The organism is Betaproteobacteria bacterium (assembly GCA_016720925.1).
In the GTDB taxonomy this organism is placed as follows: Bacteria; Pseudomonadota; Gammaproteobacteria; order Burkholderiales; family Usitatibacteraceae; genus UKL13-2.
In genome coordinates, this window is record JADKJR010000024.1 from 1 (window position 1) to 56,763 (window position 56,763).

At 58.9% G+C, this 56,763-nt stretch carries 59 protein-coding genes and 1 pseudogene; 32 read left to right on the forward strand and 28 right to left on the reverse strand.

Going from position 1 to position 56,763, the window contains the following annotated elements; translation table 11 throughout:
• Nucleotides 1-487: 487 nt before the first annotated feature.
• The 12 genes and pseudogenes from IPP88_21045 to IPP88_21100 form a co-directional block, all read right to left on the reverse strand.
• A pseudogene (locus IPP88_21045) lies at nt 488-1,203 on the reverse strand (RNA polymerase sigma factor FliA).
• A gap of 19 nt (nt 1,204-1,222) precedes the next feature.
• Nucleotides 1,223-2,041 carry a hypothetical protein gene (locus IPP88_21050; protein ID MBL0125079.1) on the reverse strand — a complete coding sequence of 273 codons (819 nt, stop codon included), beginning with the start codon at nt 2,039-2,041 and terminating at the stop codon, nt 1,223-1,225.
• The gene (flhF, locus tag IPP88_21055) at nt 2,034-3,512 is read right to left on the reverse strand and encodes a flagellar biosynthesis protein FlhF (GenBank protein MBL0125080.1); all 1,479 of its coding nucleotides are present in this window, start codon (nt 3,510-3,512) and stop codon (nt 2,034-2,036) included. The genes IPP88_21050 and flhF overlap by 8 nt, the downstream gene beginning before the upstream one ends.
• Nucleotides 3,509-5,587 (reverse strand): flagellar biosynthesis protein FlhA, encoded by a 2,079-nt coding sequence (gene flhA, locus IPP88_21060; GenBank protein ID MBL0125081.1) that lies wholly within the window; start codon nt 5,585-5,587, stop codon nt 3,509-3,511. Before flhA ends, flhF begins: the two co-directional genes overlap by 4 nt.
• A complete protein-coding gene (flhB, locus tag IPP88_21065) occupies nt 5,584-6,726 on the reverse strand; it encodes a flagellar biosynthesis protein FlhB (GenBank protein ID MBL0125082.1) in 1,143 nt (380 codons plus the stop codon). Before flhB ends, flhA begins: the two co-directional genes overlap by 4 nt.
• A 298-nt stretch (nt 6,727-7,024) precedes the next feature.
• Complete coding sequence (locus IPP88_21070; protein ID MBL0125083.1) at nt 7,025-7,720, reverse strand: protein phosphatase CheZ; 696 nt, start codon at nt 7,718-7,720, stop codon at nt 7,025-7,027.
• 7 nt (nt 7,721-7,727) lie between these two features.
• Nucleotides 7,728-8,120, reverse strand: coding sequence for a chemotaxis response regulator CheY (cheY, locus tag IPP88_21075; GenBank protein MBL0125084.1), 393 nt, complete (start codon nt 8,118-8,120; stop codon nt 7,728-7,730).
• A 72-nt stretch (nt 8,121-8,192) separates the two neighbouring features.
• Nucleotides 8,193-9,212 carry a flagellar motor protein MotB gene (gene motB, locus IPP88_21080; protein ID MBL0125085.1) on the reverse strand — a complete coding sequence of 340 codons (1,020 nt, stop codon included), beginning with the start codon at nt 9,210-9,212 and terminating at the stop codon, nt 8,193-8,195.
• Between the two features lie 41 nt (nt 9,213-9,253).
• On the reverse strand, nt 9,254-10,114 hold the full coding sequence (motA, locus tag IPP88_21085; GenBank protein MBL0125086.1) for a flagellar motor stator protein MotA: 861 nt from the start codon (nt 10,112-10,114) through the stop codon (nt 9,254-9,256).
• A 237-nt stretch (nt 10,115-10,351) separates the two neighbouring features.
• Entirely contained in the window at nt 10,352-10,882 is a 531-nt protein-coding gene (gene flhC / locus IPP88_21090) for a flagellar transcriptional regulator FlhC (protein ID MBL0125087.1), read from the reverse strand.
• 1 nt (nt 10,883) lies between these two features.
• Nucleotides 10,884-11,204, reverse strand: a complete 321-nt coding sequence (flhD, locus tag IPP88_21095) for a flagellar transcriptional regulator FlhD (GenBank protein ID MBL0125088.1) — start codon at nt 11,202-11,204, stop codon at nt 10,884-10,886.
• A gap of 10 nt (nt 11,205-11,214) precedes the next feature.
• Nucleotides 11,215-11,526 carry a hypothetical protein gene (locus IPP88_21100; GenBank protein ID MBL0125089.1) on the reverse strand — a complete coding sequence of 104 codons (312 nt, stop codon included), beginning with the start codon at nt 11,524-11,526 and terminating at the stop codon, nt 11,215-11,217.
• 471 nt (nt 11,527-11,997) lie between these two features.
• On the opposite strand from IPP88_21100, the gene IPP88_21105 reads away from it, so the two are divergent.
• The 6 genes from IPP88_21105 to IPP88_21130 all read left to right on the forward strand — a co-directional run bounded on the left by IPP88_21105 (nt 11,998) and on the right by IPP88_21130 (nt 15,483).
• Nucleotides 11,998-12,441 (forward strand): hypothetical protein, encoded by a 444-nt coding sequence (locus IPP88_21105; GenBank protein MBL0125090.1) that lies wholly within the window; start codon nt 11,998-12,000, stop codon nt 12,439-12,441.
• 29 nt (nt 12,442-12,470) lie between these two features.
• Nucleotides 12,471-13,457 carry a flagellar filament capping protein FliD gene (fliD, locus tag IPP88_21110; GenBank protein ID MBL0125091.1) on the forward strand — a complete coding sequence of 329 codons (987 nt, stop codon included), beginning with the start codon at nt 12,471-12,473 and terminating at the stop codon, nt 13,455-13,457.
• A gap of 213 nt (nt 13,458-13,670) precedes the next feature.
• Complete coding sequence (fliS, locus tag IPP88_21115; GenBank protein MBL0125092.1) at nt 13,671-14,024, forward strand: flagellar export chaperone FliS; 354 nt, start codon at nt 13,671-13,673, stop codon at nt 14,022-14,024.
• A 10-nt stretch (nt 14,025-14,034) separates the two neighbouring features.
• Nucleotides 14,035-14,358: a flagellar protein FliT gene (locus tag IPP88_21120; GenBank protein MBL0125093.1), complete on the forward strand. Its 324-nt coding sequence runs from the start codon at nt 14,035-14,037 to the stop codon at nt 14,356-14,358.
• On the forward strand, nt 14,355-14,672 hold the full coding sequence (locus tag IPP88_21125) for a hypothetical protein (GenBank protein MBL0125094.1): 318 nt from the start codon (nt 14,355-14,357) through the stop codon (nt 14,670-14,672). Before IPP88_21120 ends, IPP88_21125 begins: the two co-directional genes overlap by 4 nt.
• Nucleotides 14,673-14,682: 10 nt before the next feature.
• Nucleotides 14,683-15,483, forward strand: a complete 801-nt coding sequence (locus tag IPP88_21130; protein ID MBL0125095.1) for a flagellar brake protein — start codon at nt 14,683-14,685, stop codon at nt 15,481-15,483.
• A 128-nt stretch (nt 15,484-15,611) separates the two neighbouring features.
• On the opposite strand, the gene IPP88_21135 is transcribed toward IPP88_21130, so the two are convergent.
• From IPP88_21135 to fliE, 8 genes are all read right to left on the reverse strand, one after another.
• On the reverse strand, nt 15,612-15,674 hold the full coding sequence (locus IPP88_21135) for a flagellar hook-basal body complex protein FliE (protein MBL0125096.1): 63 nt from the start codon (nt 15,672-15,674) through the stop codon (nt 15,612-15,614).
• A 41-nt stretch (nt 15,675-15,715) separates the two neighbouring features.
• Complete coding sequence (locus IPP88_21140; protein ID MBL0125097.1) at nt 15,716-16,102, reverse strand: ankyrin repeat domain-containing protein; 387 nt, start codon at nt 16,100-16,102, stop codon at nt 15,716-15,718.
• Between the two features lie 280 nt (nt 16,103-16,382).
• Complete coding sequence (locus tag IPP88_21145; protein ID MBL0125098.1) at nt 16,383-16,658, reverse strand: hypothetical protein; 276 nt, start codon at nt 16,656-16,658, stop codon at nt 16,383-16,385.
• An 18-nt stretch (nt 16,659-16,676) separates the two neighbouring features.
• On the reverse strand, nt 16,677-18,611 hold the full coding sequence (locus IPP88_21150) for a DNRLRE domain-containing protein (protein ID MBL0125099.1): 1,935 nt from the start codon (nt 18,609-18,611) through the stop codon (nt 16,677-16,679).
• 8 nt (nt 18,612-18,619) lie between these two features.
• Nucleotides 18,620-20,170: an RHS repeat protein gene (locus tag IPP88_21155; protein MBL0125100.1), complete on the reverse strand. Its 1,551-nt coding sequence runs from the start codon at nt 20,168-20,170 to the stop codon at nt 18,620-18,622.
• A gap of 70 nt (nt 20,171-20,240) precedes the next feature.
• Nucleotides 20,241-21,452: an RHS repeat protein gene (locus IPP88_21160; protein MBL0125101.1), complete on the reverse strand. Its 1,212-nt coding sequence runs from the start codon at nt 21,450-21,452 to the stop codon at nt 20,241-20,243.
• Between the two features lie 16 nt (nt 21,453-21,468).
• Entirely contained in the window at nt 21,469-22,482 is a 1,014-nt protein-coding gene (locus tag IPP88_21165) for a hypothetical protein (GenBank protein ID MBL0125102.1), read from the reverse strand.
• Nucleotides 22,483-22,921: 439 nt separating this feature from the next.
• Nucleotides 22,922-23,395, reverse strand: a complete 474-nt coding sequence (fliE, locus tag IPP88_21170) for a flagellar hook-basal body complex protein FliE (protein MBL0125103.1) — start codon at nt 23,393-23,395, stop codon at nt 22,922-22,924.
• 47 nt (nt 23,396-23,442) lie between these two features.
• On the opposite strand from fliE, the gene fliF reads away from it, so the two are divergent.
• The 16 genes from fliF (at nt 23,443) to IPP88_21250 (ending at nt 37,098) form a co-directional block, all read left to right on the forward strand.
• Nucleotides 23,443-25,110 carry a flagellar M-ring protein FliF gene (fliF, locus tag IPP88_21175; protein ID MBL0125104.1) on the forward strand — a complete coding sequence of 556 codons (1,668 nt, stop codon included), beginning with the start codon at nt 23,443-23,445 and terminating at the stop codon, nt 25,108-25,110.
• The gene (gene fliG / locus IPP88_21180; GenBank protein ID MBL0125105.1) at nt 25,103-26,098 is read left to right on the forward strand and encodes a flagellar motor switch protein FliG; all 996 of its coding nucleotides are present in this window, start codon (nt 25,103-25,105) and stop codon (nt 26,096-26,098) included. The genes fliF and fliG overlap by 8 nt, the downstream gene beginning before the upstream one ends.
• On the forward strand, nt 26,091-26,723 hold the full coding sequence (locus IPP88_21185) for a hypothetical protein (protein ID MBL0125106.1): 633 nt from the start codon (nt 26,091-26,093) through the stop codon (nt 26,721-26,723). The genes fliG and IPP88_21185 overlap by 8 nt, the downstream gene beginning before the upstream one ends.
• A complete protein-coding gene (gene fliI, locus IPP88_21190) occupies nt 26,707-28,146 on the forward strand; it encodes a flagellar protein export ATPase FliI (GenBank protein ID MBL0125107.1) in 1,440 nt (479 codons plus the stop codon). The genes IPP88_21185 and fliI overlap by 17 nt, the downstream gene beginning before the upstream one ends.
• Nucleotides 28,147-28,150: 4 nt before the next feature.
• On the forward strand, nt 28,151-28,618 hold the full coding sequence (gene fliJ / locus IPP88_21195; GenBank protein MBL0125108.1) for a flagellar export protein FliJ: 468 nt from the start codon (nt 28,151-28,153) through the stop codon (nt 28,616-28,618).
• Nucleotides 28,619-28,641: 23 nt separating this feature from the next.
• Nucleotides 28,642-29,346: a hypothetical protein gene (locus IPP88_21200; GenBank protein ID MBL0125109.1), complete on the forward strand. Its 705-nt coding sequence runs from the start codon at nt 28,642-28,644 to the stop codon at nt 29,344-29,346.
• Complete coding sequence (locus IPP88_21205) at nt 29,279-30,010, forward strand: flagellar hook-length control protein FliK (protein ID MBL0125110.1); 732 nt, start codon at nt 29,279-29,281, stop codon at nt 30,008-30,010. The genes IPP88_21200 and IPP88_21205 overlap by 68 nt, the downstream gene beginning before the upstream one ends.
• A 225-nt stretch (nt 30,011-30,235) precedes the next feature.
• Nucleotides 30,236-30,820: a flagellar basal body-associated FliL family protein gene (locus tag IPP88_21210; protein ID MBL0125111.1), complete on the forward strand. Its 585-nt coding sequence runs from the start codon at nt 30,236-30,238 to the stop codon at nt 30,818-30,820.
• A gap of 7 nt (nt 30,821-30,827) precedes the next feature.
• On the forward strand, nt 30,828-31,832 hold the full coding sequence (fliM, locus tag IPP88_21215; GenBank protein MBL0125112.1) for a flagellar motor switch protein FliM: 1,005 nt from the start codon (nt 30,828-30,830) through the stop codon (nt 31,830-31,832).
• On the forward strand, nt 31,825-32,244 hold the full coding sequence (fliN, locus tag IPP88_21220) for a flagellar motor switch protein FliN (protein MBL0125113.1): 420 nt from the start codon (nt 31,825-31,827) through the stop codon (nt 32,242-32,244). Before fliM ends, fliN begins: the two co-directional genes overlap by 8 nt.
• Before the next feature lie 66 nt (nt 32,245-32,310).
• Nucleotides 32,311-32,652 (forward strand): flagellar biosynthetic protein FliO, encoded by a 342-nt coding sequence (fliO, locus tag IPP88_21225; protein ID MBL0125114.1) that lies wholly within the window; start codon nt 32,311-32,313, stop codon nt 32,650-32,652.
• Nucleotides 32,639-33,400 carry a flagellar type III secretion system pore protein FliP gene (gene fliP, locus IPP88_21230; protein MBL0125115.1) on the forward strand — a complete coding sequence of 254 codons (762 nt, stop codon included), beginning with the start codon at nt 32,639-32,641 and terminating at the stop codon, nt 33,398-33,400. The genes fliO and fliP overlap by 14 nt, the downstream gene beginning before the upstream one ends.
• A 21-nt stretch (nt 33,401-33,421) precedes the next feature.
• Complete coding sequence (gene fliQ / locus IPP88_21235; protein MBL0125116.1) at nt 33,422-33,691, forward strand: flagellar biosynthesis protein FliQ; 270 nt, start codon at nt 33,422-33,424, stop codon at nt 33,689-33,691.
• Nucleotides 33,692-33,725: 34 nt separating this feature from the next.
• Nucleotides 33,726-34,490, forward strand: coding sequence for a flagellar biosynthetic protein FliR (fliR, locus tag IPP88_21240; GenBank protein ID MBL0125117.1), 765 nt, complete (start codon nt 33,726-33,728; stop codon nt 34,488-34,490).
• Between the two features lie 297 nt (nt 34,491-34,787).
• Nucleotides 34,788-36,245, forward strand: a complete 1,458-nt coding sequence (locus IPP88_21245; protein ID MBL0125118.1) for a caspase family protein — start codon at nt 34,788-34,790, stop codon at nt 36,243-36,245.
• A gap of 40 nt (nt 36,246-36,285) precedes the next feature.
• Nucleotides 36,286-37,098 carry a hypothetical protein gene (locus tag IPP88_21250; protein ID MBL0125119.1) on the forward strand — a complete coding sequence of 271 codons (813 nt, stop codon included), beginning with the start codon at nt 36,286-36,288 and terminating at the stop codon, nt 37,096-37,098.
• A gap of 85 nt (nt 37,099-37,183) precedes the next feature.
• On the opposite strand, the gene IPP88_21255 is transcribed toward IPP88_21250, so the two are convergent.
• Nucleotides 37,184-37,651 (reverse strand): hypothetical protein, encoded by a 468-nt coding sequence (locus IPP88_21255; GenBank protein MBL0125120.1) that lies wholly within the window; start codon nt 37,649-37,651, stop codon nt 37,184-37,186.
• Nucleotides 37,652-37,851: 200 nt separating this feature from the next.
• Nucleotides 37,852-39,018 carry an HDOD domain-containing protein gene (locus IPP88_21260; GenBank protein ID MBL0125121.1) on the reverse strand — a complete coding sequence of 389 codons (1,167 nt, stop codon included), beginning with the start codon at nt 39,016-39,018 and terminating at the stop codon, nt 37,852-37,854.
• 219 nt (nt 39,019-39,237) lie between these two features.
• On the opposite strand from IPP88_21260, the gene IPP88_21265 reads away from it, so the two are divergent.
• The 5 genes from IPP88_21265 to IPP88_21285 all read left to right on the forward strand — a co-directional run bounded on the left by IPP88_21265 (nt 39,238) and on the right by IPP88_21285 (nt 43,429).
• Nucleotides 39,238-39,435, forward strand: a complete 198-nt coding sequence (locus IPP88_21265) for a hypothetical protein (protein MBL0125122.1) — start codon at nt 39,238-39,240, stop codon at nt 39,433-39,435.
• Between the two features lie 122 nt (nt 39,436-39,557).
• Nucleotides 39,558-41,009 carry a flagellin gene (locus IPP88_21270; protein MBL0125123.1) on the forward strand — a complete coding sequence of 484 codons (1,452 nt, stop codon included), beginning with the start codon at nt 39,558-39,560 and terminating at the stop codon, nt 41,007-41,009.
• Between the two features lie 69 nt (nt 41,010-41,078).
• Nucleotides 41,079-41,456 carry a flagellar protein FlaG gene (locus IPP88_21275; GenBank protein MBL0125124.1) on the forward strand — a complete coding sequence of 126 codons (378 nt, stop codon included), beginning with the start codon at nt 41,079-41,081 and terminating at the stop codon, nt 41,454-41,456.
• A 91-nt stretch (nt 41,457-41,547) separates the two neighbouring features.
• Nucleotides 41,548-43,017, forward strand: a complete 1,470-nt coding sequence (gene fliD / locus IPP88_21280; protein MBL0125125.1) for a flagellar filament capping protein FliD — start codon at nt 41,548-41,550, stop codon at nt 43,015-43,017.
• 52 nt (nt 43,018-43,069) lie between these two features.
• On the forward strand, nt 43,070-43,429 hold the full coding sequence (locus tag IPP88_21285) for a flagellar protein FliT (protein MBL0125126.1): 360 nt from the start codon (nt 43,070-43,072) through the stop codon (nt 43,427-43,429).
• A 40-nt stretch (nt 43,430-43,469) separates the two neighbouring features.
• Here IPP88_21285 and IPP88_21290 read toward each other — a convergent pair whose 3' ends face one another.
• The 4 genes from IPP88_21290 to IPP88_21305 form a co-directional block, all read right to left on the reverse strand.
• Entirely contained in the window at nt 43,470-44,783 is a 1,314-nt protein-coding gene (locus IPP88_21290; GenBank protein ID MBL0125127.1) for a tetratricopeptide repeat protein, read from the reverse strand.
• A gap of 68 nt (nt 44,784-44,851) precedes the next feature.
• Nucleotides 44,852-46,012, reverse strand: a complete 1,161-nt coding sequence (locus tag IPP88_21295; GenBank protein MBL0125128.1) for an HDOD domain-containing protein — start codon at nt 46,010-46,012, stop codon at nt 44,852-44,854.
• Nucleotides 46,013-46,248: 236 nt separating this feature from the next.
• Nucleotides 46,249-46,914, reverse strand: a complete 666-nt coding sequence (locus IPP88_21300; GenBank protein ID MBL0125129.1) for a response regulator transcription factor — start codon at nt 46,912-46,914, stop codon at nt 46,249-46,251.
• 24 nt (nt 46,915-46,938) lie between these two features.
• Entirely contained in the window at nt 46,939-48,471 is a 1,533-nt protein-coding gene (locus IPP88_21305; GenBank protein MBL0125130.1) for a response regulator, read from the reverse strand.
• Nucleotides 48,472-48,981: 510 nt separating this feature from the next.
• Between IPP88_21305 and IPP88_21310 the strand changes: the two genes are divergently transcribed.
• Entirely contained in the window at nt 48,982-50,502 is a 1,521-nt protein-coding gene (locus IPP88_21310; GenBank protein MBL0125131.1) for a PAS domain S-box protein, read from the forward strand.
• Between the two features lie 181 nt (nt 50,503-50,683).
• Nucleotides 50,684-52,138, forward strand: coding sequence for a diguanylate cyclase (locus tag IPP88_21315; GenBank protein MBL0125132.1), 1,455 nt, complete (start codon nt 50,684-50,686; stop codon nt 52,136-52,138).
• A 72-nt stretch (nt 52,139-52,210) separates the two neighbouring features.
• Here the strand turns inward: IPP88_21315 and IPP88_21320 are convergent, their stop codons facing one another.
• Nucleotides 52,211-52,882, reverse strand: coding sequence for a YceH family protein (locus IPP88_21320; protein MBL0125133.1), 672 nt, complete (start codon nt 52,880-52,882; stop codon nt 52,211-52,213).
• Nucleotides 52,883-53,119: 237 nt separating this feature from the next.
• On the opposite strand from IPP88_21320, the gene IPP88_21325 reads away from it, so the two are divergent.
• On the forward strand, nt 53,120-54,058 hold the full coding sequence (locus IPP88_21325; GenBank protein MBL0125134.1) for a glyoxylate/hydroxypyruvate reductase A: 939 nt from the start codon (nt 53,120-53,122) through the stop codon (nt 54,056-54,058).
• Nucleotides 54,059-54,100: 42 nt separating this feature from the next.
• Here the strand turns inward: IPP88_21325 and IPP88_21330 are convergent, their stop codons facing one another.
• Complete coding sequence (locus IPP88_21330; GenBank protein ID MBL0125135.1) at nt 54,101-55,204, reverse strand: saccharopine dehydrogenase NADP-binding domain-containing protein; 1,104 nt, start codon at nt 55,202-55,204, stop codon at nt 54,101-54,103.
• 232 nt (nt 55,205-55,436) lie between these two features.
• Between IPP88_21330 and solA the strand changes: the two genes are divergently transcribed.
• Entirely contained in the window at nt 55,437-56,546 is a 1,110-nt protein-coding gene (gene solA, locus IPP88_21335; protein ID MBL0125136.1) for an N-methyl-L-tryptophan oxidase, read from the forward strand.
• 2 nt (nt 56,547-56,548) lie between these two features.
• Complete coding sequence (locus IPP88_21340; protein MBL0125137.1) at nt 56,549-56,761, forward strand: hypothetical protein; 213 nt, start codon at nt 56,549-56,551, stop codon at nt 56,759-56,761.
• The last annotated feature ends 2 nt before the right edge of the window (nt 56,762-56,763 follow it).

Genomic DNA, 56,763 nt, shown 5'->3' on the forward strand with positions numbered 1-56,763 from the left:
AGGATGGCGTCCGGCAGCCCGCTCGCCCAGCGCGGCGCGCAACGGAGGCTCGTCCGTCACCTGGCGCGCGCCTGCCGCCACGCCGCCTTGTTTAAATCGCCGATCTCCAGATCTATGTCGGTGATGCAGTCATCGACGATGACCAGATCGAGAAACGTCGGTTGACTGGCGCTGATGGTGGTCATGCCGGTTCGCCTGCCTGATGGTTTGAATGCGAAGCGATGCGCGCGCCCGCGTGAAAGTACGCGGATATCAGGGGATTCGCGATTCTGCGAAGGTAAGAAACGCAAGCACTGGCGGGTCGCCGGAGGATATTGCCCGGAAGAGCGCGCCAGTGCTTGAGTTTGTCAGGCGCGTGCGATTGACCGTGCGCCAAACTGTCTATCGCGGAACAGCGACAATCTGATCCGGGCAAGAGGAGGTTCCTGCATGGTGGCCGGCTGATCCGCCGCCTCGGGAAGGGGAGTTGCGTGCGACATGCACGCACTCACCAGCCTTTCAGTTTGGAACGCAGCCGTGTCACCGCCTGCGTGTGCAACTGGCAAATACGCGATTCGGTCACACCCATGATCGCGGCGATTTCGCGGAAATTCAGTTCCTGCTCGTAGTACAGACCCATCAATTGCTTTTCGCGTGGGGCAGCTCGTCGATGTGTTTCACCAGTTCCAGGCGGAAGCGTTTGTCGTTGAGCACTTCGACGGATCGCTGGCGGCATCGTTCCCGGCTGGTGGCGGTCGAGGTAATCACCACCATCCGCGCTGGCGTTGTAATCGTCGAAATAAAACAACTGGGACCCTTGGCGTCCTGCAGCAGCTCCTGATAGCGCTCTCAGGAAATATTCATTTCGCGGGCGATTTCACCTTCCGTCGCGGCGTGCCCCAGCCGGTGTTCGAGCTTGGACATGGCGGTCTCGATGGCGCGCTGGCTCTTGCGAACGCTGCGTGGCAGCCAGTCGTTGTTGCGCAATTCATCGAGCATGGAACCGCGAATGCGCTGGTTGGCGTAGGTCTCGAACTGGGTGCCCTGGCCTTCTTCGTAACGGCCGATGGCGTCCATCAGTCCGATCATTCCGGCCTGGAACATGTCGTCGAACTCGACGTTGGCAGGCAGCTTGCCGAGCAGATGGTGGGCAAGACGTTTCACCATGGGCAGGTAATGCTTCAGCTGCGCATCCTTGGAAAGCGTTCCCTGTGCGGTGTACATATCGTCTACCTCCTTCATGTCAAGACTCACTTAAAGCGTATCGGCCCAGACGCCAGGCCTGCATGGACTGGACCAGTTGCGAAATCTGTGTGGCGGCATCACTCGTCGACGCCACGCGAAATACCGAGCTTTGCGCGCGTTCGGCGGCGACAAACGCGGCATCGCGCGGAACGGCGCCGCCGTACTCGATGCTGACGCCGAGAAATTTCCGCGCCGTGTCGGCCAGACGCTTGAACGCGACGATGCCCTCGTGCGGATTGTCAACACGATTGATCAGTACGCGAAATGCGTGCTGATCGTGTTCGACATGCGCGCGCTTGATGCCGGCGTAGGTCGCGGTCAGCGCCTCGCTTTCCGGATTGGTGACGAAAACGAGGTCATCCTCGCTTCGCGTCATGGCGGCGACGTCGGCAACATGACCGGCAAGAATGGCGATGTCGAATGGTTCCTCAAGGCGGCGAAAACCCAGGTAGAGCTCCGCAGGGTCGTCGGCCAACCTGGCAAGTTCAGGTATGCCTTTCTGCGCTTTCAGCACATGGAAGCCCTCGGCGGCGCGTACGGCGACATCGTGAAATTCGCGCGTGCCGGACAGCAGGTCGGCCAGATCGTGCGGGATCCGCAATCCCAGCGCATGCGCGACTCCTTTGGCGCCGGTATCGATGACAATCACGCGTTGACCGAGTCTCGCGTAGCACGCGGCAATATTGTTTACCAGCGAATGAAAACCCGTGCCAAGGCGTGCGGCGGCCATTGGCAACACCATCAGGCCGGGTGGCGGTTCAAACATTTCCCGGAGCCCGGTGGCCTGGTCTCTGGTGGCAACGGCAGTATCAAGCATGGCGAAGTACCGTGCCTGGCTTCAGTGCCGCTTTGGAAAGAACCAGCGGAATTTCCGCATCGTCCAGGGCGAACGCCGGCGCGGCGCGGTGTTTCAGCGCGCAATGCACCAGATACTTCGCGTTGGCGGGATGCAGGTCTTCCGGCACGCGCTGGCCGTTGGTCACATACTGGATTTGCAGCTTGTGACGAATCACGCAATCGAGCGCGAAACCGAACTTCACCGCTTCATCGATCTTGCTCAGGATCACTTTGGTGGTACGCCGATGTCCCTGGCCACCGTAGAGGCGCACCACATCTTCCAGAGTCTCGCCCTGGGCGCTGGCATTCAGGAACAGCACCGGCTCGATGCTGGGTGAATTCAGCATCTGAATTTGCGCGGCCAAGCGGCTGTCGCGCTGTCCCATGCCGACGGTATCGATGAGCACCAGATGTTTGTCGCGCATCAGCGCGATCAGGTCAGCAAGGGTCTGCGCGTCGTGCGCGGTATGCACGGTGACGCCAAGAATTTTTCCGTACGCGCGGAGCTGGTCTTCGGCGCCGATCCGGTAGTTGTCGACGGTGATCAGGCCCAGGCTGCGCGCGCCGTTTTTCAGCACACAGCGCGCGGCGAGCTTGGCGGCGGTGGTGGTCTTGCCCACGCCGGTCGGGCCGACCAGTGCATAGACGCCGCCACGATCGACCAGATCGCTTTCAGCGGGTGAGACCTGGAGATTTCGCAACAGGCTGTCGTGCAGCCAGGTCGCTGCCTGTGGCTCGTTGTAGTCAGCAGGCAATTTGTCGGCGAGGGCGCGTGCCAGCGCCGGAGAAAAACCGGCGGAAAGCATTTGCGAGATCTGTTTGGCCTGCAGCGGGCGCCGCGATGCGGTTTCATTCCAGGACATCACGCCCATCTGCTCCTGCAGGATGGACTTCATCTGCTGGATTTCCGCGACGAGTTGCGAGTGTGATGAATTCGATTCGCTTCCTGATGCCGCTTCCTGGGTGGTGGCAGCCGATTTGCGGGGTGACGTTGCGGCGGGTGCGGTGCGGGTTTCCACGGCGCGCTGCACTTCATTGCGCTGCCCCACGCCGCGCTGCACTTCATTGCGCTGTACGAAATGCGCAAACGATTCCGCGGCAGGAACTTCGCCGGGCTTGAATACGCGTGCATCGGCTGGTGCGCGGCGCGCGGAGCCGAGTGCGGCGACTTTGGCGAGCTTGGCCTGCGTTGCCTGCGCGATGCGGGCCATGGTCGTCAGCGTTGCCGGATCCACCGGCGCGTCGGGGGCGGGAGATGCTGGCGTGGCCGGTGCTTCCAGTCGCGGCGATCGATCGATCAGCGCCGCGATATCGTTGTGGGCCGACGCGATCACTTCGACGCCGCCATCGACTTTCTGATTGGACAGGATGACCGCCTCGTCGCCCATTTCGGCGCGAACCTGCTTGATGGCTTCGCGGGATGTGGCACTGAAAAATCGTTTCACGCTCATGCTTGTGCTCCTACAACGGTGCTAACGCGGATTGCGGAAAAATCGGGAATCTCGCCGTGGCCCAGGACCTTCAGGCGGGGTGCGGCACGTTTCATCAGGCGCGCGACCGAGGTACGCAACCGGTCGGGCACCAGCAGGACGGCAGGAAGGCCGAGGCCTTCCTGGCGCTCCGCGGCTTCCGCGGTACGGGAGACGATCATCTCGCCCAGACCGGGTTCGACCGCGAGCGCTTCACCGCTGTTGGCGCCTAGCGCCTGGCCCAGCATGCGTTCAATCTCGGGATCGAGCGCGATGATGTCGAGTTCACGAGTCTGGCCGTATATTTTGTGGACGATGAAGCGGCCGAGCCGGGTGCGCACGGCATTGGTGATGTCGGCGGGATTCTGGGTCTGCGCGCCGGCTTCGGCGATCGCATCGAGAATGCTGCGCAGGTCGCGGACAGGAACGCCTTCTTCGAGAAGGTTTTGCAGTACCTTCTGGAACGTGGCGATCGAAATCAATTTCGGCACGATGTCGTCGAGCAGTTTGGGCGCGTATTTGTTGACATGCTCCATCAGCGCCTGGGTTTCCTGACGTCCCAGCAACTGCGCGGCCTGGCCGTGCATCAGGTGCGAAAGATGGGTCGCGACAACGGTCGCGGCGTCGACCACCGTGTAGCCGTGGGTCTGCGCGAAGTCGCGCTGGCTTGCTTCGATCCACGTTGCGGGCAAACCGAATGCCGGATCGCGGGTCGCGCTGCCGATCAGTGGTGTGCTGGCTTCGCCCGGATTGATTGCCAGCAGCATGCCGGAAATCGCTTCGCCCTCGCCGACCGAGACTCCCCTGAGCGTGATGCGATAGGCGTTGGGCTTGAGTTCGAGGTTGTCGCGGATATGCACGGCCGACGGCAGGAAGCCCACGTCCTGTGCAAATTTCTTGCGGATGGCCTTGATGCGTTTCAGCAACTCGCCGTCCTGCGCCTGATCGACCAGCGGAATCAGCCGGTATCCGACTTCGAGCCCGACCATGTCGACCGGCTCCAGATCGTCCCACGAGGCTTCATCGTTCTTTACCGGTGCGGCGGGGGCTTCGACAGGAACCAGGGCCGCCTGTTTGCGGCGCTCGGTGAGCCACCATGCGCCGTATCCCAAGGCGCCGGCCATCATCAGGAAAGCGACATGCGGCATGCCCGGGATCACGCCGATGAGCAGCAGCACGGCGGCAGTCAGGCCGATCGAGCGCGGCATCGTGAACAATTGCGTGGAAATCTGCGTGCCGATATCCTGGTCGGTGCCGACGCGGGCAACGATCATGGCGGCGGCGACAGAAATCACCAGCGCGGGAATCTGTGCGACCAGGCCGTCGCCGATGGCCAGCAGGATGTAGTTGTTGGCGGCCTGCGCGACCGACAGATTATGCTGGGCGATGCCGATGATGAGGCCGCCGATGATATTGATGAACAGGATGAGGATGCCGGCGATTGCGTCGCCACGGACGAATTTCGATGCACCGTCCATCGAGCCGAAGAATTCCGCTTCCTGTGTGATTTCCGAGCGGCGGCGCTTGGCCTCGGCCTGATCGATGATGCCGGCATTCATGTCGGCGTCGATGGCCATTTGCTTGCCCGGCATGGCATCCAGGGTGAAGCGGGCGGAAACCTCGGCGATGCGGCCCGCGCCCTTGGTGACCACCACAAAATTGATGACCACGATAATCGCGAAGACGATGATGCCAACGGCAAAATTGCCGCCGATCAGGAAGTGGGCAAAGGCTTCGATCAGCTTGCCGGCGGCGTCACCGCCGGTGTGACCATTGAGCAGCACGACGCGGGTGGACGCCACATTCAGCGACAGCCGCAGCAACGTGGTCACCAGCAGGACCGTCGGGAATGCGGCAAATTCGAGTGGTTTGCGCGTGTACACCGCCACCAGCAGGACCACCAGCGACAAGGCAATATTGAATGTGAACAGAAAATCCAGTGCGAACGCCGGCAGCGGCAGCACCATCATCACCAGGATCATCAGAATGAGGATCGGCGCGGCCAGGGTTTTCCACTGTATGTCGCCAAGATTCAGGCGGTTGAGGACGGCGTTCATTGATGGCTCCCCAGCGGATCAAGGCCGGTTGGAATTTCGATCAGGCCGGGTTCGCGCAGGGTCATGCCCGGTGCCAGGCGCTTCAGTTGATAAACGTAGGCCAGCACCTGCGCGACGGCGTTGTACAACGTCACCGGTACTTCCTCGCCGATCTCGGCGTGGCGATGCAACGCGCGGGCCAGCGCCGGCTGTTCCATCACCGGGACATTGTGTTCGGCCGCGATTTCGCGAATGCGCAAGGCGATCAGGTCGGCGCCCTTTGCGACGACGGTCGGCGCCCGCATCTTGCCGTCGTGGTAGGCCAGTGCGACCGCAAAGTGCGTTGGATTGGTGACGATCACGTCGGCCGTCGGGATTGCATCCATCATCCGCCGGCGGGCCGCATCGCGTTGCAGCGCGCGGATCCTCGCCTTGACGTGCGGGTCGCCATCGTTTTCCTTGGATTCACGCTTGACTTCCTCGAAGGTCATCTTGAGGGCGGAGTGATGGCGCCACAATTGCGCGGGCACGTCGATTATCGCGGCCAGCGCAATCACGCCTATCATCGCGCCGAGGCTCATCAACAGCATCCCGCCGGTGTTGGAGAGGGCGGCATTGAGTGGAATGCTGGCAAGCTGCGCGAACTGTTCGCGGCCATTCATCAGCGTCGTCACGGCAACGATGGCGAGACAGATGGCGATCAGGATCGATTTGCCCATTTCGATCAAACCATGCTTGTCGAACATGCGGCTGATACCGGTAATCGGATTGAGTTTGGCGAAATTGGGCATTACCGGCTTCAAGGTGAAGTTCCAGCCGCTCAGCGCCAGCGGCGCGGCGATTGCTGCCAGCAGCAGCAGCGCGAGAATGGGAATGGCAGCAATAACCCCGGCGCCCGTCAACGCCATGAGACGCAGGCCCATGCTGCCTTCGCCGGCAATGGCGGCATGGTCAAAACGCAGACCCTGTGTCATGAGTTCGAGCGAATCCTGAAACAACTTTGGACCCAATCCCATCAATCCGAACAGCGCGGCACCGAGCAGCAGGAAGCTGGCGAGTTCTTTCGAACGCGCGACGCGGCCTTCCTCGCGTGCATCCTTGAGCCGCTTTTCCGAGGCGGGCAGGTTGCGGTCTTCAGCGCTGTTTTCTTGTTCAGACATGGCGTGACATAAGCCTTTCTATGTCAGCCATTATTCCGGTGCGGGCCGGATTGTAAGGAGCGAATATGGGGGGAATTCGCCCTTATTTGCGGGCTTGGAGGCTACGGGGCAAAGTCAAGCACTGGCGCGGCTTCTGGCGGCATTGTGGCCTGAAAGTGCCGCCAGTGCTGGTGTTTGGCCTGTGCGCCGCGATGGGATGAATCGCAATCGCGGAATAGCGATTGCGACTTTTCGCCAACCCGCATTTCGTGCGGCTTCATCAGGGCTGCGGATCGCGGCAACAACTGGGACGCGACGTTTAGAAACCCAGGCTTGCCAGCATGTCATCCACCTGAGATTGGTTGGTCACGATATCGGTACGGTCTTCGGTCTGAACCACCGGCCCCGCCAGGAACTCGGTGTCGTTGGAGGGCGCGGGCGCCTTGGCGCGGCGTTCCAATGGCGTGGTTTCCATCAGCAGCGCCACCAGTTGCTCTTCCAGAGTTTGCGCGAGGTCGACAACCTTGCGAATGACCTGGCCCGTCAAGTCGTGGAAATCCTGCGCCATCATGATATCGGTGAGGTAGCTGTTGGCGAGGTCCGATGACATCGACAGACTCCCCAAAAACTCATGCGTATCGCTGACCAGCGCCTTGCCCTGCGGACCGTCCAGGGACTTTCCAATATGGCTATTCCAGCGCTCCTTGAGGGCGTTGGCGCCTTCTTTCATTTCATCCTGGGTGACGCGCGCGAACTCGACGGTATTCAGAACTTTTTCCGCCGATTCGCCGGTCAGCTTGGCGATATACGAAAGTCGCGCACGCGCATCCGGCAGGGCATCGACCGCGGTCTCGAGTGTCTTGTTCTTGTCATAGCCAAGCTCGCACAGGGCATCATGCAGGTGGCGGGTAATGACACCGATTCGCTGCAGGACATCTTTTGCCTCCAGGTCCGGTTCGAAGTCGGCGGGCGGTGCATTTTTCTTGGCGCGGGAAGAGGCGGTGTTTGCTTTCATGGCTGTCTCACTTCGCGAATTTCTGCACAATTTTGAGGACCTTTTCCTCCAGCGTGGCCTTGGTGAACGGTTTGACAATGTAGCCACTGGCGCCACCCTGGGCGGCGGCAAGGATGTTTTCCTTTTTTGCCTCCGCGGTCACCATCAGCACCGGCAGACCCTTGAGGTTGTCATCGGCTCGGATCTGGGTCAGCAATTCAAAACCGTTCATGTTCGGCATGTTGATATCGGATACCACGAAGTCGAAATTGCCGCCACGCAGTTTGGCGAGCGCGACCACGCCGTCTTCCGCTTCGTCGGCATTGTTGTAGCCGATTTCCTTCAACAGGTTGCGCACGATTCGGCGCATGGTCGAGAAATCGTCAACGATCAGAAATTTCAGGTCAGCAACGGGACTCATTTTGGCTCCTTTGGCGGACTCCGCACCTGCTGGTGCCGGAGTGTCTGTCTGGTTATCGGCCCGGTCGGGGCATTACTTAGGGGCGACGGCTGCATCAGGCGTGGTGGCCGGTGGTGTGAGCGGTGGCGGCACAGCAGCGGCTGCCGGCGATTTCACCGCGTCCACCGCGTCCACCGCGGCCGCGACATCATCCGCATCCTGCACCTCGATCTGGCCGCCTCCGCGCGTCAGGCGCTCCTCGGCATCCTTGTTCATGACAATGATGGTGATGCGGCGGTTGGCCGGATCCTTGGGGTCGTCCGCATTGAACGGCGCAGACGACGCGAGCCCGACGACGCGGTAAATTTTTTCTTCGCTCATGCCGCCGGCGATCAGTTCGCGGCGCGAGGCATTGGCGCGATCCACCGAGAGTTCCCAGTTCGAATAGCCGCGCTGGCCATTCTGGAAGGCGTAGGCGTCGGTGTGGCCGGAAAGCGTAACCTTGTTTTCAACATCGTTCAGCACGCCGCCGATCGCGCGCAGCAATTCGCGCATATAGTCCTTGACGGACGCGCGGCCGATATCGAACATGGGCCGATTCTGTTCATCGACGATCTGGATGCGCAGTCCGTCCTTGGTGATGTCGAGGCGAATCTGATTGCGGAACGCTTTCAGGCGCGGGCTGTTGTCGAGCACGGCTTCGACATCGGCCATCAGTTTCTTCATTCGTTCGCCTTCGATCCTTTGGCGATCCGCTTTCAACGCCTGCAGGTTGATCGTGCGCTTTTTCGCTTCGATGTCCCCCTTCTTCACCTGCCCGACCGCGCGGGTCAGATCGGTGCCTCCACCCTTCAGCACGCTTGAGCTGTCGCCGGAACCGGAACCGCCGCCCATCGCGACTTTCATGGGATTGTTGAAGTATTCGGCGATGCCGCTCAGTTCGCCTTTCGACGTCGAGCCGAGCAACCACATCAGCAGGAAGAACGCCATCATCGCCGTCACAAAATCGGCGTAGGCAATTTTCCACGCCCCGCCGTGGTGAGGGTGGCCGCCTTTCTTGATGCGGCGAATGACTACCGTTGGCTGGGCTTTTGGTTTTTTTGAAGTGGTCATGGCGGCATTTCAAGGTTCGGCACGGCGCAAGCTGGTACGCGTCAACCGGTGCGCTTTTGCTTGACGTGAGTTTCCAGTTCGGCGAACGTGGGCCGCTCGGTCGAGTACAGCACCTTGCGGCCAAATTCCACCGCCACCTGCGGCGCGTAACCCTGCAGGCACGCCAGCAGGGTAACCTTCACACACTGCAGTTCCTTGGTGGCTTCTTCAAGCTTTTGCTGGATCAGTCCGCTCAGTGGGCCGACAAATCCGTAGGCGAACAGGATGCCGATGAAGGTACCCACGAGAGCCGCGCCGATCTTTCCGCCGAGTATCGCCGGTGGCTCACCTACCGATCCCATTACATTCACCACGCCCATCACCGCCGCCACGATACCGAATGCGGGCAGGCCGTCCGCCACTTTCTGGATAGCCTGGGCGGGAACGTCGCCCTCATGGTGATGGGTATCGATTTCCTGATCCATCAGCGTTTCGATCTCCAGCGGATTCAGGTTTCCGGACACCATCAGGCGCAGGTAGTCGGTAATGAATTCGATCAGATGGTGATCGGCACTGACTTCAGGATGCTTGCTGAATACGGGGCTCTGGTCCGGCGCTTCCAGATCGCGCTCGATGGCCATCATGCCTTCCTTGCGAATCTTGGTGAGAATGTCGTAGAGCAGCGCCATTAACGCCATGTAGCGTTCACGGGTGTACTTGGAGCCCTTCAACAGCGGCGCCAGCGAACGCAGGGATGCCTTCAGGGTCTTCATGTTGTTGCCAACCACGAAAGCGCCGATCGCACCGCCGCAGATGATCACCAGTTCAGCTGGCTGGACCAGCACGCCGAGTTTGCCGCCGTGCCATACAAAGCCGCCAAGCACCGAACCGATCACCACGATGTAGCCAATAATGACGAGCATTTATTGTGTCTCCAAGAAAACGCAACGCGTGGTCGCAAGAATGCGCAATGCGTTTTTGACTATTGGAGTTATTGTCGGCTGCCTCGTGAAATCTTAAGCCGCGAACCGCGATCATCGCGGATTTTCATCGCCTGGCCGGAAACACTGCGCGCGTCAGCAGGTTTCCGGGACGAAAGGATCAAGAGGCCCCTCAAAGGCCGCTTGACTCAGTCCAGGGCGCAAGTCGCCGTGGCGTTGTCAGTGTAGAAGCGCGTTTGCGTGGGTCTTGCCCGCGCGGGAGGGCACGTTGCACAGGCCGCAGACGTAGTCGTCGGTCAGTTCGTTGGTATGGGTCACGAATTTGCCGCCGCAACAGGAGCAGGGCGTCAATTGCACCATGCCGGCATCGACAAACTTGACCAGGCGCCATGCGCGAGTAATGGTCAGCACTGTTTCAATGCCCAATGCCTGGGTTTTCTCGACGTAAAGTTCATAGGCCTTGATGACCGCGTCGATTTCGTCGATGGCCGTGGTCTTGTTGAGATATTCGTAGACATTCAGGAACAGCGATGAATGAATGTTCGGCTGCCAGGCCATGAACCAGTCGGTCGAAAACGGCAGCATGCCCTTTGACGGCGATTTTCCCTGCACCTCTTTATATAGCTTGAGCAGGCGCTCATAGGAAAGGCTGGTTTCGCTCTCAAGTACCTGCAGGCGGGCGCCGAGCCTAATCAGGTGGACGGCGAGGTTGATGTCGCGGCTTTCGCCGACAATGCTTTTTGCGCGCATGTTAGATAGCCTCCGCCATTTTGCCGGCCATCAGGATATTGGCGTGCAGGCCGTTGGTGTAGCCGACTTTCCCGTTGGTGGTGAGCAGATTCCACACCATTTCGTCATCAAAGCGAAAACGGCACATCAGCATGTTGCCGGCGGCGATCTTCATGAGTTGACCAGGCGTGAGGTTGCCGATCAGATTGGCGATTTCCTCACTGAGTCCCAGGCGATATAGCGCCTGCGGAAGATCGGCGCGAATCATGTGCTGCGCGAGCATCAGGTAGGACAGGTTTGCTTCGCGAATTTCTTCCAGCAATTGCTCGGGTTGGACGGTCATTTTTGGTGCCTCATTTTGTATTCAAGATTGCGCGATTGCTGCCGAAATACGTTTGTTGTTTTTGTGTTTGTTGCTTTTCTTCTTTATCGCCACCTTTGTTGAAACGGTTTGGCGATGAATGCATTGTGGGTTTTCGCTCGTCCGTGCTGAATCCGAATTCGCCCAAGAATTCCGTCAGGCTGGCGCCGCCACCTCTGTAGGGAATTGCCTTACATGACGCTTCCGCATCGTGACCATTGAGATAGACGCGACAAAAAAACAATGAGTTACGTGCGTGTTTCAGCCAGTGGGCAATCGCGGGCGCCGGGCACTTTTTCTGCATGGGTCAAATATGCGGGCCGTGTCCACAAGAAATTGATTCCGCACCCCTAAAGTTTCACCAGCATTCGCCCGATAAGGGACGTGCAGGGGATTCGGTGTGGTCTGGCGAAGTTCCGGCTAACCCAGTGTCATCGGGTCAGTTGCTCACGCAGTATGTCGCGGGCACAAACGTCACGTCGTTGAAGGATCGGGGATGAGTTTTTGAGAAGGATGCAAATGAATATTCCCACCGCCAGAACACAATTGCCGACTGCCAGGGTATTTCGCCTGGTGACACGCACGCAGCGGCCGGCCGGGCAGACCACGATACTGTTCGCTTAGTCACCGTTCGCCCTGAGGTATCGAAGGGCTTCCGGCGCAAATGCCCTTCGATACCTCAGGGCGAACGGTACAAATTTGACAAAGCGAACAGCATTGGGTCAGGCCATCGACCTGCCGGTGTGCGGGCCTGACGCCAAAACGGGAGACGATCATGCCCTTAGCCGCCCTCGGAATTGGCAGCAACCTCGAAGTCAACGGCCTCGTTTCGCAATTGATGGCCATTGAGCGCCAGCCCCTGGCCGTGTCGCAACAGCGCGAGGCAAAGGTGCAAGCGCAGCTGTCAGCATACGGCCGGCTGCAGAGCCAGATCGCGTTGTTTGGCGATGCGGCGGCATCCCTTGGCAAACCGGGAAAGCTGACTGTATACAGTGCCGCCATTGCTGATGCCGAGGTTGCCAGCGCAAGTACCGGACATGTCGCCGCCGCCGGCAATTTCTCGCTTGAAGTGAAACGGTTGGCGACAGCCGAAAGACTTGCTTCCAGCACGTTTGCCAGTTCGAGCAGCCCGGTAGGCACCGGCCTGCTGACTATTTCGCTTGGCACCTATAGCGGCGCGACAAAAAATTCACGCCGCGCGCCGACAAGAGAGCGCTGACCGTCAACATCGAAGCCGGCAAGAATACTTTGGCAGGTGTACGTGACGCCATCAATGCCGCGCAAAACGATGCAAATGGTGCAAGTAGTGCAAGTGGTGCAAGCGGTGTTAGCGCGACCATCGACACCGACGGCGGTGGAGTACGCCTGATCATATCGAGCAACGGTACCGGTGCAGGGAACGCCATCAAGATCGATGCACCGGCAATCTCCGCGTTCAACTTTGATCCCGCCGCGGCGGGTACCCAGGCAGTCAGCCAATTGCAGGCCGCGCAGGACGCCCTCGTCAGCATCAACAACCGGACCTTCGTCAGCGCTTCCAATCAAATTGCCGGGGCGATCGATGGCCTGACGCTGACGCTGACCACGGCCAAACCCGGGCAGCAAACGACTGTGACGGTGACGCAGGACAAGGAAGCCGCGATACAAGCGTTGCGTGAATTTGTCGCCAGCTACAACACCCTGAGCACATTGGCGCGCAGTTACACCAAGTATGACGTTGCCACCAAGGTCAAAGGGGCGTTGCAGGGCGAGGCCACGGCAGTGTCGGTTATCAATGAACTGCACACGACCATCGCCAGCGCCATTCCCTCCGCCGCCACCGCTGGCGGTTTTACGAACCTCGGTGATGTCGGCATCACGCTGCAGGCAGATGGCTCGCTCCAGCTCGACGAGACCGATCTGGCCGCTGCCATTGCCAATGAATCAGGCATTGCCAAACTGGCCCGGTTGTTTGCCGCGTCGGCGTCCAATCCGGATACCTTCGTTTCGCGGATCAAGGCATTTGTCGACAAGACTCAGGGTACGAGCGGTCTGATTTCCACCACGACCGAAGGGTTGTCGACGACCATCAAGCGGCTCGACAAGGAGCAGCAAAGCATCAGCACGCGCCTGATCGGCGTGGAAGCGTACCTGCGGGAGCAGTTCAACGCAGTCGACGCCACACGCAGTGCGCAGAACGCCGCGCCGGCATATCCGGCGAACGCGCAGTCGATCTGGAGCGGCGCGGGCAAATAGGTGGTTCACCGCAAGATTCTGTGAGGGAGAGGCCTTCAAGAACCGGCGCATTGGCCGATAAAGAGAATATCTTCCCGCCAATCCCAGTTGCCCACTTCACGATCGAGAATATGAACGCCTTCGCCAGATTTGTCGCAAACACTTACGCCACCGTGGATGTAACGACGGGTGTGGCGTCGGCTTCACCGCATCAGCTCACGCTCATGCTCTATGATGCGGCGCTCAAGCATTACGGGCAAGGCGCAAATGCACATGGCGGCGGGACGCATTGCCGAAAAGGGCGCCGCCATCACCCGCGCAATCCGTATTGTCGAAGAAGGGCTCACGGGCCCGCTCGATCTTTCGCAGGGCGAGCTCGCGCAAAACCTGAAATCCCTCTATGACTACATCAATAGCTGCCTGCTGAAAGCCAACCTGCGCAATGATGCCGCGCTGTTGGCCGAGGCGCACACCTTGCTTGCCGGCATGCGCGAAACGTGGGCCGCGATCGCGCCAAGCGTGGGCGAGAAACCGGTGGCGATGCCACCGCCCGGCGCCATGTCCCAATATGGCAGCATCCCCGCGTAAGCGCACAACCATGAATTCCATGTACCTGCTGGAGCGTTGCGAACACATTGCGAACTGCAGTGCATTGATGCTCACTGCGGCACGCGACAGCAACTGGCAGGAGGTTGCGCGGCTGAAAGAGCGCGCCAATGCCGCCATCAACGAAGTCCGCGTGCTCTCGGCAACCGTTGCGCTGACTGCCGAGGAACGCCGGATCAAGCTGGCATCCATGCAGCGGATTCTTGTCAACGATGGCCAGATCCAGGAACTCTCGCAGCCGTGGTTGAGGCGCGTGGCCCGCTGGCTGCCTTCGGGCGGTTCGGCAAACGGTCTCTACGAAAGAATGCTGCGGTGAGCGCATCGATCAAAATGGGCACGCTTCTGCCGGTCGATCGTGTTGGCGGCATCGTGCCGGTTTCTCGCCGTGATCATCCGCAAATACCCGTTGCCAATGATGGCCCGCATCAACGTCATCCGCCCACAGGCAAGGGGCCGCGCGACGAAAGGCGCGAGGCGCCCCTCGAGCCAGAGTCGCGCGACGCGCCCGCCGCTGAGTCTGACATTGCCTCTGACACTACGCCTGACATTGCGCCAACGTCCCCCTTTGGCCGCGTGGTCAATACATTCGCGGGACCGCGCTATCCATCATCTTCCGCCTTAATGCTGTAGTGAGCACACCATGACGACTACTCCCGCCCCGATCAAAAGTGATGACCTGCCGGCTGCGAATTGCACGCTCCCGGAGTTGTACGTCGACGAGCTTGAGCCCTACCAGGAGTACTCACGCATCGAGATACTGGCCAATTTGCGCGTACTGATTGACCGGCACGTGCTGACCACCGTGTATTTCGATCAGGGGGCGAGTTTCATCATCACCCGAATCCTCGGATTTACGGCGGATTTCGAGGAGCTTATTTTCGACCTCTCGCCGGACGCCAAAACAAACGAAAAACTGCAGGAGTCCAGCGACCTGACAATGGTCGCGTTTTTCAACCATATCAAGGTGCAGTTCACCGTCAATCGCGCGGTCCTCACGCAATTTGAGAATGCGCCGGCATTGCGTGTCGGCCTGCCGCGATCACTATTGCGGCTGCAGCGGCGCACGGCGTTCCGCGCGCGCACGCTGGCGGCCAACAGCCCCGATGTGTTGCTGCCGCCGATTACCGATGCGCTCGGCACGCACGAAACAGGACGTCTCAGGGTTGCCGATATCAGCGCCACCGGATTCGCCTTTGTCGCGCCTGCCGAGAAGCCGGTCCTGACGGTAGGCATGCAACTCGCGGGGTGTGAACTGCAGTTGTATGACAACGAATCCTATGGAGTGGATATCGAGATTCGGCGCGTGTCGGTTTTCAAGGATGGATTTGGACGGGAAATGAGCCGGGTCGGCTGCCGCCTGCTACGAATTTCCGGCTCCGCCGAGATGGCGGTACAGCGTTATGTGAATCAGCTTGATGTGGCGGGGCGGAGTAATCACTGATCAAGGTAGCTGGAGTTGGCACGGCATCGGGTGTCAGGCACCAATAGCAAGCCTGCCCCGCGGATTGTACGAAACTCCAGTACTGGCGCGCCTTCCTGGCGAAAATACCGCCGAAAGCCGCGCCGGTGCTAGACCTGCATGTTCATCGTCTCGTTGTAAGCAGTCACCAGTTTGTTGCGCACCTGCACCACGGCCTCGAATGCCCTTTAATTCGGTCTGGAACCTTGCGATGCTACATCGCTACGCCTGACCCCGATGCGCATGAACGCAAAAAATCGACGACTACATAATGCCCGCCCAATTGCGCGACATCTTGTGGTGTTTGCAAGAATTCGTTCCGAACATCACATCTCGCACCAGACTCAACTAGCAGCCGTACCGTGTCGATTTTTCCGCAAGCGGAAGCCCAGTGTAGAGGCGTATTTCCAAGATCTCCAGCTTGATTGATGTCTGCGTTATTACGAATGAAGGCAAACATGTGTTCGGCGTTGCCAGCCCTAGCCGCAACGTGGATGGGCGCATCCTCGTCAGTTCCCACTTGATTTGGGCTGACGAGTGCAGTGTCAGCAAACTGCAGCAACCCTTGATATTCAAGTAGCAGGTGTTTCAGGTCGCTCATTTGAGCAATCCAGTACAGTCCTTGCAACAAGGGCGAGGGTCGCGATGAAACCGCATAGTCCGCGCACGGCGGTCATTACGATCAGGTATTCGGGCATTGGAAAAAAGTTTGTCTGCCGACATGCTCAATATCAGATGCGTTCCGAAGACGAGCTACTTGTATTCGTCCTACTATCATTGAGTTCCATTTCATAAGATAAACGGGTCAAAAGCCGCGATATGACTAACTGTGCTGGGAGATTTTGTTATCGCACTCTAATTGGTGATTGCCGTATTTTTCATCACCTTTTTCTTCCTCCAAAGTGAAGTGCCAGCACAACAAAGGTCGCTAGTAATGTTGCCCAAAGAATGCTGTTCCCGATCATGAGAACCAGCAGGAAATCAGAATCACTACTGGGCTCAAGATAGACAAAAGGTATCGCTAGAATCTCCGCAGCCTGACGCCATGCATGTGTGTTCGGCTGCGGCTTGATCACGACTGATTTTGTGAAGCAAATCCAAGTCGCCAGAAAATGAATGAACAAAAACAGGCCAAACAATCGAACAAATCGTTTCATAGATGACAACCCCTTAGGCTATGGTTTTCTCTTCGATTCACCGCGGTATCTTTTGGTCAAATCTTCAAATACTCGCCCTGAGAAATTTCGACAACTATTGCCAATGAGCCAATAGGATCCTGGGGTACCTTCCAATTTGTCAAACTCGGCAGATATCTTCGCATCGGTATTCGCACTGGAATATCGATACCAGTAACTGTAGTTTCCAGATATCAGTGGGCCAGCCGCCGAGGTATCGTAGTAAACCTTTCCTTTGCAGCCGAAATGGCAATCCTCTTCATCTACACCAAAGCTAATGCAATTTCTAATTCCGTTGTATTGACCAACGCAGACGCTACGGTGAAAAGGATACCCTCCTTCACCCTTAACTGAACCCTCGACCCAGTAATCGAGTCCGTCTCGATCAGTATTGAAGAGTGGGTTATTTCCGGCATATGCAAATGTGTTAATGCCGCCGCCCAGCCCAATCGGATCACTCTCTATATAACGTCCTGTGCTCGGATCGTAATCCCTGAAGTAGTTGTAGCTGGTGCCGGTCTCCACGTCCGCGAATTGTCCCGGGAACCGCAGGTTGTATTTGAAGGTTGTCCCGGTCGCGTTTGGGTCTTCATTCGGCGCGTTATCGCCAAACGACTCTGCATTGCTCCACTCCCAGACCTTGGTGTTATCACTTGATTTGGTGATCGCTCTCGGCGTGCCGATCTGGTCGGCATGAATATAGTAAAGCGCCTGCGGCGGAGTCACCGTCACATTGATAGGCGCCGAGGTCGTGATCCCGCCATCATTGTCATAGGCCTTCGCCGTATAGCTGTACGCCGCCGCAGGCACATTGGCATCCGCCACCGTGAACGGCGCCGCATTCGCCGTCCCTGCCAGCGTGGTTCCCCGATAGAACTCAACCTTCACAATCGTGCCGTCGCTGTCGGCCGCACTCGCCGTCAGCGTGATGCTCGCCGGCGCCGGATAGCTCGCCCCGCCAACCGGGGCGGTGAGGCTCACCGCCGGCAGTGCGTCCACGCGCACGCTTGCCGCGGCCGTGGTCGTCGTCGCACCACCGTTGTCATACGCCTTGGCCGTATAGGCGTAAGTGCCCGGCGCGACCGCGGCGTCGCTGGCCGTGTACGGGGCGGCGGTGGCGGTCGCCACCAGCGTCGCGCCGCGATAGAACTCGACCTTGGTAATCGTGCCGTCGCTGTCGGCCGCGGTGGCGGCGAGCGCGATGGTGGCCGGCGGCAGCAGCACCGTCCCATTCGCCGGCGCCGTCAGGCTCACCGTCGGCGCCGCGTTGGTCAGCGTGTAGGTGATGGCCAGTTTCGGACGCAAGGTGGTATTGGTGGTGTACTCGCGGCTGTTGAATGACTTGGCGGCGGTGGCGCCACTGGTCGGTACCAGCCGCCATCCGTAGTTGGCGGCGCCGGCGCTCATCGCGGCAACACCGCCGGTGACGGTGAAGGCGAGCCATCCGGCCGCGGTCGTGGTCGAGGCACTGCCGTCGGCGGTGGCGACGAGGTCGGTGCCCGATCCGGTCGCCCCGGCCACGCTCCAGTTGAGGGTACTCGTGGCTTTGTTCCACGTCGCCTGGGTCTCCACCCAGTTCTTGAGCACGCGCCGGGCGCCATAGGTGGTGGCACCGCCCGAGGACTTGTACAGGCTCAGGGTCGCCGACTGGATGGTCGCGCCATTGGGCACCGGTCCGCCATCGGCGGCGAAGATCTTGAAGCGCACCAGCACCCCGCGCGAGCCGGTCTGGTCCTGTACCGACGTGGCGGTGCCGAAGTTGCTGGTGGCCGAGCCGCTGTTGATATAGGTGTCGGTGGCGCCGGTGTAGGCGTTGAGGCCTTGTTGCAGGGTGACGGTTGTCTGCGCCTGACTCGATGCGGCGAACAGCAGGGCGAGGGTCGCGATGAATCCGGATACTCCGCGCACGGCGGTCTTCCGATGCCGGGCGTTCACGGCAGGCCTCACTTGAACACCGCCACCGGCAGGTCGTTGAACCAGAGCGTTTCCTGCCGGGCGGTGCCGGCGAGATCGTATTCGCCGATCAGGCGCCCGCCTTCGTCGTAAATGAAGCGCGTCACCGTGCCGTTCACGGTCTTGGTCACGCGCTGGCCGAGCGCATTGATGCCGGCCTGAACGACGACGGGCGTGGTGCCGGGGATCGTGATGCTGGTCGGCCGGTTGTTGCCGCCGTAGCTCCAGGTCGAGGATCCATCGGTGGTGCGGTTGCCGTCACTGTCGTAGCTGTAGCTCTTGGCGATGGAGCCGGTGAGATTGTTGAGGCGATGGCTGCTGGTGCCGTAGCCGTAGTTGGTGAGGCTGCCGGCGACGGTGGACGTCAGGCGGTTGCCGACGCCGTCGTAGCTGAAGCCGCGCGCGGGATTGGTGTTGCCGGCGTTGGGGGTCACCACCGTCAGCCGGTCGAGGCTGTCGTAGCCGTAGGTGGTGCTCTTGGCCGGATCCACCACATTGGCGGTGAGCTTCTGCAAGTCAGTGATGCGGCTGGCGGCATCGTAGACGATGAGGGTTGGATCGATCGCGCCATTGGCCGGGCCGGATTCGATCTTGGTGGTGCGGCCATCGAGATCGAAGTAGCGAATGTACTTGTTCGGCGCGGCAATGCTGTCGTTGCCCCAGGTCCATTCGCCGATCGGGCCGAACGGTTCGTAGTCGGCGTTCTTGACGACGGGCACCCCATCGAGCGTGATGCCGGTGACGCGGTTGTTGAGGTAGGTGTAGGCGACGACCTTGCCCGACGGCAGCGTCATGGTGGCCAGTTGTCCGGCGCTGTTGTAGCTGTAGCTCAGCGTCTGGGTGAAGGCGAGCGTGGTCTGTGCCTTGGACAGCACCCGGCCCTTGTTGTCATAGCTGTAGGTGGTGGTGCCGGTCTTGTCGGTGATCGAACAGAGGCGGCCTTTGCCGTTGGTGCAGCTTATTGGCGTGCCATCGTAGGTGTAGGTGACGGTTTCGGCGGGGTCGGTCTGATAGGCGGGATAGCTGATGCTGGACACCCGGTTCAGCACGTCGTAGCCGTAGGTCGCGGTCACACCGCGGGCATCGGTCTTGGTGAGGAGGTTGCCGGCATTGTCGTAGGTGAAGCCGGTAATGCCGGTATCGGGACTGGTCTGGCTGGTCAGTTCGTTGAAGCCGTTGTAGACGTAGACGGTGGCCAGATTCTTTGGGTCGGTGACCTTGGTGAGGTTGTCCTGGGCGTCGTATTCGTACTTGGTCGGGGCGGCGGCGCCGTTGAAGGGATCAACCACTTGCATCAGCCGGTTCAGGGCGTCGTAGCTTTGTGTGGTCACGCGCGCCAGCGGGTCGGTGGTGCTCACGAGCAGGTCGTTGGCGTCGTAGCCGTATTGGGTGATCTGGCTGGCCGGGGTGGCGCCGCCGATGTCCTGTTGCAGCCGGTTCAGGGCGTCGTAGACGCGGGTGCGGGTGCGCGCCAGGGTGCCGGCCGGGTCCTTGTAGGCCTCCTTCGTGCGGTTGCCCATGTTGTCGAGCGTGTAGGTCACCTTGTTGTTGAGGCTGTCGGTGATGTCCGTGAGGCGATGGGCGCCGTCGTAGGTGTAGCTGAGATAGGAACTATCGGGGAGCGTGACCTTGATGAGCTGGCCGACGCCGTCGTAGTCGTAGAGCGTGACTTCGCCGCCGACGGTGCGAAGTCAGGCGCTGGCGGGCGTCGTAGACCATGTCGGTGACGAGGCCGTTGGCATCCGTAATGGATAGCGGCTGGCCGTGGGCGTTGTAGCTGGTGATGGTGGTGGTGTGGGCGGCGGCGTTGCTGACGGTCGCGAGCATGCCGCGGTTCAGGCCTTGTGCGGCATCGTTGGGATAGTAGGTGTTGGTCGTGGTGTGATTGAGCGGATCGGTGGCGGTGAGGACGCGGCCGAAGGGATCGTACGTGTACGTCCACGTGCGGGTGAGGCCACCGACCGTGACCGACTTCGAGAGGACGTTGCCGTTGGCGTCGTGACCAAAGGTGGTGACTTTGTTGCCGGCGGTGGTGGGTTCGGTAATTGTTGCGGGGATGCGGAACGTTGGGTGCCAGGTGGTGGCAATCGTCCGGCTCTGCGGGGTGGTGGTGCCGGCGGCGGTGAGACCTTCGGTGCGCGATGTCTCCAGATTGCGGGTGAGATCGTAGGTGTAGTTGGTGCGGTTGCCTTTGAAGTCCGTCCGCGAGGCGACGTTGCCGTTGGTATCGTAGGTGGTCGAGTTGGCTTCAAGCCCGCTACAGCCGGGTGTCGAACAGGGCCGCACTTCAGAGGAGGGACTGGGGACACCCGCGACCTTTAGGAAGTTATATGTCCGGGAGATCCCCAAGGGATCGATCACGGTGGTTCGGTTCGGCGAGTAATAGAAATTGAACGAGTACTTATTCACGCCGCCTGCGTGTTCGGACGAAAGCACATACATACCATATTGATTCTGGTAAGCGTAGGTGCTGAAGCGCGACTGATTTTCGTCGCTTATGCCGGTAAGCGCATGAAGGTATGACGCGTCCTCGAAGTGGTACGTGCGCGTCTTGCCGTCAGGGTAGGCCACCGCCAGCAAATTGTCGACGCCGTCGAAGACGCCGTTGTGTACGCCATTATCATATGCATAGCCGCAGACGCCACCGTTCGGGTCAGTTATCTGGATGACGCGACCGCGTGAGTTATAGATATATTGGAGCTGGCGTCCGAACGAATCAGTGACCGCGATGAGAAGGCCGGGGGCTGGCGCAATGGCGGGCGGCGTGGTGGCATCGCTGTATGTCAGCGTATGAACGAGCCCGCTGATATCTGCGATGGACAAGAGGCGTCCTGCGGCATCATAGGTTTCGGGTCCGATTGTTGCCCGCAATGTATTTCCAGCCGATCGTGACCGATGAGGCATCGGTAAGCTGGATGAGTTTTCCCGATTCATCGAGTCGGCCTACCCAAGCGCCGCCAACAAAACGAAACCATTTGGGATCGCCTTCTGGCCGGAACATGGTCACCATCTGGTAACCCGTGCCGGTCGTCATGACCAAGGCGCCGTCATAACTTGATTTCCAGTAATCCCCAAATGGGAATTGGCGCTTGGTGCTGCCAAAGGGAAAGTGAGACCCGAAACTGTTGTAATGTCGTTTGATCTGCAGCGGAAAAGCACCGCTGGTGGAGTAATCGACCTGCATTTCAATCTTTGCGCCGTTGTCCACCGCCACGGGATTTCCGACTTGTTTTCGCTTGGTGCAATCTGGACAGTCAGTCACCTGTGGACGGAAACAATACGGCGGATTCGTAAACGGGCTCGTTTGATAGCCGTCAGGACAGATGACGGTTCTTGTCCGCACATGCTCAGATGCGGTTTCGCTGATGTTTGGGTTGCACGCGCCTTTGACGTTCGGGTCAAGCCAATGCTGTTTGTTCCAACTTGCAACGATTTTGCCAATGCGCGAATACCCCAGATAGACTGCCTCCTCGGACCATGCAGACGGGTAGAACTCCTTGAAGTCCAACCAACAAAGTCTAACGGCAGGATAGCCCGGTGTGGAGTGGTAACCAGCGCCAGCGCAGTATATGAAATCCTTCGTTCCAGACAACATCCCTTCCTCGGATCGGAATCCGCTGAATGGCAGCACTTGGCACTCTTGTACGGGGAGCGAGCTGTAACCAAACGCATATGTCCAATCGCCCACCAAGGGCATTGAACATAAGTTGGTGCCGCCCATCTCCACGCAATCTGCGGGTAGTTGTTGGGCATAGATCGCACCACCACCTGGTCCAAACGCCAGTGCGAGGAATGAAACGCACCAAAACTTCTTCAGCCCGTATCTGAAACAACGTGAAATCTGCACGCGCATTGGTTTCGTCCGAAAAATGATATGAAGGAAAAAATGTCTGAGCGAACGCTCAATTCATTGCATGGCATTGCGAAATGAAAATCGTCAATTTCGGGAGGCAGAATTGTGAACAGAGCATTGATGAACCGACGTGCGGCATCTTGTTTTGCTTCCCGTTGCATCCATCCCGCCACTTACTAAGTGTCAACGAATGCGAGTTATTCGTTAATTATTGAAACGAGAATGTACCACGTCATTTGAACGAAAAATCTCCGTCGATCAATTTCAATTTTCGGACGCTGGATTCGCGGACACAGCGATTGGGCGTTGAGTTAACCCAGCGCCAGTTGGCAAATGAAAGGAAAAATTTAGCGCACGGGGCGAGCGCAGACAAAGAACCCTAGCACTGGCGACCATCCCAGGCCGAAAAGCCGCCAAACGCCGCGCCAGTTCTTGACTTTCACACCTGCATATTCATCATTTCGTTGTAAGCAGTCACCAGCTTGTTACGCACCTGCACCACGGCCTGGAACGACAGTGACGATTGCTGGATCGAGATCATGGTTTCTTCCAGCGTCACGTTGGGATTCTCGGCCTGGAACTCGCGCGTGAGGATTTGCGACTGGTTCTGCAGCTTGCTCACGTTGGCCATGGCGTCTTCGAGCGATTTGCCGAAGCTGACGCCGCCCGTGCGATTGGTTCCCGACAGCGCATTGGCACTGTCGATTGGCGAAATGGCGCCGGCACGTCCGATTGAAGAGATGGGGTCCATGAAAAGGCTCCTGGAGAAATCGCCGGGCGCCGGCATGCGCACCCATTGATGAGGATTGAACAGTAACAGCATCGCCATTTCAGGCAGCCGCCGAAGTAGCCGGGAAATTCCGGCCTTTTTCCGGCTTAGGCCAGTGGATATGGCGAGCAAAATGACCTGCATCAGTTCACGCCTATCCGACGTCCCCACGATCACCACATCAGGCAAATATGGCCGCAATGACTCCCGCAAACAGTGCACAGGTTCCCGTCGCCACGCTGAACCGCGGTGGCTTCACGCCCAACGGACAGAAAAATCTCATGACGCTGGGTGCCGGCGTTGCCATGCTGGTCGCATTGATCGCGGCCGCCGTCATGTGGGGCCGAACACCCGACTTCAAGGTGCTGTATTCCAACCTTTCCGACAAGGACGGCGGCGCCATTCTCGCGCAACTGTCACAAATGAATATTCCCTACAAACACGCCGATGGCGGCGGCGCCATCATGGTGCCATCTGATCAGGTGCATGAAGCGCGGCTCAAGCTCGCATCGCAAGGCTTGCCCAAGGGCAGCACGGTCGGCTTCGAGTTGCTGGAGAATCAGCGTTTTGGTGCGACCCAATTCCAGGAGCAGGTGAATTTCCAGCGCGGGCTGGAAGGCGAGCTGGCGAAGTCGATCCAGTCGCTGTCGTCGGTGCAGAACGCGCGCGTGCATCTTGCCTTGCCCAAACAATCGGCGTTCCTGCGCGAGCAGCAAAAGCCCTCCGCCTCGGTGATCCTCAATCTGTACCCCGGCCGCACGCTGGACCGTGCGCAGGTCGCGGGCATTGTCCACCTGGTGTCATCGAGCGTGCCGGATTTGCCAATGAAAAACGTGACCGCGCTGGACCAGAACGGCACGCTGCTATCGAGCACGGGCGATATCAACAGCGCGGGCGGGCTCGATCCGGACAAGCTGAATTATCTTCAGCAACTGGAGCAAAGCTATATTCGGCGGGTAATCGATTTGCTGGAACCGATCGTCGGTCGCAACAATGTTCGCGCGCAGGTTGCCGCGGATGTTGATTTTGCGGTCATCGAACAAACCGCCGAGACATTCAAGCCAAACGTCGGCGAGGCCAGCGTTCGCAGCTCGGCGATGAATGAATCGAGCAATGGTGGCGGAAACAATGCACAAGGCGTCCCCGGCGCGCTGAGCAATCAGCCCCCGGCCAATCCGACCGCGCCGTTGCAGGGCGCGAGTGCCGCGCCGGGGCAACCGGCTGCGCCGAAAAACGACGCCGGCGCGGGGCCAGGCAAGCGCGAGCAAACCACCAATTACGAAGTCGATAAGACCATACGCGTCGAAAAACGGCCGGTTGGTTCGGTCAAGCGGTTGTCCGTTGCTGTCGTGGTGAATAACAGCAAGTCGACGGATGCCGATGGCAAGGTGACGATGACACCACTTTCCGAAGCTGACCTCGCCAAGATTACGTCGCTGGTACGCGAGGCGGTCGGGTTTTCGCAGCCACGGGGTGACAGCTTGAACGTCGTCAACGTGCCGTTCAATGTTGACGAAAAGATCGCCGAGACCGAGGTGCCTTTGTGGAAACAGCCGGAGAATATTTCACTGGCCAAAGAAATCGGCAAAGGTCTGGTACTGGTCATTGGATTGCTGGTGCTGGTGTTCGGCATGATCCGCCCGGCGCTGCGCAGCATTGGCGCACGCTCGGCACAGATTCCCTCAATGGACACTGCCGCCCTGTCTGGTCCGGGTGCGGTTTACTCGCCGGGGGTACAGGCTGCGCAGCTATCGGCGGCCAATAGCGCCGCGCAGCTTGCCGATGTTCGGCAGCTCGCCAAGCAGGAGCCGGGCACCGTTGCTAACGTGGTCCGCGCATGGGTGAACAAAGATGGCTGATGAAGGGCTCATGAATGCCGCCATCCTGCTGATGTCGCTTGGCGAGGAAGAGGCATCCGAAGTATTCAAATACCTCTCGCCCAAGGAAGTGCAATCGCTGGGCGAAACCATGGCCAAGCTCAAGGTGGTTGACTCCAGCAAGATCGACTCGGTGTTGACCACGTTTCAGGAAACCACCAACGCGCAGCGCTCGCTGGTCTCGGACACCGACGAATACGTGCGAAACGTGCTGAACAAGGCGCTGGGCAATGAAAAAGCCGGCTTCCTGATCGATCGCATTTTGCAGGGCAAGGACGTTTCGGGTATTGAGGGCCTGAAGTGGATGGACGCCGCCACTGTTGCCGAATTGATCCGCAACGAGCATCCGCAGATCATCGCCTCGATTCTGGTGCACCTGGAGCGCGACCAGGCCTCATCCATCCTCGCGCTGATGACCGAACGCACGCGCAATGATGTGATCCTGCGCATTGCCACGCTCGACGGCATCCAGCCCAACGCACTCAAGGAATTGAATGAGGTGCTGACCAAAGTGCTGGCCGGCAGCGAAAAGCTGAAAAAGACCGCGCTCGGCGGCGTCAAGACGACCGCGGAAATACTCAATTTCATGGGCTCCAGTGTCGAGGCCGCGACGGTCGAATCGATTCGTGCATTTGATCCCGACCTTGCGCAAAAAGTCATGGACCAGATGTTCACGTTCGACAACCTGCTTGAACTGGACGACAAGGCCATCCAGCTGGTGTTGCGCGAAGTGCAATCCGAATCCCTGGTGGTCGCACTGAAGGGTGCCGACGCCGGCCTGCGCGACAAAATTCTCAAGAACATGTCGCAGCGCGCTGCGGAAACGCTCAGTGATGACCTCGAATCCAAGGGGCCGGTGCGTGTTTCCGAAGTCGAGGCGGAGCAGAAGGAAATTCTCAAGATCATTCGCCGTCTTGCCGAGGAAGGTCAGATTGCGCTAGGCGGCAAAGGGGAGGAGGCCTTTGTCTAGCCGCTTCATCCCACGCGACCAACTGTCGGCGGTCATGCCGTGGCAGATGGCGGCGCTTGATTCAAAACAGATCAAACGCAAGAACGGTTTGGTCGATGAAGGCGCGGGCAAGGACCAGGCCAGCAGTGCGATCAATAAGGCGCGCGATGAAGGTTTCCGTCACGGGCTCGAAGTAGGATGCGCCCGGGGCGAGGCCACGGCGCTGCGGCACAATCAGCAGTTCAGCCAGATCATGTCGGGGATGAAGAGCGCGGTCGCGGCGCTGGATGAAACGGTTGCCGCCGACCTGATCGAGCTGGCGCTGGCACTGGCGCGCCAGGTGGTGCGTACACACATTGACACGCACGCGGACGCGGTTGTGCCGGTGGTGCGTGAAGCACTGAACAGCATGATCGGCATTGCCCAGCATCCGCGTCTGGTCATGCATCCCGACGATGCCGAAATCGTCAAGCTCGAAATGGCGGACGAACTGGGCACACACAACTGCCGCATCGCAGTCGACGAGCGCATTGCGCGGGGTGGCGTACGTATCGAGGACGCCAGTTTTGAACTCGATGCAACTTTGCCGACGCGCTGGAATCGCACGCTTGCCACCCTGGGCCTGAAAGATGACTGGCTTGACTGAGACGATCGTGAAACCGGGCAAGAACCGCTTTGGTGCTTACCTGAATTCGGCGCAGACCCACGTGGATGTGGCCGAGCCGTTCGCGGTACGCGGTCGCCTCACGCGCGTGGCCGGGCTGGTGATGGAAGCGGTTGGGCTGAAGTTGCCGGTGGGCAGCACGTGCACCATCATCCAGGATCATGGTCGCAATGTCGACGCCGAGGTGGTTGGGTTCGCCAATGACCGCGTGTTCCTGATGCCGACCTCGGATGTACATGGCCTGCTGCCCGGCGCCCTGGTGGTGCCCGACGAACCGATGAGCACGCCGCCGGTAATCGGCCAGCTGCATCACCCGTGGCGGCGCGCCGACGATCGCACGCGGCATTTGCCGATGGGCGCGGGCTTGCTGGGAAGAGTGGTTGATTCGAACGGTTTCACGCTTGATCACGCGGGTCCGCTGGTGATGACCACTCGCCGGCCGCTACGCAGCCGCCCGGTCAATCCAATTGACCGCGAACCGATTTCGCAAGTGCTGGATACGGGAGTGCGCGCCATCAATGCGTTGCTCACCGTGGGGCGCGGCCAGCGCATCGGCCTCTTTTCCGGTTCCGGTGTCGGCAAGAGCGTGCTGCTCGGCATGATGGCTCGCTACACCAGCGCCGACGTGATTGTCGTTGGCCTGATCGGGGAGCGTGGCCGTGAGGTCAAGGAATTCATCGAGAACATTCTGGGTCCCGAGGGCCGCGCTCGCGCCGTGGTGGTCGCAGCGCCCGCCGATACGCCGCCATTATTGCGCATGCAGGGCGCCACTTATGTCACAGCCATCGCCGAACACTTTCGCGACCAGGGCAAGCACGTGCTGCTACTGATGGATTCACTGACGCGCTATGCCATGGCGCAGCGCGAAATCGCCCTCGCGGTAGGCGAGCCGCCGGCCACCAAGGGTTATCCGCCGTCGGTTTTTGCCAAGCTGCCCGCGCTGGTCGAGCGCGCCGGCAATGGCCTTAACGGGTGCGGTTCGATTACCGCGTTCTATACCGTTCTCGCCGAGGGTGATGACCAGCAGGATCCAATTGCCGATAGCGCCCGCGCCTGTCTGGATGGCCATTTTGTGCTGACGCGTGCGCTGGCCGAGCAAGGCCACTTTCCCGCCATCGACATCGAGCAATCGCTATCGCGTGTCATGCATAGCATCATCGACCCCGGGCATGAAGAAAACGCGCGCAAGCTGCGCATGCTGTATTCGTGTTACCAGAAAAATCGCGACCTGGTGAACCTCGGCGCCTATGTGGCGGGCAGCGACCCACTGGTTGATGCAGCGGTGACGCTCTATCCGAGAATCGAGGCGTTCATGCAGCAAGGCATGAACGAATGCGCCAGTTTTGCCGACAGCCAGCACGCACTCAACCAGTTATTGGCCGATGTCCGTATCCCAACGAGGTAGCCATATGTCGACAAATCCAACTTTGAATCTGGTTATTCGCGTGTCAACCGACCGTCGTGATGGAGCCGCGCTGGCGCTCGCTGCAACGCGCCGCCAAACCGACGATGCGCAGCGCAAGCTGGAAATGCTGGCCCGCTATCACCACGAATACGTGGCGCGCATGAATAGCGGCAACGGGGCGGGCGGCACCGATCCCGTGCGAATCGCCAATACGCGCGCATTCATCGATAAACTCGAACAGGCGATCGCACAGCAGCAACGCGAAGTGGAAATCTGCGAATCCCATTTGAGTGTATGTCTTCATATGCTCACCGACAAGGAAAAGAAATTGAAGTCGCTGGAGATTTTGCAGGATCGCCGGCTGAGCGAAGCCGGGCGCGCCGAGAGCCGGCGCGAGCAGAAACGCACCGACGAATTCGGTGCCAGAGCGGCACGCAGTGGTGGCGCGACGCTCGACTACCGGCCAGCCTGAAATCACAAGATAGAGGATGGAAGATGAATTCAATACAGTCATTTCTGGTGCCGGCCTGCGCGCAATCGGCTACCGTCAAATCTTCATCTGCCTCGCAGGCAAGCGGCGTCGCGGAAGATGCCAGTTTTGCCGACGTGCTGGTACTTTCAACCGAAAATACGACGGTCCGGCCTGATATGCCGTCCGCGTCCGACCTTCCGTTGGCGGTGCATGGCCAAACGTCGGAAAAAGACGAGAATATCGACCCCCTCCAAACTGATGTGACTGCCGTCACTGATCTCGTCGCGCTGATCGCACAAATCTCCGCGGAAGGCCAGCCAGTGCCAGTGGTTGCGTTAAACCGGCTGGCAGCGGAAAGTCCCGGGATTGCGCCCGGCACAATGTCATCTAGCGACTCTGTTTCCGGTCCAACGCCATTCGTGGCTGGGTTAGGCAGTACCGCCGAGGAAATAACTTCCCGCCGTCCTGCCGTTGCACCAACCAACGTCAGCCAAACGCCTGTTGATCCGGATGCTTCCGTCCCTGTCGCCGGTGGAATTTCACTTGTCGCGATTGCGAGAGCGGCGACACGAGCACCAGCTGTGGCCGAACCGGTTACCACTTCTGCTGGTCCAAATCCGGCACCCGAAGAAGCGCCTGCGCCATTCGCGACCATGTCAAATGTCGTTGCTGCCAGCGCCGATTCCGATGGGCGCGCGCGTGGCCGATCATGCCGGCCGCGAAGGTGAGAACGATCACCGGATAACGAGCAGTGGCGGCAGTCCCGTCGCCGCGCAAATCAAGGCGATGGAATTCCGAACGGGTGGAACTGTTCAAACAACCGACGAATTGCGCCAACCCGGTGCGCTCCCGTCTGAAACGGCTCAGGGGGCAACCCTCATGGCGGGCGTGCCGGCGCATACTTCCGGCGCGAACAACCTGATGCCTGCCGGTCAGGCGTCAATCTCGCTGGTGCCCACGCATATCGAGAGCCCTGCATGGAGCAAGGACTTCGGTCAGCACGTGATTCGCCTGGCGGTGGATGGCCAACCGTCCGCGGAAATTCACCTCAATCCGCCCGATCTGGGGCCGATACGCGTCTCGATCGAAATCAAGGGCCAGGAAGCAATGCTCCATTTTGTTGCCGAGCACCCACAAACTCGCGAAGCACTGGAAAGCGCATTGCCGCGCTTGCGTGAAATGTTCGCTGCAGGCAGTCTCACGCTTGCGGATGCCAATGTCACCGGCGAGGCCCTTACGTCGCAAGGTGGCTCCGGGCAAGAACAGCGCTTCCTGCAGTCATCTTCCCCGGCGCGAAGCGAGCGATTGATGGTGGTCGAAGACGCACTGCCCGCGGAGATCGGCGTGCCCCGATCGCCCGCCCGTCGTACCGGCATCGATTTGTTCGCGTAACACGGAAAAGCCGGCTGACTCCGGCGAGGCCGGACGCAATTTCATGCCGGGCGCGCCGGCGCAATTCCGCTCTCATGAAAGCACCAAAGTAAACGGGTTTATCCAGCCTTTTCCGCAGATGGACGCGGTCGCCCATTGCCCATAATTCTGTTCAAGGTGTGGCGATTTGACAGTGTGACCGACCCTGTTCAATTCTTGGCGATAAAACAACAAAGGAGCATTTTCATGGCAGCGGGCGCAACGAAAGCCGATAAAAAAGCTGATACGAAAGCCGATGCAAAAGCCGATGCGGAAGGCGCACCGGAAACGACAAAAGGCAAAAGCAGCAAGTTGATCATCATTGGCGCGATCGTGGCGGCGCTGGTACTTGGCGGTGGTGGGGCCTATTTTTTCATGCGCAAACCACCGGCTGATGAGTCGGTCGCCGAGGAAAAGGCTCCTGGCAAGTCGGCGGAAAAAGCGCCAAGCAAGGCGAAAGAGAAGGGGCCGCACAAAGCGATGCTGTACGTGCCGATGGAAACATTTACCGTCAATTTGCGCCACGCCGACCAGGAACGCTACCTGCAGGTCACCATCAATCTCGAGGTTGTTGATTCCGTGGTCGGTGAAGCCATCAAGCAACAAATGCCGTCGATGCGCAATCGCGTGCTGCTTCTTCTCTCCAGCCAGGACGCGGAAAATCTCATGACGCGCGAAGGCAAGGAAAAGCTGTCGACCGAGATCAGCACCGAACTGCGCAAGACACTCGATGGCGCCGGACCCAACAAGGGACTCGAGCAGGTGCTCTTTTCCCACTTCGTGATTCAGTAGAAATCCCATGGTCGCCGAACAATTTTTGTCGCAAGACGAAGTCGACGCGCTGCTCGAGGGTGTCACGGGCGAGAGTCAGGCGACTGTCGCGGAAGTACCAACCGGCGGCGTGCGTTCCTACAACCTGGCCAATCAGGAGCGTATCGTTCGCGGGCGCATGCCGACGCTCGAGATCATCAACGAGCGCTTTGCGCGAAACCTGCGGACGGGACTGTTCAATTTCATGCGCCGGTTGCCGGAAGTATCGGTTGGGCCGGTGCGGGTGCTGAAGTACAGCGCATTCCTGCGCGATGTCGGGGTGCCGTCCAACATCAACATTGTGCAGCTGCGTCCACTGCGCGGCAATGGGTTGTTCATCTTCGATCCGAAGCTCGTATTCGCCGTGATCGACAGCCTGTTTGGTGGCTCGGGCCGTTTTCACACCCGTATTGAAGGCCGCGATTTCACGTTGACCGAGCAGCGCATTATTTTGCGTTTGCTCGAGGTGGCTTTCGTCGAATATCAAAAGGCGTGGGCTGGCGTTCACCCAATGAATTTCGAATATGTGCGCTCGGAAATGCACACGCAGTTTGCCAGCATCGCTACGCCATCGGAAATCGTGGTGACGACCTCGTTCACGATCGAGCTGGGCGACTCGGGCGGCGAAATGTTTATCTGCATGCCGTACTCGTCACTTGAACCGATTCGCGACCTGCTCTACACCAGCCTGCAGGGCGATGCGCAGGAACCCGATAAACGCTGGCTGACCATGCTCACCAAGCAGGTGCAGGCCGCCGAGGTGGAATTGACGGTTGAACTTGCGCATAGCCAGGCGACGGTCGAGCAGTTGTTTCACCTGAATGTCGGCGATTTCATCGAGTTCGACTTGCAACCCACCATTGTCACCAAAGTCGACGGCGTTCCCTTGTTTGATGCCGAGTATGGCGTGGTCAACGGACATTACGCGGTGAAGATCAACGAATTTCTGACTGCCTCGCGCGAAGACAAACTTACGGGAGTAAATCATGCCTGACGAACTACAAGCCCCGGTTGAAGCCGACGACTGGGCGGCCGCCATGGCCGAGCAGACCGCCGACGTCGCGCCGACCGCATTGACGGATCTGCCGCCCACGGCCAAGGCGGCAGTGTTCCAGCGGCTTACCGGTACCAGCGGCGAGGCGCGAAACGACATTGACCTGATACTCGACATCCCTGTGCAGCTTACGGTTGAACTGGGCCGCACGCGCATCCCCATCAAGCACATTCTGCAGTTGGCGCAAGGTTCGGTCATCGAACTTGATGCGATGGCCGGCGAGCCCATGGACGTGCTGGTCAACGGTTGCCTGATTGCGCAAGGTGAGGTGGTGGTGGTCAACGACAAATTTGGCGTGCGGCTCACCGACGTGACGACGCCGTCCGAGCGAATAAGCCGGCTCAAACGGTAATCAAGGTTGAACACACATTTCAAACTTGCCGTCGGCTGTGTGCTCCTTGGCGCCAGCACGGTGGCGATGGCGGCAACAGAGTCGGCCTTGCCGGTGATGTCCACGCTGGTCTCGTTATTCCTGGTCCTGGCCGCCATCGGTGTTGCCGCATTTCTGGTCAAGCGCCTGAGCCCGGGCAATTCCCCGCAAGCGCGGATGATGCGTGTGGTTAGCCAGCTGCCGCTGGGTGCGCGCGAAAAAATCAGCATCGTGGAGCTCGATGATCAGTGGCTGGTGCTTGGCGTGACCGCGCAGCAGATCACGCTGCTCACGCAGACGCCACGCAAGGAGGGCGGTGTGCCGCCAGCCCAAACCATCAACTTTTCAAAACTGTTCGATTTGGCGCGGGGCAAGCATGACAAGGCGTAACGCCAGTCTGGCTGTCGTCGCACTTGCGCTTGCCGCTCTGTCAGGTACGGTGTTTGCTGCGCCCGAGGTCGGCGGCGGCATCCTCTCTTTTAGTTCGGCGCCAGCTGCCGGCGGTGGCCAGAATTACTCCGTCCCGGTGCAGACGCTGCTGTTTTTCACGGCGCTGACATTCATCCCGGCAATTGTGCTGATGATGACAGGTTTCACCCGCATCATCATCGTCATGTCCCTGCTGCGTCACGCGCTGGGCACGCAAAGTACGCCACCCAATCAGGTGCTGGTCGGCCTGTCGCTGTTCCTGACCATGTTCGTCATGGGGCCGGTGATCGACAAGGTGCATACCGACGCCTACCTGCCGTTCACGCAACAGAAAATCAGCTTCGAAGAGGCGCTTGCGCGCGGTGAGAAGCCGCTGAAAGCATTCATGCTGAAACAAATCCGTGACCCGGATCTGGCGCTGTTCGTCAAGCTGGCGCGCTACGAGGGGGCGCGCAATGCGGAGGAACTGCCGCTGCGTATCATCGTCCCCGCCTTCGTCACCAGTGAACTCAAAACCGCTTTCCAGATCGGCTTCATGATCTTCCTGCCGTTTCTCATCATCGACATGGTGGTCGCCAGCGTGCTGATGTCGATGGGCATGATGGTGTCGCCCGTGCTGGTCTCGCTGCCATTCAAGTTGATGCTGTTCGTACTTGCCGATGGCTGGAACCTGCTGGTCAGTTCGCTGGTCGCCAGTTTTGCCACGTAGCACTGAGTAAAGAGGACACCCATGAATCCCCAAAGCGTTATCACCCTTGGCCAGCAAGGTATGGAAGTCATGCTGATGGTCGGTGCACCGCTGTTGCTGGCGGCGCTGGTCACCGGATTATTGGTGAGCGTTTTCCAGGCGGCCACCCAGCTCAACGAGGCGACATTGTCCTTCCTGCCCAAGTTGATGGCGGTGCTTGCCGCGATGGTCGTCGCCGGGCCTTGGATGATTCAGTTGCTGGTGGATTACATTCAGCGGCTGTTTGCCAGCATCCCGTCGGCCATCGGCTAATCTGCCGGCATCCCGCCGATCAGCTACTGCCATCATGTTGACCATCTCGGCGGCGAAATTGATGGGGTGGGCCGGCATGTACCTGTGGCCTTTCCTGCGCGTGCTGGCGCTGTTCATGGCGGCGCCAATGTTTTCCCACCGGTCAGTGCCGATGCGTGTCAAGGTCGGTCTTGGTGTGGCGATCGCGGTGGTGATTGCGCCTACGCTGCCGTTGCAACATCAGGTGTCGCTCGATTCCGCGCAGACGCTGCCGCTGGTGATCCAGCAAGTGATGATCGGCCTGGCGCTGGGCTTTATCCTGCGGCTCGCCATGGCCGGCATCGAACTCGCCGGCGAGATGATTGGTCTGCAGATGGGGCTATCGTTCGCGGGCTTTTTTGATCCACAGAGCCAGGGCGGTGGCAATGTCGTCAGCAGCTTCCTCGGTGTCCTCGCCATGCTGATATTCCTCGGTATCAACGGACATTTGCTGCTGATTCATACGTTGGCGGAAAGCTTCCGGATTTTTCCAGTTGGCGACGGCATGTTTTCGATGGCCGATGTCAAGAGCATGGTCGCAGCCGGCGCGGATATGTTTCGCCTGGGGCTGCAACTTGCACTACCGTTCATTGCCGTGCTGCTGATCGTCAATCTGTCGCTGGGCGTGATGGTGAGGGTGGCGCCACAGATGAACCTCATGTCGGTGGGCATGCCGGCAACCATCACAGTCGGCTTTTCGAGCCTGTTTTTGTTGCTGCCTTACCTGGAGCCACCGCTCACGCAAGCACTTGAGCGAGGGCTGATGGGATTGGCGCGGTAACCGGCTGGCGCATGACCGCAAAATTTCACATGATCCGCTGGGTTTCCTATATCCTTTACTTCAGTGAGTTCAAATAAAAGCGTTCTATTTGACCAAGATCATAAGTCTTGGTTGATGAAGGTCGCAATCTACAGGTGGTTGGCGCGGGCGGCATGACAAACGTTGCGAAGCAGGTTGAGTTCGAGCGCAGGTTCGCCACAAAGTCATTTCCGCATGGACTGATTTCTCATGATGAATTGTCATTGGACAGATAGAAGACTCAGCCACATAGTCCTGTGGGTCGTATTGATTTCGTCGATGACGCTACTGAGTCCCCCGTTTGCATTCGCCGATAATAGCTCCCAGGGCGGCGCGCGCCATGCATTGGTGGTAGGCAATGCGGACTATAAATTTGCTCCGCCGCTGAGCAATTCCGGCAATGACAGCCGCGATATCTGCGCCAGCCTGAAGAAGCTCGGGTATCAGGCGACTTGCGCGGTCGATGTCAAGACACGCGGCGCATTCAGGGACCTGGTCAGCAACTTCGTTCAGAGCGTGAAGAAAGGCGATGTCATCCTCTTCTATTTCGCCGGCCATGGCATTGAAATGGATGGAGAGAACTACCTCGTGCCGACGGCAGCGGAGTTTCGCAGCAGAGGTGCATTTGAAGATCAGGCAGTCCGTGTAAATTATATTCTTGACGAATTGGCAGGCACGGGTAGCCGATTGAGCGTCATCATCCTGGATGCTTGCCGCGACAATCCGTTTGGCGCCAAAAGCCGTAGCGCCGTCGGTCGCGGTCTGGCGGTACCGGATCGCGCTCCCGCCGGCAGCGTCATTATTTTTCCGACATCTCCGGGCAAGGCGGCGCAGGATGGCGCCGGTGATGCACGCAATGGCCTCTTCACCCAGCATCTGCTGGCGCACATGCGGACGCCGGGGATAGAGTTGGAGGCGATGTTCAAGCGGGTCATCGAGGGGGTGAAGACCGAGTCGGAGAAGTCCGGCATGCCGCAGATACCCTGGATGAACATGTCATTTACCGGCGAATATTGCTTTGCGGGCTGCCTTGACCGCGAGGCGGATGCCCGGGAAAAGGCCCATCTGGCGTCCCGTACCAAGGATCTCGAGGCCCAACTGGCTCTGCAGCAGAGGCAGTCCGATGAGTTTCGATCCAAGATGAAGGAAATGGAAGTGCGCCTTGCCAGTCGGCAACAAACGACTGCGCAGGATTCGCCCGAATTCAAGCGCCTTGAGAGCGAGCGTACCGAACTCGCGAAAAAAGTGGCGATGCTGGAAAGCCAGGGCCAGGGGCTAAAGAAGGCTCAACAGTCGCTACATACATACCGCAATAGCGAAGGGGACTTGACGAGAGTCGAACAGGAATTGGCGGTTCAGCAAAAAAGGCTGAAAGAACTTGATGCTCAACTCAGTGCAAACCGCAGCGCCAAGATTGACACCCAGAAGGTTGCGGAGTTACGCAAGGAGCGTGATGAACTGCGGCTACTGGTTAAGGGTTTGTTGGCACAGAAAAAGCGCTTGGAAGGCGCCGAGGCCGAATTGGCCAACGTCGCGCGCGTGACCAAGGAATCCGAGCAACTCAACAAGGAACTGGCCCAGTATCGGGATCAGTTGGCGGCGCTTGAGAAGAAAGCCACGGAGCGGGAGGGGCAGTTAAGCATTGAACGGACCCTCCGCGCCGAAGTTGAGGGAAAACTGAAGGAAGCAAAGAAGGAGACAGTTCGCGGTGCGGCAGTTGTTGCGCCCGCCTTCTAGGTGTTGTTACTTAATCGTTTTTTTTGCCAAGGGGGTAACTATGAAGAAGTCAGTGAGTTTTTTTGTAGTGGTAGGGGCTGCGCTGAATACCGCAAACGCATTGGCGGCGGATGATTTTTCCGCAACAGTGGCGGTGAAGGCGTGGAACAATAGCATGAGTAAGTACCTTCCCAGCACCACGGGAAGCGACGCAACCCTGTTGCCAATAATCGGCGCCGCGGAAAGTTCCAAAACGACGGCCTGGATTCCATCGGTATCGCTTCGATACAAAGATTTCATGGTGGGCGGGAGCTTGTTCGCCAAGCGGAGTTACAACTTCGGGGGCGACAAGATTGATCGAAAAGAACACGATCTGGTTGCCGGTTACTATGTGCTGCCGACTCTGTCAATCATTGCGGGGTACAAGGAGGTCAAGCAGAATTTTGAATTCCTCGGCGCGCAAGAGTGGAAGTACACAGGTCCCATCATCGGGTTTTCCGCGTCCGCACCCCTGACGAGTGGATTCTCACTTTACGGCACCGCGGCAGTGGGCACGCTCAAGTTCAAACCCAAAGGCACACTGACCGATTGGGGTAGCCTTTTCCCGGGTGGTTTGGGAGGTTATGTGCTGAATGCAAACGCAGACTACAAGCTTGGCGAGGTTGGCATCGCGTATGCCTTCGATGCGGGGAAAACGGCTGGATTGAACGCGATCATTGCTACCCTTGGCTATCGCAGTCAAACAATCCTTGTGAAGCAGAAAGGTTTTGCTGCGGCAAGCGTCAATCCATCCAACCACTTTCTCAGTTGGGAGGGGTTGACGGGGCGCGATTCAACCGAGGGCATCACATTCAGCATCATCGGCGCTTTCTGAGTATTGTTTTTTTGGAAAAAAATGGATGCGCCTATGCGCATCCATTTTTTTCCGTCGTAAGACGCGTGACGCTTGAGGCTGTTGCTCAAAGTCCCTGATATAGCGCAGGCAGCAATGGCCAAGTTCTGGCGCTTGCAACTGGAGGCGCAGCATTCTGTTTCGAAGGCGGTATTTTCCCCGCGACTTCGGCGGGTAGCTGCCGCTCCGCTGCCAGAATATGTTCAATTACAGCCAACGGCAGTCCACGCTCACGCAGTGATATGACATCGGCGGCCGAAAGGCGAAAATGGGCACCGGTCTCCCGAATTCGCTCGATAACAACGCCGGGATTGTCGATTCGTTGTGCCAGAACAACAATGTCATCCAGCGAGGGATTGGATGCCGGCATCGTGGAAATATTCCCGGTGACCATGGCATTACCCGGTCCTGCCACGGCTCCGCTACCAGCGGCGCACGCCCCAATACACGGCATCACTACGATCAATACGCTGAATACCAAGCCAATTGGTGGTGCCGCGCGTCTGTTTTCTCCGTCACTTCGGGTTCTGTTCATGTCAGTCAAGTATGTCGTTCCGACGAGTTGAAATGATGAAGCATGCCTTGAAATTATGCAAATTTGAGCCTGCAGCAAATCCAGACGTCATTGGGCCTTCTTTTTAGCCGCAATGCTTCAATTCTTTGAACGCGTCGTGACCGCGAAAGTTCCCGCCAGTCAAGACCCATTTTTGGCGCAATGCGATGACGTGATATGAATCAATGCAGATCAACCTTCTCGCTGTCGCGAATCGCCATCAGTAGCGCGTGGTTCACCTCGGCTTCATCCAATCCCAGCATGTCGATGGCGGCGCGAATCGCCGCGGCATCGTCACCTTCGACCGCTTCCGTCAGCATCAGCAGTAGTCCATAGGGGCCGCCGAAGTTCACCAGCGAGTCCGATACGTCTTGTGGAAGCGCCAGCTGGTCCAGCAGTTCTTCAAACGGCTGTGCGAAGATGAGATTTAGCAAGGAGAACAAGCCGGTCATGAATAGTTCGTCGGGGTTGACATCGTCAAACAGGCGCTTGCCGATTCGCTCCAGGAAGAAGCCACGGCGCAACGACAGTTGCATGAGTGGCAACTGGTTCAGATTCTCGCCTGCCGACACCAGTAGCAGCGACAGCCAGCGGGTGAGCGGCTTGTAACCAAGGACCATTACCGCATGCTGGAATGATTGCACTTCCAGCGTCAGGCCATTGGCGGCGGAGTTGATGAAGCGCAACAATTTGAACGCGAGTCCGACATCCTGCTTGAGCAAGGCTTCGAGTTCGCTGATGTCGGCATCGGACTGTGCCAGTTGCAGCAGGCGAACCACGACAGCGCGATTGTCGGTGCGGCGCTTCCTGCCCGGTGTCGCGGTCATCTGCAGCGGCCAGCCGGCCACCCAGTCGACACCCTGATCGAACAATGCATCGGCATCGGCGTGCGCGCGAATACCGGTATGTATTTTTTGTTTGCCGCTGATGTGCGAGCGATCCGTGGCCCGGTCCGGCATGCCGGCAATGACCGTGTACCTGAGGGTCATGAGCAACGCGGGATCAAGCGCCAAGCCGGGCGAGCCATTGAGGCACCAATGTGAAAAATTGCCGCCGGTCAGCATGTCGCGCGCGGCAGGCAACGCCAGCCATTCGCCACGAAATTCCGGGAACGTGTTTGCCGGCGGGCTCCACGTCGCCAGCGAGAGTGGCAAACGCTCATCGGCAAACGCCACGATCAGCGGATTCTTCGCTTCCGCGCTCGCATCCGAAATCAACGCGAGGGTATTGCGAAGTTCATCGTCATCAATGGACTGGTTATCGACAACGATTCGTACGCCGCCGGTTTGGCGTTTGGCATTGATGAGCGGACAGACGTGCAGCACGGCACGCGGTTGAAGTGAGGGCATGGTGGCAGACGCCAAGCGTTGATTGACAGTCGCAATTGTGACCCGCATCGCGCAAATTGAAGCGTGGGATGAACGGGGGAAGGGTCGTTCATTTCGATGCTTCGCGGTGTGCGGCGATCTGGACCGCAGTCGTTTGCCGCGCCCGTGAGCGCCGCGGAAAAAGCGTAACACAAGCACTGGCGCGGCGTCCAAGGCAAATGTGGCCGGGAAGCCGCCCCCATGCTTGAGTTGGATAGTCAGGAGGTTGCCCAAACCGCCAGGCCATATTTCCTGAATCCGGGCCCCGTTTTTTCGTCGGCAGCGCCGCATACTCAGTGGAAAAAATCGTTGTTTGACGATGTGCGGCAGACAGGAGACGTGCGCTTGCGCGCGATCATTCGCGACCAGATGCTGCTGCACAAATCAAAAAAATCCTAAACCTTTTCGCTGTAGTGTCCGATAACCAAGGCAACGGCGGTTTCATGCGCTTCAGTAAAGAAGCAAACCATCGTGCCCGGCTTTCTGCCGGATTTCTTCGACATTTGGCAAGGAGTTTTACCATGGCACAAACCATCAACACAAACGTTGCTTCGCTGAATGCGCAGCGCAATCTCAACTCTTCGCAGAGCGCGCTGGCGACTTCGTTGCAGCGCCTGTCTTCTGGCCTGCGGATCAATAGCGCCAAGGACGACGCGGCGGGACTCGCGATTTCCGACCGGATGACTGCACAGATTCGTGGCCTGAACCAGGCGGCGCGCAATGCCAACGACGGTATTTCGCTCGCGCAAACGGCCGAAGGCGCGATGGCCGAAATCGGCAACAACCTGCAGCGCCTGCGTGAACTGGCCATTCAATCGGCCAACTCCACAAACAGCGCGAGCGATCGTTCTTCGCTCGACGCGGAAGCGGCACAGTTGACCGCTGAAATCACCCGTGTATCCAGCCAGACCTCCTTCAACGGCCTCAAATTGCTGGACGGATCGTTCCAGACTCAGGCCTTCCAGGTTGGCGCCAATGCCAACGAAACGATTTCCATCAGCTCGATTTCCGATTCACGCGCAACCGCACTGGGCAGCAATATCCTGGTTGCGGGTGGCACGGCAATGTCAGTCAACACCGCCGCGGCAGCGGCAAACACGGTTAATGGTGTTCTTGTTGAGGCCGGCCTGACCATCAGCACGGTCAATGGCAGCACAACCGCAGCCTTTGGCTATGCAGCGGGCGCCGACGCAAAAGTCATTGCTTCGGCCATCAACGCGAATGCAGGTGGCGTCGGTGTCACCGCTACCGCCACCAACAGCACCACCCTTGCCGGACTTTCCCTGGCGGGCACCGTCTCCTTTAATCTGAATGGTGGCGCGATCTCGGCAGTTGTCGCGGATCCAACCGACCTCACGGCGCTGATGGGCGCCATCAACGGTGCGCAAGGCGCGACCGGCGTGACGGCGACTTTCACCAGCACGTCGTCCAAGGCCGGCCTGACGTTGTCGACCAATGATGGACGCGATATCGTGATCGACACGTTTGCCAGCACCGGCGCAGGCAATCAGACCGCGACGTTCGGCACTGTGACGCTGACCGAAGGCAGCACGGATTCGTCCATACGCACCGGTTCGGTATCGCTCGCGAGCAGCAAAGGCGCAATCACGCTGGCCGGCCACAACGCCGATGTCTTCAATGGCGCAACCAGTATCTTCTCGTCCGTCGCCAGTCTTAGCCTCAGCAGTGCCGACAATTCTCAACTCGCACTGGCAACCATTGACGCGGCACTGGCACAGATCAACGTCTCGCGCGGTGACCTGGGCGCCTATCAAAACCGGTTCAGTTCCGCCATTGCCAGCCTGTCGACGACTTCCGAGAATCTGTCGGCCGCGCGTGGGCGGATTCAGGATACGGACTTCGCCTCGGAAACCGCCGCGTTGACGCGTGGCCAGATCCTGCAGCAAGCGGGTACGGCGATGCTCGCGCAAGCCAACTCGCTGCCGCAAAGCGTGTTGTCATTGCTGAAGTAAGCAGTTTGAAGTAGTGCCCGGCCGGGTAACTCCGGCCGGGCAGTTTTGCCTCAGGCGAAGGAGATTGATATGAACATGATCATCCAGTCCGGTTCGGTATCGCCACCCGTGGCGGGACCGGTTCTGCAGCGAGGGGCTCCAGCCGCCGGTACAACTGGTGCACAGGGATCGGCGTCACCGCAGCCGGCGCCCCAGGCTGTGGCGCAGCCACAACCACCGTTGACCAATGAAGGCATCAAGCAGGTCGCGCGTCAGATTGATGATTTTCTGAAAGCGTCGTCGTCAAACCTCGAAGTCTCGGTGGATAACGAATCGGACGAAGTCATCGTGCGCGTCGTGGATACCGAAACCCAGGAAGTCATCCGCCAGATTCCCTCCAAGGAAATGCTGGCCATTTCGCAGGCGATTGATCATATGAGTGGATTGCTGTTGCGGCAGACCGCCTGATAGCGGGGTATTAGTGGTTTTATTCGCAGCTTCGGACCGCCGCTGCCGATGTTAGGCTGAGACGGTTCTGATCTGAAGAGGTGGATTTATCATGGCAGTGAGTTTATCCGGCAGTGCCACCACGGGGCCCTTGAGTGCGGCAGGTGTTGGCTCGGGACTCGATGTCAAGTCGCTCATCAGCCAATTGATGGCGATCGAGCAGAAGCCATTGACCCTCCTTGCAACCCGGGAAGCGGGATACCAGGCGCGGCTTACCAGTCTGGGTTCCATCAAGGGCGCCTTGTCTTCACTGCAATTGGCTGCCACCGCGTTGGCCACGGCCAGCACCAGTCAATACAGCGCGACCTCGAGCGACACCGCCGTGATGACAGCATCAGGCAGCAGCAACGCCAGTCCCGGAAACTACAATGTCACGGTGACGAAACTCGCGCAGGTGCAAAAGCTTGTTGCCGGCGGCAGGACCGATACCACGACTGCAATCGGTAGCGGCGTCGATACCACGCTGACGTTCACACTTGGCACCATCACCAGCGCACTCGGTCCGGTGAATGGCACTTACTCGGATGCCACGTTCGTGGCCAATGCCGCGAAAAGCCCGGTGTCGATCGTCATTGGCGGCAGCAACAACACGCTCGGCGGCATTCGCGACGCGATCAACGCCGCCAACGCCGGCGTGACCGCGAGCATCATCAACGACGGTGGAACGTCACCCTATCGCTTGACGATTACGTCCAATGACACGGGTGTAACCAACAGCCTTTCCATTTCCGCCAACGGTGATGCCGCCATTGCATCATTGATCAGCTACGATCCACAGGGTGCGGGCGTGCAAAATCTCACGCAGACCCAGGTCGCCCGCAATGCCGAGTTTTCCATCGACGGCGTGCTCATTACCTCCGCCGCGAATACCGTTGCCGACGCGATCCAGGGCGTGACGCTCAATCTGAAGAAGATCCACGCGAACCCGCTGACCGACTCGACCACCGTCGCCGTGCAGCGCGACAACAGTGGTCTCACCGCGGCGCTTGGCGCGATGGTAAAGGCCTACAACGACGCCAACAAGACCATAGCGGGCGCAACCGGAAAGGCAGCGGTGTTTCAAGGTGATACCGGCGTGCTCGGCATGCAATCGCGGGTGCGCGCGATTCTGAGTGGAACGCAGGAAACCGGTGACGCATACACCATGCTTTCGCAACTCGGTGTCAGCTTCCAGAAGGACGGCTCGCTCGCGCTGGATACCGCCAAGCTCAATTTGGCATTGACGGCCGATCCGGCGGCGGTTGCCACGCTGACTGCCGCGATCGGCAATGCGATCAATACCGCCGCCACCAGCCTGCTTGGGGCCAGTGGTCCAGTCACGAGCAAGACCGATGGCCTCAACCGTTCCATCAAGGATATTGGCACGCGCCGGGCGGATATCGAGCATCGCCTCGAATTGACTCAGCAACGCTACCAGAAACAGTTTTCCGAGCTCGACACACTGCTCAGCAGCATGAACAAGACAAGTACCTTCCTCACCACGCAATTGGACAGCATCACCAACATGCTCAAGAACAAGTGATCGCGCGCATGCCACTCACATCTCACATGCCACACACGGAATCCACTGGCCCATGATTGAATACGAACACATACTCGACGCCTATGGATCGCTCGCCGCCACTTCCGGCCAGATGGCGGAAGCGGCAAGGCATTGCGACTGGGACCGGCTGATTGCGCTCGAACAGGATTACCGGGAGTTGACGGCGAGACTTGAGTGCATTGACGATGCGCGCATAAAGCCGGACGCGGCTTCGCTCGAGCGCAAGGCCGTGCTCATCCGCCAAGTGCTACGCGACGATTCCTCGATCAGGGAAGTCACCAAACCGTGGATGAGCCAGCTAGTGGCCGGCGCGGCCAACGTGCGCCAGGAGTCCCGGCTGCGGCAAGCCTATGAATTCGACACGCTGGAACTGGGTGCGGGCGGGTTCTAGCCCCGCATAGCGCCTGCCATGGACAATCGAGAATTTGGTGTCAGGGATGCGCCGCGCGCGCCAGCACACCAAGTCCCTGCGCCGGCGTGCAAAACTCGCTGCGCAACACGACGTCATCACAACGCAACAAGACGAAACCCGCCGCGTCAAGTTCCTGCGCAAGGTAGAGACGGCCGTGGCTGTACCGGCCGCTCGGGTTGAGACGGTAGTTGCCGTGCGACGTGCCTGCCTCCGTGCTCGCCTCCACGGTGAAGGCAAAGGTACCGCCAGTCCGTAGCGCCTGTCCGGTAGCCGCGAATAGAGTTGCCAGGTCGCCGAAATATATCAGCGTATCGGCCATGACGATAAGGTCGAAGGCGTTTTTCCTGCCCAGCAAGTAGGCGGTCAATTCCGCTTCGACCAGATTGCCATAGCAATTGCATTCTCTTGCCTTGGACAACATGCCTGGAGAAAGATCAACGCCGGTGAGATGCGAAGCCGAAGCATAAGGCGCCAGCACCGGCGCGCACAATCCGGTGCCGCAGCCGCCGTCGAGAACATCCAGTGTCCCGTCAGCCGGGACGAATCCATCGAGCAGGCCGGCGATAATTTCAGGACCGCGGTACGACAGACTGCCGACAAGTTTTTCGTCGAAGGTTTCCGCCATGCGGTCGAATTGGTCGACCACAAAACGGTCGGGCGCCCTGGCCGGGACATTCTCACCCGTGCATGCGGCGAGCTGATGCCGGGCGCTCTCGTTTTCCGGCTCGGCCCGAAGCCACGCACGAAAGCACTCAGCAGCGTCGGCGATGCGTCCGAGGCGGTAGTAGGCGATCCCCAGCATTTTTGGCAATTTGCCCGCGAGCGGCGGAAGGATGAAAGCCTGGCAGTAGAGCATCGATGATTCCTCCTCGCGCCCGGTTTCCGCAAGCAGGTTCGCGAGGTTATTGAGTGCCGGTACGAATTTGGCGTCGCATTGCAGCGCCTGCCGAAACGCGCTTTCCGCGCCGGTCAAGTCATGCTGACGGTGCAGAAGTGAACCGAGATTGTTCCAGACGTTGGCGTCGTCACCATTTAACGCAATCGACATGCGGAAAGCTTCCGCGGCATTGATGGCGTCGCCGCTTTGCACAAGGATATTGCCAAGGTCGTTGTATCGGAAAGCACTGCCCGCATCCGCTTCGAGTGCACGCAGGATCAGCGCGAGGCCTTCGGGCGTGTCGCCGCGCTGGTGCCGCAGCACGCCGAGAAAATGCAGTGCGTCGATATGTCGAGGCTGGTCGGCAAGAATTCCGCGGTAAGCGCTTTCCGCCTCCGCAAGCAAGCCTGCCGCATGCTGCGCGATGGCCGATTTGATTCGATCGCGCGCGTTCACAATTTGCTTTCCGGACTCGCCGCCGTCAGCAATGGATGCTGAACGCGTCTCGCAAAGAAACACGGAATTCAACGCAGCTCGACCCGGTCGGTGTCGCGAATCGACAGCAATAGCGCGCGGTTCACGTCTGCGGCCGTCAGTCCCAGCACATTGGTGCAAGCGCGAATTGCCTCGGCGTCGTCGCCTTCGATGGCTTCCGTCAACCTGAGCATTGCGCCATATGGTTCACCGTGATTGCGCAATGTATCTGAGACGGCCTCCGGAAGATACAACCTGTCCAGCAGTTCGCCCAGCGGCTGTGCAAAAATCAGGTCCAATAGTGAAAACAGCCCGGTCATGAAAGGTTCGTCACGGTTGATATCGTCAAACAGCAACATGCCGATGCGTTCCATGAAAAATCCGCGGCGCAAGCTGAGGTTCATCAGCGGCAGCTGGTTCGGATCCTCACTCGATGCCAGCAACAGTACCGCCAGCCAGCGGGTAAGCCGCTTGTAGCCGAGAAGCATCACCGCATGCTGAAATGACTGGACCTGCGTCGACAGGCCATTCGCCGCCGAGTTGATCGTGCGCAGTAATTTGAACGCGAGTCCGGCGTCCTGCTTAAGGAGGTCTTCGAGTTCGCTGATATCGGCATCGTTTTGCGCAAGTTGCAGCAAGCGAAGCACGATTGCGCGGTTGTCGGAACGGTGTTTCTTGCCCAGTGTCGCGGTTAATTGTAAAGGCCAGCCGGCCACCCAGTCGATGCCCTGCGCAAACACCATTGCGGCATCGGCATGCGTGCGCAAACCCGTTCGCACCTTGGCTTTGCCGGCGGTTGGAATGTGGGCGGTTCCCGACGCGTTTGGCGACACCGTGAAACGGAGGGTTTTTAGCAGTGCCGGATCCAGTTGCCGCTCGGTTTCAGCATTCAGACACCAGAGCGGATAGTTGCCGCCGGAAAGCATGTCGCGGGCGGCGGGAAGCGTCAGCCATTCGCCACGAAACTCCGGAAGCGTATTGGCCGGAGGTTGCCATGTCCCCAGTGAAAATGGCAGGCAGTCATCGGCAAAGGCGACGATCAGTGGATAAGTTGCATCGGCGTTAACCTCCGACACCAGTGCGAGGGTTTCGCGTACATCGTTTTCGTCAACCGAACGGTTATCGATGACGATCCGCATGCCGCCATATTGATGCTTGGCATTGATGAGGGGATACGCATGCAACACAGCACGCGGTTGATTGGGTGTCATGGCCGGACGCGTTGTTTGATATTGGCCATTGTGTCGCCGACCGCGAAAATTGAAACGCGGGATAAGCGCGGGAAGGGCGGTTCATTTCGGCGATTTGGGGAAGGTTCGCGGATGGACTGCGATCATTTTCCCGCTATATGAAAATTAAAACACAAGCACTGGTGCGGTCTCCATGGCATTTATCCTCCGGAGGCCGCGCCAGTGCTTGTGTTTCGCGAGTAAATTGGAGATGCAGCTTAAGAATCGGCGCCGTCGACGCTGATCAATCCCTGGCGGACCGCATAGAGCACCAGGCCGGCAATGTCGTGAATATCGAGGCGTTCCATCAAGGCGGCGCGGTGCGTCTCCACGGTTTTCACACTCACATTCAGCTGGAAGGCAATTTCCTTCGTGCTCTTGCCCTCGGCGATCATTTGCAGAATCTCGCGCTGGCGCGCGGTCAGTGCCTCGATCGACGATTCATCCTGATTTGTCTGGCCGCGCAGAAAGCCGGAGATGACGTGCCTGGAAATTCGCGGTGACAGATAAAGTTCGCCGCGAAGGATCGCGGCAATCGCCATTTTCAGGTCCAGCGGCGCCGAATCCTTGACCAGGTAGCCGGACGCGCCGGCCTTGAGCGCGCGGCGCACGAAATCCTCGGTCGTATGCATGGACAGGATCAGCACCCGCGTCGACGGAACCTCCACCATGATCTGCGCGGTGGCCTCGATCCCATTCAGCTCTTTCATGGAGATATCCATGATCACCAGATCGGGCACATGCTGTTTCGCGAGCGCGACCGCGTCACGGCCATTGCTGGCCTCGGCGACGATTTCGGTGTCGCCGAGTTCCTCGACGAGCGCGCGAATCCCCGCCAATACCAACGCATGATCATCGGCAAGCACAACTCGAATCAAACTCATGGCGCCCTCATGGCTCCCTCATCCTCATGGCTCCCCGGTCGGATGGTATTCGCCGTTGCCTCCAGCGATGGCATTATCAACGCTTTCGAGCAAGAACGTCACCTGTATTGTCGTGCCTTCGCCAGGGACCGTGCGAACCTTGAAGCGGCCGCCGGCGAGTTGTGCGCGTTCTTCCATGCTGATCAGGCCCAAACTTCCCGCCCGGATTGCCCGCCGGCGTTCCGTCGCCATGTCGAAACCCACACCGTTGTCGCTGATGACCAACTTGAGAAGTTGGTCGCGCATTTCGAGCCGGAATCGAATCTGCGTGGCTTTTGCGTGGCGGGTGGCATTGTTGAGGGCTTCCTGTGCGATGCGGTAACAGACGCTTTCGAGGTCGGCTGGCAGTCGCTCCGCAAGTCCGGCGACCTGGCACTGGATATCTATGCCGGTGGCGCTGCGCTGGTGATCGACCAGCCATTCGAGCGCGTCCGCGAGTCCAAGCTGATCGAGTTGCGGTGGACGCAGTTCGCGCGAAAGCTGGCGCAGGCTGTTGAGCGTCGTATCCGCGGTGTTCAGACATTCGGCGATCAAGCTTGTGTGCTCGCCATTGGCGCGCTGCGCGAGGCGATGCAACCCGATCTTGAGCGCGGTCAGCGATTGCCCGATATCGTCGTGAAGTTCACGCGAGATGCGCCGCCGTTCTTCCTCCTGAATACTGAGAACCCGCATCGACACGGCTTGCAGACGGGTGTTGGCTGCGCTCAAGGCAAGATGCGCAAGCATCCGGTCCGTAACATCTTCATGCGATATGACGGCGCCGTCCGTGCTGTCTTCCAGGGGGAATGCGCGGGCGACAAAATGACGCGTGCCGCCATCCATGTCCAGTGCGTATTCCATCGAGGTAAAACTCGCCTCGCGATCAATCACGCCGCGCAGGGCTTCCTCACTTTGTTCCGCAAGTCCATCTCCGCGGTCCGCGGCTTCGCGCAACAGATCAAAGTAATTGGTTCCCACCGTCGCGGATGCGTGGCGCGACTGATCGCCGCCAACACCAAAGGATTCCCACGTCTTGTTGGTCGCGACAATGACGCCATGCCCGTCAAGCACGGCAATTCGCGTGTTCAATGAATTGAGGATTCCGCGCTTCATTGCTTCGCTGGTGCGTAGCGCGTTTTCGGCACGAACCCTTTCGGTTCGTGAAATGCGGCGTTCGATGGCGGCTTCGATCGCCTTCGGCAAGCGCCCCAACCGGCTTTTTGACAGGTAGTCACTGGCGCCATTCTGCATCGCCATGACCGCCTCATCTTCGTCGATGTGGTGCGACACCACAATAAACGGGATATCAAGGTGCCGTTCATTGAGAATTTGCAGCGCCCGGTTAGCACTGAAGCGCGGCAAGTGATAGTCGCAAAGGACCACGTCCGGCAGCCATTCGGCGAGCGCGCTGTCGTAATCAGGTTCCGTTTCAACGCGTATCGCAGTGAAATCGAACGGCGCATCGCGCAACGAATATTGCAGCAGTTCGGCATCGTCGGCGGAATCCTCGACCATCAGCAGGCGATAGCGGCGACTCATGGGATCAAGCGCGCCGCGACGGTACGGCCAATCGGATTGCTTCGGGGATCCTGGAGGATTTGCGGTGGACAATGCCGATTCATGATGTTGGGTATTATATTGCGGTACGAGTCGGCGGGGAAAGGTACCGGTGCCAGTGTCCAGATACAGGTACCCGGATCTTGAATTGTCGCCGGTATGCGTTGCGAAATCGGCGCCGCAGGCCGGCGCCGGAATTGAAGTCTCGTTCACCCAAGCCGCCGCCGGGTGGACCGGCAAGGGCCGGAAATAGGGGATTCCCCCATGTGTTGCCGGGCACGCTCGACATAAAATGGATCGGACCGCCGTGAAACTGTCTGCTATCCGCGTCAAGCCGGCAACAAGTTTGAATGCCACGCATCCGGGTCGCCGGTACTTCATTTCCTCCGGCGGCCCGGCGATACGGGGCGCGCACCGGGCAGCTGTGGGCAACGTGGCGGAAAATGCCCAGACAAAATCACCGGCATCAATCACGACATTGCGGAGCGAAACATGACTGAGGGCAAGCAGACAAATGCGCCGCTGGTTGCCGGCGAGGAACACTTCCGCCAACTATTCGAGAGTAACCCCATGCCGCTATGGGTTCACGATCTGGATACCTTGCGGTTTCTGGAGGTCAACGATGTTGCCTGCGCATCCTACGGCTACTCCCGGCAGGAATTCCTGGCCATGAGCATCCGCGATATCCGCCCGCCTGAGGATCACGCGCAACTCGAACAAACCATTTTGCGAGATGGCCCGGCAAACCAGCGGTCAGGCCCCTGGCGCCATCTGCGCAAGAATGGCTCGGCGATAATGGTCGAAATAAACAGTCAGGATGTGCTGATGCATGGCCGCCGCGTGCGTATTGTCTGCCCGATCGATGTGACCGAGAAGATCTACGCGCAGGAAGAAATCCGACGCATGAACCTGGTGCTCGAGCGCAAGGTCGAGATGCGCACCAGGGAGCTTTCAGGATCGCTGGCCTTGCAGCAAAGTCTGTTCGACAACGTTCCCGAAATCGTCTGGCTGGCAAATCTGGATGGCCTGTTTACCTTCGTCAATCGGACATGGTCCGAAAAAATAGGCACTGCCGCCAATGACTGGAAGGACCACGGCTGGGCGGAAAAGCTGCACCCGGAGGACCTTGATCGCGTGACGCAGGAGTGGCGTGATGCGGTCGCGGCAAAAGACAGTTTCGAGACGGCGTATCGCATTTTGCACCGCGATGGCGGATATCACGATTACCAGGTTACTGCGCGAAAAGTGGTTGGGCCGGGAGCCGACCCCATTTGCTGGGTAGGCATTTGTGGCGACGTGACCGAAAGCCGCCGCCGTGAGGATGCGTTGCGCTACGCCAACCAGGAACTTGAAGCATTTTCCTCCTCGGTATCGCATGATTTGCGTGCCCCATTGCGCACCATCGCCGGTTTCAGCGAGCGCCTTGAACTCGAATCGGCCGACCGGCTGGATGAGCAGAATCGCCGCTATCTCGAGCGCATCCGGACGGGGGCCGCGAATATGAATGAACTGATCGATGATTTGCTGAGCCTTGCGCGGGTGACGCGGGGCGGTGTGTCGATGGGAAAAGTCGATCTTAGCGAGCTTGCACGACTGGTCTTTAAAGAATTGCGACAGCAACAACCCGACCATCCCGCAGAAATCGTCATCCAGGAAAATATGACCGCCATCGGCGATGCCCACCTGTTGCGCGTGGTGTTGGTCAACCTGATCGGCAATGCCCTGAAGTTTTCCGGCAAACGGGATGTCAGTCGTATCGAGGTCGGCGAAATCGTGCAACCCGGTGATACGTCAATGTTTTTCGTGCGAGATAACGGCGCGGGCTTCGACCCCGCGTATGCGGGCAAGATGTTCGGTATTTTTCAGCGGCTGCACAGCGTGAAAGAGTTTCCCGGCACGGGCATCGGGCTGGCGACCGTGCAACGCATTGTTCACCGGCATGGCGGGCACGTGAGCGCGGAAGGCGCGGTCGACCAGGGGGCAAAGTTCTGCTTTTCGTTGCGGCGGGAGTGAGGAAGCCAGTTCCGCCGTTTGTTGGCACTCGTATTCCGCGGCTCAGGGATTTCGCGGGTGTGTTGCGGGTTTTTCCCGATGGCGATCACTTTCCCGCGCCGCGACAATGACTCTCATCAACATGGTGAGGAGCCGTTGGTTTCCGCTGGCACGTCAAGTCGACGCAAACTGAAGCCGATGCATGATCATGAAACAGGATATCCGTGATCCCGCCGCGGGCAAGGAGACTTACCCTGTCCCATTGAATGAGCTTTCGCGCATCCAGGCGCTGGCAGAACTGGACGTGTTCGACACCGTTACCGATGAGGCGTTCGAGGCATTGGTCAGGCTGGCCGCACGCGTTTGCGAAACACCATACGCCATGATTTCCCTTGTGGACCGCGACCGGCAGTGGTCGATCACGCGTCTTGGCCTTGCATTGCAGGAAACGCCGCGCAGTACGGCTTTTTGCACCCATGCCATTCTCGGTCGCGAACTGTTCGTGGTTGACGACGCCCACGCTGATCGGCGATTTGCGAACAATCCGCTGGTCACCGGCGATGCCGGCATCCGGTTCTATGCCGGTATGCCGTTGGTGATTTCGGGTGGATTGGCTCTCGGCACTTTGTCTGTCATGGATCGCGTGCCCCGCCGGTTCGATTCCCGGCAAATCGAATCCCTGCGGGATTTCGCAGGCATTGCCGGCACGCTGTTGAAAAACCGCAAGTCCGCGGCTGAGTTCGTGCAATCAGGGTTGAAGCTGGATGATGTTTTCGAGGAAATCATTGTCCTTTGTCCGGATTCACGGCGCATCGAATATGCGAACGAAGGCGCGTTGACGAATCTGGGTTATCGGCTGGATGAACTGCAGCGACTGACGCTTGATTGCATTGGTCCTGAATACCCAATGGACAAACTCGAGGCGCTGGGCAAAAACGCGCTATTGGGAGATCGTTCGCCGGTGATCTTTGAGGCCGTGCAAAGCCGCAAGGACGGCAGTACCTATCCGGTCGAAGTGCGCGCCACCATGTCTTCCAGCCCGGTTTCGTCGAGGATCATACTGCTCGCCAATGACATCTTCACCCGTAAATGGGGTGAAGCAACATTGCGCAGGCGAGACAGCATCGGTCATGACTGGCCAGATCCGTCCAACCGGCAAAGTGTTGATTCAAGCCTGAAAGGCGCAATGCAGCGCGTGCGCCGCCATGGCGGCTCGCTCGCGCTGGTCATGCTCGAAATCGGCGGACTGACGGATATCCGGCATACGCACGGGCAGCAGGTGGCTGACCTGGCCATGGCGGATGTTGCACGCCGACTGATCATCGGTACGGCGACAAAAGATCTGGTCATGCATCTGGGCGGCGATGAATTTGCCATCCTCATCGAGGAGGTGACAGATGCAACCGTTGTCCCTGGACTGGCCGCCGGCATTCGTCGAAGCCTGCGGCGTTCCTTTGTTTCGGGGAAGAGCGAAATTGCACTATCGACAAGCATTGGCGCGGTGTATTTCGCCGGCGGCAATGAAGATGCCGCGGCGTTGCTGAGCCGCGCGGCGGCGGCGGTCAATATTGGCTTTCAGGACGGCACCCATGAGCATGTGATGCCACTTTCAGGCCAGGGACCATCCAGGAGGTCGGTTGACGGATGTAGCCGATAACAGCGCAATTTTTCGTGGCGTTGTGTGGTGTGGTGTGTTGTGTGGTGTTGTAACGTAAAAGTGTAATCGCGGCTATTCAAATTGCTTCTTGAATTTCGCCAATTCTTCCGTCAGCCAAGTGACTTCCTCCCGCAGTGACGCGACGTCTGCTTCAAGATGTGTGACACGATCACCCGCAGTGCCTTCAACCGTCGACGCGCCTCCAATATTCATGCGTGCGGCGATCTCCTGCCGCTCCACCGCGACTTCTCCCGATAGCAGATGTGCCCAGCGCGATTCCTTGGTGCCTGGCGCACGCGGCAGTTGCATCACCAATGGCGGCTCGTTGGCGGCGAGGTCGAGCAACGAGCGCTCGACGCTTTCAACCGAGGCAAACGGATACATGCGCGCCGTGCGCCCACGTAGTTCGCCGCAGGTTTGCGGACCACGCAGCATTAGCAAGGTGAGTATGGCGAGTTTCGAATCATCGAGAGAAAACACTTCGCGCATCATGTGCTGATACTTCGCCACCCGGCTGCCCGCCGGATAGTAGGTTTGCGCGACATGATTATCCTGAAGCCGCTTCAGGCATGCTTCGATGGTCTCCTCTCCCAGGCTCATGACCGGGTCGCGATTGCTCAACTGATTGCATGCGTTGACGATCGCATTGAGTGACAGCGGATAGATGTCCGGCGTGAGGAATTGTTTTTCCGCGAGTACGCCCAACACGCGGGCTTCAAACTGGGAGAGATTGAATTCGATCATCTGGCGAGCCGGTTAATTTGAGCAAATGCAGGCACTGCGTTTTCATGCTCATTATGTCACCGCGCATTGAAACTTGCGGCATGTACGAAGTAATTCCCCGAGCGCCAATACTTCCACTCATCGTCTTGTTGGCGGAGTGCTAAAGTTCATGCTCCCAAGTTTTCATGCTCCCAAGTTCACGCCCCCAAGTTTTTGCCCCCCAGTTCGCGCTCCTCCACACAGGCCACACAAACGCCAATGAAAATCGTTTTCTATTCACCTGGAAAAAATCCGCAGCCATGGCAGGATTGCCTCGCCGATCGCATGCCGGCAGCCGAACTGTGGGCGTGGACGCCTGAATGCGCCAATCGCCAGGCCGACTATGCCGTCGTGTGGGCGCCGCCACTGGAGTTGTTCGAAACCCAAACCAAATTGAAAGCGGTATTTGTCCTGGGTGCGGGCGCGGATCGCATCACAATGCGACCGGAGGTTTCGCGCCTTCTCAACGGCACTGCCATCGTCAGGCTGAACGACGCGGGGATGGCGGTGCAAATGGCGGAGTATGTGTGTCACGCGCTGTTTCGTCATGCACGAGAGTTTGCCGTTTATGCTGCGCAGCAGAGCCAACAAGAATGGAAAACACGGCCCGAAATCGATCGCGCTGAATGGCCGGTAGGTGTAATGGGACTGGGCGCCATGGGTGAGCGCGTTGCGCGATCCGTTGCATCGTTTGAATATCCGACTTTCGGGTGGTCGCGCACGTCAAAGACGTTGCCTGGCGTGACCACATTTTACGGGCAGGAAAGCCTTGATGAATTCCTTTCCGGCGTGCGGGTGCTGGTCTGCGTGTTGCCGTTGACGTTAGCGACCAGAGGCATTCTCAATGCCCGCACGCTTGGGAGACTGAAATCGCCGGGCTATCTGATTAATGTCGCGCGTGGCGCGCACCTCGTGGAAACAGATCTTCTCGCCCTGCTGGATGGCGGAAAACTGGCCGGGGCGACGCTTGATGTGTTTGGCGAAGAGCCGCTGCCCGTCACTCACCCATTCTGGATGCATCCGAGAATCGATCTCACACCGCATATTTCGGCTATCACGCTACGTGAGGAAAGCATCCGGCAAATCGCCGAAAAAATTCATGCCCTGGAACAAGGGAAACCCATTGAGGGCGTCGTCTCGATGGATCGAGGATATTGAAAGGCCTCGAGGCGCGGTGTCCCCTTCGGTGTCCCCATTGCACTACGCGCTGAAGATTGGGCCTCCCGCGACGCTGTCCGCGGTCCGGTAAAGTGAGCCATTTTGCGTGGCGAGGAATTTGTCGAAGGGAATTTCTTCCTGCTTGATGAAGCCGTGTTCCGGTAGCGAACCTGCGGCCACCATCTCAACGACCGCGCATATGCTCGCCGCGGTCGTCCACGAGATCGCCCGCCAGCTGCGGCCTTCAAGCTGCATGGCGGGATAAGCGCGAACGTACTCGTCGCGTGACAGCCGACCGTCTTTCTGTCCTTCGACCGCGGCGTGCACAAATACGACATCTTCGTCGACCGCAGGCAATGCATTTTTCAGCAGTTTGCTGGCCACTTCGCGATCATTGCGTAGATAAAGCTCGTTCAAAAGGAATTTCATCAATTCGCAGTGGCCGGGATAGCGCATGGTTTTATAGTTGAGCTCCTGCACTTTGCCAAAATACGTTTCGCACATGGTGCCCAGCCCGCCCGATGTGGTGAATGCCTCCAGCACCAGCCCGTGGACCAGAATGATTTCCAGGCCCTCAAGCGCTGGCACCATTTGCGGGTGGCCATTGCGGATGACTTCGCAATCGTTTATGTATTCATTGATCACGCCCTCGGGAGACCAATTGAGCGCATAGCCGAGCTTGCCGCGCGGATGTTGGGGAAGGGCGCCGACGCGCAACTCGATCGAACGCAGCACATCGAAATGACTCGCAAGATCCGCACCGAGAATACCGATGAACCCCGGCGCCAGCCCGCATTGCGGGGCCATCACACTTTTTGCGGTACGGGCCATTTCCAGAATGGCTTTGGTGGTGGGCACATCCTCGGTCAGATCGAAATAGTGCATGGCCGACGCATGTGCGATGCGCGCAATCTCGACGTTCAAGTGAAACGGCAGGCAGGAAATCACGGCGTCCTGCCCGGCCAGGACGGTTTTAAGCGCGGCCGGATTTGACATGTCCTGGGTTCGCGCATCGAACGGCAGGCCGGCAGGCGGATTGGCGTCGATGCCGGTGACCAGAAATCCCGAACGCGTTAAGAGAGTACCGACCAGGCTCCCCACCTTGCCAAGCCCGAGCACCGCGACATTTTTCAGTTTTGCAGCCATCTTTTTTCCTGGAAGTGTTGTTGCCGGCCGGTTTTCAGGCGACTCGCGCAGAGGGGTGAATTATATGCCGCGACGCATCGCGATCTCGGCAAGCGAGGGAAATGGGGTAAGCTTTTGCGGTGCATAATCGCTGCCCTATCGCTAGCCCATCGCTACCCCATCGCTACCCAATTGCTGACCGGTGAGTAACGCTTCCTTTCATCCTGATGTGCTCGTCATCGGGCTCGGTGCGATGGGTAGCGCCACGCTATTCCGGCTGGCTCGACTCGGTATCGACGTAGTGGGCATCGATCAGTATTCACCGCCGCACGCGCACGGTTCCACGCACGGAGAAACCCGCATCACGCGCGAGGCGGTTGGCGAGGGCGCGTCCTTTGTGCCGTTGGTGATGCGTTCTCATGTGCTATGGCGCGAGATCGAGCGCGAGACCGGACGGCACCTGTTTCGGCAGTGCGGCGGATTGGTACTTGCGCGCGCGGGCGGGCAAAGCCGCATGCACGGACAGATGGATTTTCTGGGCAACACGATCAAACTGGCAGCGCAATTCGGCATTGCCCATGAATTGCTGGATGCAGGTGCGATGCAGTCGCGTTACCCGCAACTCCTGCTCACGGGAGACGAGTCGGGCTACTTCGAGCCAGGCGCCGGATACCTGTTGCCCGAGGCCTGTGTCACCGCGCAACTTGAACTGGCACGTGCCGCCGGCGCGCGCATCCGGTTTGGCGAACAGGTGCGCACGATCAGGACTGAAGGTGGCCGTGCCATCGTCGAAACCGACCAGGCAACGTACTCGCCGGGCATTACCATTGTCTGCGTGGGGCCGTGGATGCCGCAGTTGATGGCGGGCAAACCGTCGCGAAATTTGGTGGTGCGGCGTCAGGTGTTGCACTGGTTTGATTCAGTGAATCTCCGCGACTACGCCCCGGAGAGGTTTCCCATCTTTATCTGGCATTGGGGTAGCGCCGACACCGATGTCTTCTACGGTTTTCCCGATGTGGGTGGCGGCGTGAAAGTGGCGACGGAGCAGATTATCGTGCACACCACGCCGCAGACCGTTGTACGCGAGGTCGATCCTTCCGAGAGCGAATCGATGTTTAGTGTCCACGTCTCGGGGCGATTACGCGGCATGAAGCCCGGCGCCGTCAAAGCCGCCACCTGTCTTTACACCAATTCGCCGGATGCCAATTTCCTGATTGACCGTTTGCCGGATTGCCCCGGTGTCATTGTCGTATCGGCCTGTTCGGGACACGGCTTTAAACACTCTGCCGCCATCGGCGAAGCGGTCGCGGAAATGGCAATGACCAATTCGACGCCAGCAATCCTGAAAGCATTTTCAGCATGACGATGACCTACGAAGCCTATCTGGACGAAGTCACCACTCTCATCACCGAGAAGTACGACCTCGATGATGAAGATGCGATACGCTTGGTCATGCGCGCGCAAGCGGCCGACTATTTCTGTGAACACGACGACCATCCCGCGCTGCGGACGCTAGATCGCGCCCATGAAGACGCGAGAATGCTGTTCAAAATGCGAGACCAGTTTCCAGGGGAGTGATT

Coding starts and splice junctions, on each gene's coding strand:
- IPP88_21050 (MBL0125079.1), bottom strand. CDS start 2,041: ATGCTTGATACTGCCGTTGCCACCAGAGACCAGGCCACCGGGCTCCGG.
- flhF (MBL0125080.1), bottom strand. CDS start 3,512: ATGAGCGTGAAACGATTTTTCAGTGCCACATCCCGCGAAGCCATCAAG.
- flhA (MBL0125081.1), bottom strand. CDS start 5,587: ATGAACGCCGTCCTCAACCGCCTGAATCTTGGCGACATACAGTGGAAA.
- flhB (MBL0125082.1), bottom strand. CDS start 6,726: ATGTCTGAACAAGAAAACAGCGCTGAAGACCGCAACCTGCCCGCCTCG.
- IPP88_21070 (MBL0125083.1), bottom strand. CDS start 7,720: ATGAAAGCAAACACCGCCTCTTCCCGCGCCAAGAAAAATGCACCGCCC.
- cheY (MBL0125084.1), bottom strand. CDS start 8,120: ATGAGTCCCGTTGCTGACCTGAAATTTCTGATCGTTGACGATTTCTCG.
- motB (MBL0125085.1), bottom strand. CDS start 9,212: ATGACCACTTCAAAAAAACCAAAAGCCCAGCCAACGGTAGTCATTCGC.
- motA (MBL0125086.1), bottom strand. CDS start 10,114: ATGCTCGTCATTATTGGCTACATCGTGGTGATCGGTTCGGTGCTTGGC.
- flhC (MBL0125087.1), bottom strand. CDS start 10,882: ATGCGCGCAAAAAGCATTGTCGGCGAAAGCCGCGACATCAACCTCGCC.
- flhD (MBL0125088.1), bottom strand. CDS start 11,204: ATGACCGTCCAACCCGAGCAATTGCTGGAAGAAATTCGCGAAGCAAAC.
- IPP88_21100 (MBL0125089.1), bottom strand. CDS start 11,526: ATGCAGAAAAAGTGCCCGGCGCCCGCGATTGCCCACTGGCTGAAACAC.
- IPP88_21105 (MBL0125090.1), top strand. CDS start 11,998: ATGCCCTTAGCCGCCCTCGGAATTGGCAGCAACCTCGAAGTCAACGGC.
- fliS (MBL0125092.1), top strand. CDS start 13,671: ATGCGGCGCTCAAGCATTACGGGCAAGGCGCAAATGCACATGGCGGCG.
- IPP88_21120 (MBL0125093.1), top strand. CDS start 14,035: ATGAATTCCATGTACCTGCTGGAGCGTTGCGAACACATTGCGAACTGC.
- IPP88_21130 (MBL0125095.1), top strand. CDS start 14,683: ATGACGACTACTCCCGCCCCGATCAAAAGTGATGACCTGCCGGCTGCG.
- IPP88_21140 (MBL0125097.1), bottom strand. CDS start 16,102: ATGAGCGACCTGAAACACCTGCTACTTGAATATCAAGGGTTGCTGCAG.
- IPP88_21145 (MBL0125098.1), bottom strand. CDS start 16,658: ATGAAACGATTTGTTCGATTGTTTGGCCTGTTTTTGTTCATTCATTTT.
- IPP88_21165 (MBL0125102.1), bottom strand. CDS start 22,482: ATGCGCGTGCAGATTTCACGTTGTTTCAGATACGGGCTGAAGAAGTTT.
- fliE (MBL0125103.1), bottom strand. CDS start 23,395: ATGCAGGTCATTTTGCTCGCCATATCCACTGGCCTAAGCCGGAAAAAG.
- fliF (MBL0125104.1), top strand. CDS start 23,443: ATGGCCGCAATGACTCCCGCAAACAGTGCACAGGTTCCCGTCGCCACG.
- fliG (MBL0125105.1), top strand. CDS start 25,103: ATGGCTGATGAAGGGCTCATGAATGCCGCCATCCTGCTGATGTCGCTT.
- fliI (MBL0125107.1), top strand. CDS start 26,707: ATGACTGGCTTGACTGAGACGATCGTGAAACCGGGCAAGAACCGCTTT.
- fliJ (MBL0125108.1), top strand. CDS start 28,151: ATGTCGACAAATCCAACTTTGAATCTGGTTATTCGCGTGTCAACCGAC.
- IPP88_21200 (MBL0125109.1), top strand. CDS start 28,642: ATGAATTCAATACAGTCATTTCTGGTGCCGGCCTGCGCGCAATCGGCT.
- IPP88_21205 (MBL0125110.1), top strand. CDS start 29,279: ATGTCGTTGCTGCCAGCGCCGATTCCGATGGGCGCGCGCGTGGCCGAT.
- IPP88_21210 (MBL0125111.1), top strand. CDS start 30,236: ATGGCAGCGGGCGCAACGAAAGCCGATAAAAAAGCTGATACGAAAGCC.
- fliM (MBL0125112.1), top strand. CDS start 30,828: ATGGTCGCCGAACAATTTTTGTCGCAAGACGAAGTCGACGCGCTGCTC.
- fliN (MBL0125113.1), top strand. CDS start 31,825: ATGCCTGACGAACTACAAGCCCCGGTTGAAGCCGACGACTGGGCGGCC.
- fliO (MBL0125114.1), top strand. CDS start 32,311: ATGGCGGCAACAGAGTCGGCCTTGCCGGTGATGTCCACGCTGGTCTCG.
- fliP (MBL0125115.1), top strand. CDS start 32,639: ATGACAAGGCGTAACGCCAGTCTGGCTGTCGTCGCACTTGCGCTTGCC.
- fliQ (MBL0125116.1), top strand. CDS start 33,422: ATGAATCCCCAAAGCGTTATCACCCTTGGCCAGCAAGGTATGGAAGTC.
- fliR (MBL0125117.1), top strand. CDS start 33,726: ATGTTGACCATCTCGGCGGCGAAATTGATGGGGTGGGCCGGCATGTAC.
- IPP88_21245 (MBL0125118.1), top strand. CDS start 34,788: ATGACGCTACTGAGTCCCCCGTTTGCATTCGCCGATAATAGCTCCCAG.
- IPP88_21250 (MBL0125119.1), top strand. CDS start 36,286: ATGAAGAAGTCAGTGAGTTTTTTTGTAGTGGTAGGGGCTGCGCTGAAT.
- IPP88_21255 (MBL0125120.1), bottom strand. CDS start 37,651: ATGAACAGAACCCGAAGTGACGGAGAAAACAGACGCGCGGCACCACCA.
- IPP88_21260 (MBL0125121.1), bottom strand. CDS start 39,018: ATGCCCTCACTTCAACCGCGTGCCGTGCTGCACGTCTGTCCGCTCATC.
- IPP88_21265 (MBL0125122.1), top strand. CDS start 39,238: ATGCTTGAGTTGGATAGTCAGGAGGTTGCCCAAACCGCCAGGCCATAT.
- IPP88_21270 (MBL0125123.1), top strand. CDS start 39,558: ATGGCACAAACCATCAACACAAACGTTGCTTCGCTGAATGCGCAGCGC.
- IPP88_21275 (MBL0125124.1), top strand. CDS start 41,079: ATGAACATGATCATCCAGTCCGGTTCGGTATCGCCACCCGTGGCGGGA.
- fliD (MBL0125125.1), top strand. CDS start 41,548: ATGGCAGTGAGTTTATCCGGCAGTGCCACCACGGGGCCCTTGAGTGCG.
- IPP88_21285 (MBL0125126.1), top strand. CDS start 43,070: ATGATTGAATACGAACACATACTCGACGCCTATGGATCGCTCGCCGCC.
- IPP88_21295 (MBL0125128.1), bottom strand. CDS start 46,012: ATGACACCCAATCAACCGCGTGCTGTGTTGCATGCGTATCCCCTCATC.
- IPP88_21300 (MBL0125129.1), bottom strand. CDS start 46,914: ATGAGTTTGATTCGAGTTGTGCTTGCCGATGATCATGCGTTGGTATTG.
- IPP88_21305 (MBL0125130.1), bottom strand. CDS start 48,471: ATGAGTCGCCGCTATCGCCTGCTGATGGTCGAGGATTCCGCCGACGAT.
- IPP88_21310 (MBL0125131.1), top strand. CDS start 48,982: ATGACTGAGGGCAAGCAGACAAATGCGCCGCTGGTTGCCGGCGAGGAA.
- IPP88_21315 (MBL0125132.1), top strand. CDS start 50,684: ATGATCATGAAACAGGATATCCGTGATCCCGCCGCGGGCAAGGAGACT.
- IPP88_21320 (MBL0125133.1), bottom strand. CDS start 52,882: ATGATCGAATTCAATCTCTCCCAGTTTGAAGCCCGCGTGTTGGGCGTA.
- IPP88_21325 (MBL0125134.1), top strand. CDS start 53,120: ATGAAAATCGTTTTCTATTCACCTGGAAAAAATCCGCAGCCATGGCAG.
- IPP88_21330 (MBL0125135.1), bottom strand. CDS start 55,204: ATGGCTGCAAAACTGAAAAATGTCGCGGTGCTCGGGCTTGGCAAGGTG.
- solA (MBL0125136.1), top strand. CDS start 55,437: ATGGGTAGCGCCACGCTATTCCGGCTGGCTCGACTCGGTATCGACGTA.
- IPP88_21340 (MBL0125137.1), top strand. CDS start 56,549: ATGACCTACGAAGCCTATCTGGACGAAGTCACCACTCTCATCACCGAG.